Below are 57,671 nucleotides of genomic sequence, written 5' to 3'. Positions count from 1 at the left end.
TTTACATGACCCGTTCGCTCAGTACATTCCGCACCCTCAGCCTTGCCCTGACCCTTGCCGCCGCCATGCCAGCGCTGGCCGGCAATAACGAAGACCTGCTTGCCGCCCGCGAGGCTTATCGCAGCAACGACCTCGGCAAGCTGACCACCATCGCCAGCGCCATGCCGGCCAGTTACGCACTGCATGACTATCCGTCCTATTGGCTGACCCTCAAAGCACTGGATCGCGACAACGATGGCCAGGTCGTGGGCTTTCTCAATAGCGTGCGCGAAGGCTGGATGCCGGAAAAAATCCGTAATGAATGGCTGAAAAAACTGGGCAAGCGTGAAGACTGGAGCAGCTTCTCCGCCGAATGGAAAAAGCTGCCGGAAGATGCAAGGGATGAAGAATCGACCTGCTACGGCCAGTTGCAGGATGCGCGCCAGGGCAAGAAACCGGATGACCTCAACCGTTTTCTTGAGATGCGCCCGGCACCGGATGGCTGTAACCGCTTGCTGACCGCCGCCGCCGGACAAGGCCTGCTCACCCAGGACTGGCTGTGGCGCCGGGTGCGCCTGCTGCTGGCCGGCAATTACCTGAGCCAGGCACGCCAACTGGCCGATGCCACCAATTTGCCGCTGGACAATGCCACACTGAACAATCCGGCGGCAGCCAACCCGGCCACTGCCGGCGGCCAGGAAGCCATCCTCTATGGCATCGTCAGCAAGGCGCGTAGCGACAGCAATGCAGCCGTCAGCCGTCTGCTGGCGGTAGCAGGCTCGCTGAGCAAGGAGCGCAGCGGCTTTGCCTGGGGACAACTGGCCTTGCTGTCAGCGCGCAAGCAACTGATGTCACAGGCGCTGCAATGGTATGCCAAGGCCGACCCGCAGCAATTGACCGCCGAACAATGGGAATGGTGGGCACGCGCAGCCTTGCGCGGTGAACAGTGGGCGCAACTGGAACAAATCACCCGCGCCATGCCCGCAGCCGTGGCAGGCAAACCGGCCTGGCAATACTGGCGCGCCCGCAGCCTGAAGCAGCTGGGACGCGGCAGCGAAGCACCGGCCCTGTTTGCCAAGGCCAGCATCGGCCACCATTACTACGCCTTGCTGTCATTGGAAGAGTTGGGCAATGTGCTGTCCACCCCCGCCAGCAAGATCGGCCCCAGCACGGCCGACATCAGCGCCATGCGTGCCAATCCGGCCATCCAGCGTGCATTGGCCTTGCTGGATATCAGCAATAGTGCGGGCAAACCGGAACTGCGCAGCGATGCCCAACGCGAGTGGCGCTGGGCCATGCGCGGCCGCAATGACATGGAATTACTGGCCGCTGCAGAAATCGGCCGCCGCGAAGCGTTTTACGACATGGCCATTTACAGTGCCGAGCGCACCAAGGAAGAACACGATTACTCGCTGCGCTATCTCACGCCCTATCGCGACATCACCCAGCGCTATGCCCGCCAGCTGGAGGTGGACGATGCCTGGGTCTATGGCCTGATCCGCCAGGAAAGCCGTTTCATCATCGCCGCCCGCTCCGGCGTGGGGGCTTCCGGCCTGATGCAGCTGATGCCGGCCACCGCCAAATGGGTAGCGAAGAAAATGGGGCTGACCAGCTATTCGGTCACCGACATCGACACCAATGTGCAACTGGGCACCTGGTATCTGCGCTATGTGCGTGACAGCCTGTCCGGTAACGAAGTGATGGCCACCGCAGCCTATAATGCCGGCCCGGGACGCGCCCGTGCCTGGCAGGATGGCCGCCCGCTGGACGGGACCATCTATGCTGAAACCATTCCCTTCAGCGAAACCCGTGATTATGTGCAGAAGGTCATGGCCAATGCGGCTTACTATGCCAGCACCTTCGGCCATGCCAACATTTCACTGAAGACCCGCATGGGCACGATTCCGGCACGCTGAACCACCGCAGCACAAGGAGAAAGCAATGCAAGATCGACGTATCTGCCTGATCGGCGGTAGCGGCTTCATCGGCAGCTATATCGCAGAACGGCTGGCCGAGCAGGAAGCCGCGCTGACCATCGCCACCCGCAATCGCGACCGCAACAAAGCCGCGCTGATTGTCCTGCCCAAGACCGAAGTGGTTTCCACCAATGTGCACCACCCGCTGGCCTTGCAGCAGCTGCTGGCCGGCCACGACACGGTGATCAGCATGGTGGGCATCCTGCATGGCACGCGCAAGGCCTTTGAACACGCCCACATCGAGTTGCTGGACAAGATCATCGCCAGTTGCCACAAGCAGGGGATACGCCGGCTGCTGCATATCAGCGCACTGGGAGCCGATGTCAATGCGCCCAGCGACTATCAGCAAACCAAGGGCATCGCCGAGCAGCGACTGCGGGAAAGCGGGCTGGACTGGACCATCCTGCGACCATCGGTGGTATTTGGCCGGGGTGACAGCTTTCTTACCCTGTTTGCCGGCCTGCTGGGCAAGCTACCCATGCTGCCATTGGCCGGTGCCAACACCCGCTTTGCCCCGGTATGGGCCGATGACTTGGCACGCGCCGTGGTCGCCTGCCTGCAAAACCCCCACACCGTAGGCCACAGCCTCGACCTGACCGGCCCGCGCAGCTATACCCTGGCCGAGCTGGTGCGCTATGTCGGCCGACTGCGCGGCACAGCGCGCCCGGTCATCGGCCTGCCACAGGGCCTGGCCATGCTGCAGGCCGGGCTGATGGAGCTGCTGCCCGGCCCCACCCTGATGAGCCGCGACAATGTGCGCTCGCTGGCCGTGGACAATGTCAGTCCGCAGCCCTTCCCCAGCGCCCTGCTCGGCTTTGCCCCGACACCGCTGGAAGTGGTGGCCCCCCACTATCTGGGCCAGGACGAGTTCAACCTCATCCTGGCCGATTACCGCAGGGAAGCCGCACGCTGATGCAGGTATACATTGTCGGCGGCGCCGTGCGCGACCGTCTGCTTGGCCTGCCGGTCAAGGACAGGGACTGGGTGGTGGTGGGTGCCAGTGTCGAAAGCATGCTGCAACAGGGCTATAAACCGGTGGGCAAGGATTTTCCGGTTTTCCTGCATCCGCACAGCCACGAGGAATACGCGCTGGCCCGCACCGAGCGCAAAACCGGCAAGGGCTATCACGGCTTTGCCTTCCATGCCGATGAAAGCGTCACGCTGGAACAGGACCTGGCGCGGCGCGACCTCACCATCAATGCCATCGCCCAGGATGATCAGGGGCAGTTGATCGACCCCTACCACGGCCAGCAAGACCTGCAGGCCGGCGTGCTGCGCCATGTCAGCCCGGCCTTTGCCGAAGACCCGGTGCGCATTTTGCGACTGGCCCGCTTCGCCGCCCGTTTCGGTTTTAGCGTTGCCCCGGAAACCATGCAGCTGATGCAGAACATGGTGGCCGCCGGCGAAGTGGACGCACTGGTGGCTGAGCGGGTGTGGCAGGAAATGGCCAAGGCCTTGCAGGAAGACAAGCCTTCACGCTTTTTCCTGATCTTGCGTGAATGCGGTGCGCTGCAACGCATTCTGCCGGAAGTGGACGCCCTGTTTGGCGTGCCGCAGCGCGCCGACTACCACCCGGAAATCGACACCGGCGACCACGTGATGCGCGTGATCGACATGGCAGCCCGCATGCAGCAGCCACTGGCTGTGCGTTTTGCGGCACTGACCCACGACCTGGGCAAGGCGCTGACCCCGGCCGACATCCTGCCGCGGCATATCGGGCACGAAGCCCGGGGCGAAAAGCCCTTGCTCGCACTATGCACACGCTTGCGCGTGCCAGCCGAATGTCGCGACCTGGCGCGCATCACCGTGCTAAACCACACCAAGGTGCATGGCACCGCACAGATGAAGCCGAGCACCATCCTGCGCCTGTTCAAGGATTGCGACGCCCTGCGCCGACCAGAGCGCTTCCGCCAGATGCTGGCCGCCGGCGTGGCCGACGCCCGTGGCCGGCTGCATTTTGAGACCGATCCCTATCCGCAAGCCGGCTGGCTGGAGCAACTGCTGACAGCGGCACTGTCGGTGGATGCCAGCAGCATTGCCAAGGCCTGCAGCGACCCAGGGCAGATCGCCGCCGCTGTCGATAGCGCCCGCAGTCAGGCCATCGCCAGCGCCCGGATGGCACTTGGCCTGCCCGACAAAGCGTAATGCGGACCTGATGAACTTGCCGCACAACCCACTGGAGAACACGATGAAAACCTGTCTGAGCCTGATTCTGCTGGCCTTGAGTGCCAGTGCCCTGGCCAATTCGGCCTGCGACAAACCCAAGAATGATTTTGACGGCCTGTACTGCCTGAACAAGGTCTATAGCCAGGCCGACAAGGACCTGAACGAGAGCTATGGCGAATTGGCCAAGCTACTGGATGCCGACGGTAGAAAACAATTGAAAAACGGCCAGCTGGCCTGGATTCGCCAGCGTAACAATGACTGCAGCTACAGCGATCAGCGCGGCTTCTTTGTCAATCTGGATTGCGCCACCCGCACCACCATCGACCGCCTGCAATTCATCAATGACCGCAAGCGCGAGTGCAAGAGTGCCGGCTGCATGAACAGCAAGCTGCAATAAGAGCGGCGAACAAAATCTCGCCGCGCACCCGGGCCAAGGCGCGCCGACGCAGCTAGTACAAGGAGTACAGCAAGGAGGCGCAAGGCAGGAGCGGAGGTTTTGTTCGCGGCTCCAAACCCTGCCCGCCTCCCGGCGGCAGGGTCTGTCTCATGGTGTGGCGGCTGCCGGCTGACAGCGCACTGCACCCGCGGCCACTGCGCGCGCCAGCTTGAGCGTCACCGCCGGCTGCGCCAGCCGCGCTTCCTCGGCCGGATTGACGATCACGCCATGCTCCACCAGCACTGCTGGCTGGGTCGCCGTTTTCAGCACCACCAGATCATCAAACCAGTAAATCCCCAGCGCTGCGTCCGCCAGCGGCCGGTTTTCACCAGCAATGGCTTCTGCATGATGCAGGGTTGGTCGCTCTCCCGCCTCCTGCAGCGACAGCGCAATTTGTCGGGCACAGGCCAGGCTCAGCTCGGCAAAAGGGTTCTTGCGCGACACAAACAGCGAGTAACCCTGAAACCGCCCGGCCTCGGACAGGTATTGCGGCTGCACCGAATCATGATGCACCGACAACAGCAATTGCCGCCCCTGCGCCAGCAGGGTGCGCTCGCTCAGTTGCCTGATATCCCCTGCCGCACCAATCAGCTGCACCTCGACACCGCGTTCGCGCAATTGCTCGGCCAGTAGCAAGGCCATGCGCCGGTTGAAACTGAACTCGGTCTGGCCGCTGGCGCTGCGTGCACCGGAGGCCAGCAAGGAATGGCCCACATCCACCGCCACGGTTTGCACGCTCTGCGCCAATGCCGGTACGGCCAGGCCAAGCAGCAGAGTCAGGCTCCAGCACAGTTTCATCGGGAATCCACCTTGTGAAAATAAGGGCAGGCGCATTACTGGGCGACGGCCAGCTCCAGCTGGCGCACCCGTTCAAACAGACAGACAGTAGCCGCCATCGCCACATTCAGCGACTCGGCATGACCCGGCATGGGAATGCGGATGCGGGCATCGGCCAGAGCCAGCAAGGCCGGCGAAACGCCAGCACCTTCATTGCCAAACACCAATGCCACGGCACCGCTCAGGTCCTGGCTGTACAGCGAGCTGCTGCCTTCCAGATAAGTCACCAGCTTGCGGCCGGCAAAGGCACGCATGGCGTCTTCCAGGTCGACCTGCTCATGAATGCTGAGCACGAAGTGCGCCCCCATGCCGGCACGCAGCACCTTGGGCGAATAGACATCAACACAGCCTTTGGACAGCAGCACCTCGCGTACACCGGAGGCGGCAGCACAGCGCAGGATGGTGCCCAGATTGCCCGGATCCTGGATATCTTCCAGCAGCACCCGCGCCGCATCGGCAGCCGGGGCCGCCGGTTGTGGCCGGGCACACAGGGCCAGCAGCTCGGGCGGCGTGGCCAGCGCACTGGCCTTGGCCATGATGGGCTCGGGCAGGATGGCCAGCGCACAAGTCGCCGGCAAGGAGGCCAGCAAAGCCGCCACCTCGGCATGGGCCAGCGCCTGGGCATTGACATAGACACGCTGCGGCAACAGGCCGGCCTCGAGACAGGACTGGGTCAGATGAATGCCTTCCAGCACCATCAGACCCTGCTTGCGCCGCTCGCGGCTGTTCTGTACCAGCCGCGCCAGCTGTTTGACTTCGTCGTTATGGGGAGAACTTATGGTTTTACCGGTGTACTGCATGCATCAATGGTGCGGCGTCAGCCTGGCCACCAGTTCCTTGAAGCGGTGATAGCTGGTGTCGTCGATGTCGCGGCCGCTGCGGCCGTTGTCGACATAGAACACTCCGGCCAGTCGATGGCCCAGATACAGGCTCATGATGGCGAATTCGCTATCTCCGATATGTTCGAAAAAATCATCCTCGTACTTGCGCACCAGCTGCTTGCGCACACTTTCCGGCGCATGAAAGCTTTGTGCCTTGCTGGTGAGCAGGGCAAGAAAACTGCCGGGCTCCAGCTCCAGCGGCAGCTTGCGTAGCGCGTGGCCTTCGGCCAGGCCCACCTGATATTTCAGGCGCAGGCTGTGGCTGTCGTGGTCGTAACGGTAAAACAGTACCCGCTCGAATTTCAGGTCATTGGACAGATGGCGGATGGATTCGCGTATGCCTTGCTCCAGCTGGTCGGGGCTGGTCAGTGCCGCAGCTTTTTTCAGCTCCGGCCGCTTGTATTCGCCCTCGATCAACAGAACGGAGCGCGCCGGGTAGGTATAGGCAGCGGCACGCGGCTGCCGTGCTACCGTCACACAAGCTTGCACCACACCCAGATAAACCTGCTGCGGCGTGGCCCCAATCAGCTTGGCGACCAGATCCAGCCCCACATTCCATGAAGAACGCCACCAGCCCTGCTCCAGCGAGTTGGCGGTAGCCATGGCCAGCTTCAACAACTGTTTGCGTTTTGACGGTGCACCGCTCCCCAGCAGATTCAGCAATCCTGCCGGCAGTGGCATGGCCTGGACAAACTGCTCCAGTACCTTGGAGTAGTCGCTGCCGAAGTGGTCGGCCACTTCCTGCAGCAGCGGCTTGTCTGGCAGCTGGTTACGGTAAATCAGGTAGAGGCAGGCGGGCAGATTGTAGATCAGCGCGGCGACAAAGCAGTCTTCCACCTTGTGCTCGCCGGAAATCGACAGCCATTCCTTGATGATGAGTGCCGCCACCCGGCTGCGCCCCAGCCAGTCTTCCACGGCGTCGACCACCTCGGCATCCAGCTTGTCCGGCACCGGCTGCATGGCACTGAGCTTGCCAAAGCGCTGTACCACCGCTTCCAGCCCCATCAGCATCAGCGTCTGCTCGACCGACGGAATCGATTCATTGCGCTGCAAGGCCCGCGAGCCCCCCACCACGCGCAGCAAGTCGAACAGCAGCAGCGGATCGGACAGGCAAAGATTGGCCAGCTCGGTAAAGCTGATCAGGTCATTGTGGCGCGAGCAAGCATCCCTGACCTCGAGCAAGGTAGAGGGAAGAATCGGCCAGCGCCGCTCGGCGATGGACTGAAACCAGTTAGCGAGATCCATGGGGGTGGCACCAGATCAGCAATTCTTTCTGCAGCGGTCCGCCAAGCGGAATCCGACTATCAGGTTGGACATCGGGAACCATGAAGGTATTGCTCACCAGCACGCTGCCTGGCGTGCCTTCGGCCAGAAACTTGCGCCAGACCCGGGGCATGGGTGCCGGCGACAAAAAGGCATACACCGCGTCATAGTCCCCCCAGTGTTCTTTCCAGAAGCTATGGCAGGCAAAGGCCAGTCCGGCCGGACGCCCGGCAAGCCACCAGCGCAAGCGCGCCAGCAACCAGCTGCCCCAAGCATTTTCCAGCGCCAGAATGTGCAGATCGGGCCGTAATGCCGCCAGTTGCATCGCCAGCCGGCCATCGCCGCAGCCGGCTTCCAGCAGACGGGCTCCGTGCGGCAGGTATTGCGCCAAGCTGGCCGCCACTTCCGGCGCCGAGCGGTACAAGGGCACCCGCTCGGTCAGCGCATTGCGTCCCAGCGCCACCGTCAGCAGCAGGCCCAGCAGATACACCCAGCCCGGCAAGCCCTGCGCTTGCAACACCACCACCGCTGGCAGGAACAGGCCGTGTGCCAGCTTTTGCCAGCCAGCCATACGCCAGACATAGGCCAGCAAAACGGCACACAAACCCTGCAGCACCGACCAGGCCTGTGGCTGCATGGCCGGCGCGATGAAAAACCAGGCGGCCAGCGCGGCCAGCAGTTGCACCGTCAGGTGGCGAAGCCAGAACCAGCGCATGCAGGCTTATTCGGCCTTGGCCGGGGCTGCGGCGTTTGCGGCCGGGCCGATCGGGCCGATCGGCTCCTGATTCAGCTGCGGCTTGACACCATCATTGAGGATGGCGTTCTCGGCCTCCTGATTCAGCACCACAATGGTAATGCGACGGTTTTCCGGGCTGAATACATTGCTCTTGATCAGTGGATTGGCTGCGGCCACCCCGACCACGCGCATGACCTTGTCTTCCTGCAAGCCACCGGCCACCAGTTCGCGCCGTGCGGTATTGGCGCGATCAGCCGACAACTCCCAGTTGCTGTACCCGCTCTGGCCATTGCCAAACGGTGTGGCATCGGTATGCCCGGAGATGCTGATGCGATTGGGCAGCTGGTTCAGTTGCTGCGCCAGTTGCTGCAGCAATTCACGGGTATGCGGCAGCATGCGCGAGCTACCGGAATCGAACATGGGACGGTTCAGCTCGTCAACGATCTGGATTTTCAGGCCTTCGGGGGTCATTTCCAGCTTCATCTGGTTCTTGTAGTCCTTCAGAACCTGATTCTGCTCCACGCTGGACTGGATCTTCTGCTGCAGCTTGTCCAGCGCCTGTTTTTCCATCACCTTGCGCTCTTGTTCCCTGCTGCTCTTGTTGACCTGACCGGCCTTCTTGGTCAGATCGTTACCGCCGCCCTTCACCACCGAGGTGGCATCGCCGGCGCCATCGCCACCGGACATCGCCACCTTGAGCGGCGTCTTGAAGTATTCGGCAATACCGTTGAGCGTACCTTGCGAGGCCGAACCCAGCAGCCACATCAGCAGGAAGAAGGCCATCATCGCCGTCACGAAGTCGGCATAGGCAATCTTCCAGGCACCGCCATGATGGCCATGCCCGCCTTTTTTGATGCGTTTGACAATAATGGGGCGTTGCGATTCGTCAGCCATGTTCCAACCCTGTTGCGCTTATTTCTTGGCCTGTTTGACGTGATCTTCCAGTTCCTTGAAGGAAGGACGATCCGTCGAAGTCAGCACCTTGCGACCAAACTCCACCGCCACCTGCGGCGCATAGCCATTCAGACTGGCCAGCAGGGTAACCTTGATGGTCTGGAATACCCGGGTACCGTCACCCAGCTTGTGTTCCAGAATGGTAGCCAGCGGGGCCACAAAACCGTAGGCCAGCAAAATACCCAGGAAAGTACCCACCAGGGCGTGTGCAATCAGCATGCCCAACTCCGACGGCGGCGCACCCACCGATTCCATGGTATGCACCACCCCCATCACCGCCGCCACGATACCGAAGGCCGGCAAGCCATCGGCCAGGCCTTTTACCGCACTGATCGGCACTTCGCCCTCATGGTGGTGGGTTTCGATTTCCACATCCATCAGGTTTTCAATTTCGAAGGCATTGAGGTTGCCGCCCACCATCAGCCGCAGATAGTCACAGATAAATTCGACGACGTGGTGATCGTGCAATACCGCCGGGTATTTGGAGAATACCGGGCTGGACTCCGGATTTTCCACATCGGCTTCCACCGACATCAGGCCTTCCTTGCGCACCTTGGACAGGATTTCAAACAACAAGGTGAACAGCTCCATGTAGAAGGCCTTGTTGTAGGGCGAGCCCTTGAATACCGTTGGCAAGGCCTTGATGGTGGCTTTCATCGGTGCGCCGCCATTGGCGACCACGAAAGCGCCAGCTGCCGCACCGGCAATCATGACCACCTCCAGAGGCTGCATCAGCGCCCCCAGATGGCCCCCTGCTGCGACAAAGCCCCCCAGCACGCAGCCGAGGAGAAGAAGGTAGCCGATTCCAACAAACATTAGCTTGGTCCTGTAATTGTGATTATCGCGACTAGATTCACTGTCACTGCCATTCCGTTCCTGGCATCCCCGCACTGGCCGGCTTTGGCGTCAAGCACCTGCATCACCCGGCCAGAACAGGCTGGCCGGATGGCAGCCCAAGCCTCTGACAAGGCAACGACAGCCCGAATAATAGCATGGCATTTACAGCTTGCAGTTGACCTGCACCCTTCTTTTGTAGCCAGCGCGCGGCCATTCTGGCAAGCAAAGCGCCAACAATGAGCAATAAAAACGGGCCGTCCCATGGACGGCCCGTTTTTATCAAGCACCGGTCACGGCAATAACTCAAGCCAGACCGCGTTCTTTCAGCTGCTTTTCAAACTCCACCATGCACTTGGCGGCGGTATCCAGCATCTGGTCGATTTCTTCCTTGCTGATCACCAGCGGCGGCGCGGACACGATGTGGTCGCCGCAGGCACGCATGATCAGGTTGTGCTTGAAGAAGATATCGCGGCACAGGGTGCCGATTTCACCAAAGTTGGGGAACAGTTCGCGCGTGGCCTTGTTCTTCACCAGGGTGAAGGCCTGAATCAGGCCCACGCCACGGACATCGTCCACATGCTCGAACTGGCCAAACACTTCGCGCCAGCGCTTTTGCATATAGGGACCGGTGTCGTTCTTGACGCGATCAACAATGCCTTCGTCACGCAGTGCCTTGACGTTGGCGTGTGCCACGGCAGCCGCTACCGGGTGGCCGGAGTAGGTAAAGCCGTGATTGAAGTCACCGCCTTCGGCCAGGGTGGTGGCCACCTTTTCGTTGACGAATACCGCGCCAATCGGCTGATAACCGGACGACAGGCCCTTGGCGGTGGTGAAGATATCCGGGGTAAAACCGAATACCTGCTGACCAAACCACTCGCCGGTACGACCAAAGCCGCAGATGACTTCATCGGCCACCAGCAGGATGTCGTACTTCTGGCAAATGCGCTGAATTTCCGGCCAGTAGGTCGATGGCGGCACAATCACGCCACCCGCACCTTGAATCGGCTCACCCACAAAAGCAGCCACCTTGTCGGCACCTACTTCCAGAACCTTGTCTTCCACCCACTTGGCGGCAGCCAGGCCAAACTCTTCCGGCGTCATGTCCTTGCCATGCTTGTACCACCACGGCTGTTCAACATGGACGATGCCCGGAATCGGCAGGTCGCCCTGCTCGTGCATGTAAGTCATGCCACCCAGGCTGGCACCACCGATGGTGGAACCGTGATAGCCGTTCCAGCGGCCGATCAGGGTTTTCTTGTCCTTCTTGCCTTTTACATCCCAATAGCGGCGCACCATGCGGATCATGGTGTCGACGGATTCGGAGCCGGAGTTGGTGTAGAAAACGTGCTTGAAACCTTCGGGAGCCACTTCAGCCAGCAGGTGGGACAATTCCACCACGGCCGGATGCGTGGTCTTGAAGAAGGTATTGTAGTAGGCCAGCTGTTCCATCTGGCGCTTCGCCACTTCCGGCAGATCCTTGCGGCCATAACCGATATTGACACACCACAGGCCGGCCATCCCGTCGAGAATCTTGTTCCCTTCGGAGTCGTACAGATAAATGCCATCGGCCTTGGTGATGACACGCGCACCCTGCTCGTTCAGCGAGTTGGTATCAGTAAACGGGTGCAGATGGTGTGCTGCATCCAGTTCGCGCCATTCGGTCGTAGTACGTTGGTTCTGCATAAAAGCTTCCTCTCTACTATCTCTCCAGCCCCTGTGGGGCTTATTGTTGGGCTGGCCGGAATCGGCCAGCCTCAGGCTGCAACATTGATGTTTCAAAACAAGGCCCTGACGGGCCTTGCGATCAAGATGCCTGCTGCGACTGCCACTATCCAGACACCCGGCATGCCGGGCACCTGCGGCCGATCCTTCAAGACCGGCCGGTCTCACCTGAAAGCGTTGTTATACGTGCAGCAGCAGGAATTTGCGTTCCCACGGGCTGATGACGCGGAAGTATTCGGAGAATTCCTTCTCCTTCATACCCAGATACATCTTCACGAAATGCGGGCCCATGACTTCCGGAATATCCGGGCAGGCAGCCAGGCGCTTGAGCGACTCTTCCGCACCATGCGGGAACTGGAAAGGCAGCTCATAGGCGTCGGTGGACATCGGTTCGCGCGGCTTGATCTTGTTGACGATACCCAGGTAGCCGCAGGCCAGGGTGGCGGCCATGGCGATGTAGGGGTTCACGTCCACACCCGGTACGCGGTTTTCCACGCGGCGGGCGGCCGGGGAAGAATGCGGCACGCGCAGGCCGACGGTACGGTTGTCGTAGCCCCACTCCACATTGGTCGGCGCAGCGGTATACGGGCTGAGACGACGGAAGGAGTTCACGTACGGCGCAAAGAACGGCATCACTTCCGGAATGTAATGCTGCATGCCGCCAATGAAGTGGAAGAAGATGTCGGACGGGCTGCCGTCTTCATTGGTGAACACGTTCTTGCCGGTGTTCTTGTCGATCAGGCTCTGGTGCATGTGCATGGCCGAGCCCGGTTCGTTTTCCATCGGCTTGGCCATGAAAGTGGCGTACATATTGTGACGGAACGCCGCCTCGCGCACGGTGCGCTTGAACAGGAAGACCTGGTCGGCCAGATCCAGCGGATTGCCGTGCAGGAAGTTGATTTCCATCTGCGCGGTGCCGATTTCGTGAATCAGCGTGTCCACTTCCAGATTCTGCGCATGGCAGTAGTCGTAGATGTCTTCGAACAGCGGATCGAATTCGTTCACCGCATCAATCGAGTAGGAGCGGCGACCGAATTCGGCGCGACCGGTACGACCAATAGGCGCGGTCAGCGGGATATCCGGATCCGGGTTCGGCGACATCAGGTAGAACTCCATTTCCGGAGCCAGTACCGGTTCGAAGCCCAGTTCGTCAAACAGGCCCAATACGCGCTTGAGCACGCTGCGCGGTGCCACATCCACCAGCGAGCCATCGGCGCGGTAGCAGTCGTAGATCAGCTGGGCGGTGGGGTCCGCTGCCCAGGGCACGAAGCGCAGCGAGTTCGGATCGGGCGTCAGCACCATGTCCGGGTCAGTCAGGTCCAGCATGCTGTCGTCCGGGTAATCGCCGGTGACAGTCTGGATCAGTACCGCTTCCGGAAGACGCATTTCCGGGTCGGAGACGAATTTGTCCTTGGGGACGATCTTGCCGCGTGCCACGCCGGTCATGTCCGGTACGATGCACTCGACTTCCGTAATGCGATGTTCTCGCAGCCAATCATTGATTTGGTTCATGTTTTCCTCTACTTCCATTGTGGCCGGTGTACCGGCTCTGGATGACGTGCGACTCAGCCCTGACGGCTGGCACGACGCGCGCGGCAAGCGTCACCGAACGCATTGAAAATGGCCATGGACACCGGGTTTTCCCAGTACTTCCACTCAGGATGCCACTGCGCGCCGTAGGCAAAGCCCTTGGCATCCCTGACCCGGTATGCTTCCACCAGCCCGTCATCCGCCACGCCTTCCGCCACCAGGCGGTCGGCCAGACGTTTGATACCTTGCTGGTGCAGCGAGTTCACCCTGACTTCATCCTGCCCCAGCCAGCCTTTGAGCAGGCTGTCCGGTTGCAGGTGCAGGGCATGTGCCAGACCATACATCTCATCCAGATTCTGAGTATCCGGCTCGCGATGATCGCCAAAGCCTTGTTCTTCCTGTACGTGCTGGAAGAGTTCACCGCCCAGTGCAACATTGATTTCCTGGAAACCGCGGCAAATACCCAGAAGCGGGATGCCTTCTTGCAGAAGAAGGTCGATGAGCGGCAGCGTGGTTGCATCACGCGCCGGATCATGAAGTGTTCCCTGGCGGCTGGCCTGGCCGCCATAACGATGAGGCTCGATATTGGACAGCGAGCCGGGCAGCAGCACACCATCCACAAAATTGAGATATTCACGCAGCGGTGCCGCGCTGCCCAATGAAGGAATCAGCACCGGGATACCACCTACGCCGCCTGCGGCAGCTGCAATGTATTTCTCGCCAACCGCATGAAATGGCAGACCACTTACCATTTTCACATCACACGGAATGCCGATAATCGGTTGCTGCATAAGGACCTCGTTGACTCGATTGGAGAAACCGCACACGCGGTTTCCGACAGGTTGCCAGCGACTGCACACCACTGCCTGGTGCAGTCCGGTACCGCGCCGGTCCAGTGTGACTCAAGTCCGGCAAGGCCGGCCACAAGAAACTGAACAGAAGAAAGTACCCTTCATGCCGTCCAGCAAACCATGACGGACAGCATGAACGCTATCATCGCACAAACCAAGGTTTGATCAAATATACTGTTGCAGATGTTTAAAAAAATCCACAACACCCTTGATTCCTGAGGCTGATTCTGGCTATAAACTCCAAAACATGCAAAGAAATTTGATTTTGCAGCGCAACAACAGATGCAGGATACGATCAAAAATCATATGATGGAACGTCTAAAATTATTAACATAGATGGAAGCAGCCAGATGGATGTAGGAGCACGATTGAGAGTGGTCAGAGACCGGTTTGGTCTGTCACAACGCGAACTTGCCAAGCGGGCAGGCGTCACCAACGGCACGATCTCCCTGATCGAGCAGAATCGCGTCAGCCCGTCGATCAGCTCCTTGAAGAAGGTACTGGAAGGTCTGCCGATGACCCTGGCGGAATTTTTCACTTTTGATGTAGAGCCGCAACAGCCGCGCGTGTTCTATCAGGCAAAAGAACTTCCCAATCTGGGCAATGATCAAATCAGGCTGCTGCTGATCGGCACCGCACATGAACGGCGTGATATCGCCATTCTGAAAGAGCACTACGAACCGGGCGCCGACACTGGCCCCGACATGCTGATGCATGAGGGCCAGGAGGGTGGCGTCATCATTGCCGGTTCGATTGAAATCACGGTCAACAACGAAACCCGCATTCTGGGTCCGGGCGACTCTTACTATTTCGACAGCAAGCTGCCGCATCGCTTTCGCAACATCGGCAGCGAAATCTGTGAAATGGTCAGTGCCAGCTCGCCGCCCACATTCTGATTGACGGTAGCCAGCAACGAGCAACCGGAATCAACTTACATAAATATCAGGAGAAGACCCATGGCGCGTACCCATGCAGAGTGGAAACAGCTTGCTGCACAACTCAATATCGAAGGCCGGGCCTTCATCAACGGTGCTTATACCAGCGCCGCCGATGGCAAGACCTTCGATTGCGTCAATCCGGCCAATGGTCAGAAACTGGCCGACATCGCCTGCTGCGGCGAGGCTGAAGTGAACGCAGCCGTGACCGCTGCACGCGCCGCCTTTGATTCCGGCAAGTGGTCGGAGCTGGCCCCGCTGGCTCGCGGCAGCATTCTGAAACGCTTTGCCGCGCTGATCCGCCAGCATGGCGACGAGTTGGCCCTGCTGGAAACGCTGGACATGGGCAAGCCGATTGGCGACTCCACCACGGTGGATGTGCCGGGCGCGGCTTACTGTGTGGAATGGTTTGCCGAGGCCATCGACAAGATCGGTGGCGAAGTGGCTCCGGTCGACCCCAAGCTGGTGGGCCTGATCACCCGTGAAGCCATTGGCGTGGTGGCGGCCGTGGTGCCGTGGAACTTCCCCATCCTGATGGCGAGCTGGAAATTCGGCCCTGCCCTGGCGGCCGGCAATGCCGTCATCGTCAAGCCGTCGGAAAAATCCCCGCTGACCGCCATTCGCCTGGCACAACTGGCCAAGGATGCCGGCATCCCGGACGGTATTTTCCAGGTACTGCCCGGCGCGGGTGACGTCGGCAAGGCGCTGGCCCTGCACATGGATGTGGACTGCCTAGCTTTTACCGGCTCCACCGGCGTGGGCAAGCTGATTGCCGGCTATGCCGCGCAATCCAACCTCAAGCGCGTCTGGCTGGAGCTGGGTGGCAAGTCGCCCAATATCGTGCTGGAAGACTGCCCGGACATTGCCAAGGCCGCCCGTACCGCTGCCGGCGCCATTTTCTTCAATATGGGCGAAATGTGCACGGCCGGCTCGCGCGTGCTGGTACAACGCAGCGTGAAAGAGGCCTTCCTGGCCGAGTTCAAGAAGGCCGCCCAGGGCTGGTTCCCAGGCGATCCGCTGGACCCGGCCACCAGCATGGGTGCCATCGTTGACAAGATCCAGTACGACAAGGTGCTGTCCTATGTCGACAAGGGCCTGAGCGAAGGCGCCGGCCTGATCTGCGGCGGCAAGGCTGCCCACACTGACAAGGGCCTGTTCATCGAACCGACCGCCTTTGATTGCCAGCGCCCGGACATGACCACCTGCCGCGAGGAAATCTTTGGGCCGGTGCTGTCGGTCATCACCTTCGACACACTGGACGAAGCCGTCAGCATCGCCAATGATACCGAATACGGCCTGGCCGCTGCGGTGTGGACCTCCAATGTCAGCACCGCCCATCAGGTATCACGCCGCCTACGCGCCGGCACCGTATGGGTAAACTGCTACGACGAAGGCGGCGACATGAACTTCCCCTTCGGCGGCTTCAAGCAGTCTGGCAATGGTCGCGACAAATCGCTGCACGCACTGGAAAAATACAGCGAGCTGAAGAGCACGCTGATCAAGCTGTAAACACCCGCTGCCGCAAAAAAAAGGCGCTCCTGACCGAGCGCCTTTTTTGCTTCCCATCCGCTCAGCATCAGCCCTGGCTGCTCATCTCCAGCGCCAGTGCCTCGGCCACGCGAATCCCGTCCACCCCGGCGGACAGGATGCCGCCAGCGTAACCGGCACCTTCGCCGGCCGGATACAGGCCCTTCACATTCAGGCTCTGCAGGTCTTCACCACGGGTAATGCGCAGCGGCGAGCTGGTACGGGTTTCTACCCCGGTCAGCACGGCGTCGTGCATGTCGTAGCCACGGATTTTCTTGCCGAATTCCGGCAGCGCCTCGCGCATCGCCGCAATGGCAAAATCCGGCAACGCAGTGGCCAGGTCTGTCCAATGCACACCGGGCTGATAGGAAGGCTCGACCGAACCCACCGCCGTGGAGGCCCGCCCGGCGAGGAAGTCGCCTACCAGCTGTGCCGGCGCTTCGTAAGTGCTGCCACCCAGCACATAGGCGTGGCTTTCCAGTGCCCGCTGGAAGGCGATACCTGCCATGGCACCACCCGGATAGTCTTCCGGGTTGATGCTGACCACCAGGCCGGAGTTGGCATTGCGCTCGGCACGCGAGTACTGGCTCATGCCATTGGTCACCACGCGGCCCTCTTCCGAGGTGGCCGCCACCACCTGCCCGCCCGGGCACATGCAGAAGCTGTACACCGCACGGCCATTGCTGGCGTGATGCACCAGCTTGTAGTCGGCCGCCCCCAGAATGGGGTGACCGGCATACTTGCCCCAGCGCGCCTTGTCGATCAAGGTTTGCGGGTGCTCGATACGGAAGCCCACCGAAAAGGGCTTGGCTTCCATGAACACACCACGCTGATGCAGCATTTCGAAGGTGTCACGCGCACTATGGCCCAGCGCCAGAATGACGTGATCGGCCTCGATCTGGCTGCCATCAGCCAGCGTCAGGCCACGAACATGGCCATTGTCGATGTGCAGGTCGGTGACGCGCTGCTGGAAGCGGATTTCGCCGCCCAGCGACTCGATTTCCGCCCGCATTTTTTCCACCATGCTGACCAGGCGGAAGGTACCGATGTGCGGCTTGGCGATGAACAGGATTTCTTCCGGCGCGCCGGCCTTGACGAACTCGGTCAGCACCTTGCGGCCCAGATGGCGCGGGTCCTTGATCTGGCTGTACAGCTTGCCGTCAGAGAAAGTACCGGCACCGCCTTCACCAAACTGCACATTGGATTCGGGGTTCAGCACATTCTTGCGCCACAGGCCCCAGGTATCCTTGGTGCGCTCGCGCACTTTCTTGCCACGTTCCAGCACGATGGGTTTGAAACCCATTTGTGCCAACACCAGCGCCGCCAGCAGGCCACAGGGGCCAAAGCCCACCACCACTGGGCGCTTGGCCAGCGTGGCCGGTGCCTGGGTGACGAAGTGATAGCTGGTATCTGGCGTGGCCAACACATGGATATCGTCCTTGAAGCGGGCCAGCAACCTGGCTTCGCCTTCCACTTCCATGTCGATGATGTAGGCCAGGCTCATCACGCCACGTCGGGCATCATAGCTGCGTTTGAAAACGGTGTAGCTTTTCAGGTCGGCCGGCTTGATGCCCAGAAAGGTCACAATGGCAGCGGCCAGATCTTGTTCGCTGTGATCCAGCGGCAGTTTGAGTTCGGTAATGCGTAACATGCTGATTCCAATGCACAGGTTGCTGTCTATTCAACAAGGGCCGTATTGTAGGAGGGACGCCCTGCAAAAGCAAAACCGGCCCAGTGGGCCGGTCGTCATGGACATGCCGGACAGGCTTAGTCGCGGAAGTTATTGAACTGCAGCGGCATGCCGTTTTCCTTGTCATCGGCAATTTCCTTGCGCATCAGCGCAATGCATTCCTGCAAGAGATCGCGCTTGGCACCGGACACGCGTACCGATTCACCCTGGATGCTGGCCTGCACCTTGAGCTTGGAATCCTTGATGATGCGGACAATTTTCTTAGCCATTTCGGTTTCCAGGCCTTCTTTTACCGTCAGCACCTTCTTCACCTTGTTGCCGCTAACCTTCTCCAGCTTGCCGTATTCCATGCAGCGCACATCGACACTGCGCTTGGACAGCTTGTTCACCAGAATGTCGTTGACCTGGTCCAGCTGGAATTCGGCATCGGCGTACAGGATGACTTCCTTGTCGGTCTGCTCGATTCGGGAGTCGCTACCCTTGAAATCGTAGCGGGTGGACACTTCCTTGTTGGCCTGCTCGATGGCGTTGCGCACTTCTACTTTATTGACTTCGGAAACAATATCAAAAGACGGCATGGGACTAGTCCTGTAAGGCAGATAAGGCTGAATGGCGCAATTTTAGTGGCTGCGCGCGCCCTTGTCACTCGTCAGCCCGGCTGCTGCCCTCGCCCAGCCGGGCGCGCATGGCTTCCACTTCCTGCAGGCGGTCGCTGATGGCCGCCCATTGCCGGGTATTGAGCGCGGCGATGACGGCATCCACCAGCAACATCAGCGGGGTATTGGTATCCCAGCCGGACGGGCCGGCAGTATGCGCAGCCAGGGTAAAGCGCGCCACACGCGATACCGGCGACAGCCACTGATCGGTAAACAGCAAGACACTGACCTTGCGCTGCGCCGCCATCTCGGCGATGTGCAAGGCACCATCCCAATAACGGCGGATGTCGAAGATCACCAGCACATCGTGCTTGCCCATGTCGACCAGCGAGTCGGCCCAGCTGGATGGCACACCGCGCAGATGCACCACGTCGGCCCGCACCACTTTCAGGTGATGACACAGATAAGCCGCCAACGGGTCAGTCAACCGGCCGCCCAGCAGCCAGATGCGGTTCTTGCGCTCGCCCAGCACATCCACCACGCCATCGAACTCCACCCGCGGCAGATGGGCCACCGTCTCCTGCATCAGCTGGGTGATGCGCGCCGCATAGCTGACCAGAAAATCGCTATCACCCTGCAACTGGGCCGGGTCGTGGCGCACCAGCGGCGACTGCAAGCGGATTTCCAGCTCGTCGCGCAAGGCCGTCTGAAAGGCCGTGTAGCTGTCGAAGCCCAGCTTGCTGATCAGGCGCAACACGGTCGGACCGCTGACATCTGCCCGCAGCGCCAGTTGGGCGATGGTTTCCAGCCCGGCCACCGGGTAATTCGCCAGCAGCACCCGCCCGACCTTGCGCTCGGTCGGGGTCAGGGTTTCAAACAGCACGCGCAGTTCTTCCGCGATGGACCGGCTATTACTCACAGGCTTCTCCACAATCAGGCACTGGTTGACAAGTGCCTGTTATCAATGGCCGGCAACAAGGCGCAGCCAGCATTCATTCGGCAATGATAGCAGTCTGCGGTGGCAAACCGGCATTGTGGCATTGCTTCCACATTGCACAGCACAATCTAATTTTTATTACATTTTTATCTTGATTGCAGATTTTCTAACGAACAATACTAGCCGCAACAGGAAAAGAAATAACCCTGCCACCCACCCAACACCAGCGCAAGGAGCAATCATGGATGCTCGGCATGTAAAGACAATGGCAGATTTGAAGACCCTGATCGAAGAACGCCAGCTACGGCAGATCAAGGTTGGCCTGGTTGATATTGATGGCGTGATGTGCGGCAAATACATGTCGCGCGACAAATTCCTGTCCTCGCTGGAGGGCGGCTTCGGTTTCTGTGACGTGGTATTCGGCTGGGACGTGGGCGACAAGCTGTACGACAACACCCTACTCACCGGCTGGGGCCGTGGCTATGGCGATGCGCAGATCCGACTGCTGCCCGAATCCTGTCGCGAGCTGCCGCTGGAAGACAATATGATCTTCGTGCAGGGCGAGGTAGTCGGCCGGCTGGAAGGGCTGTGCCCGCGCGGCGTGCTGCGCCGGGTGGTGGAGCGCGCCCGCGCCATGGGTTTCGAGCCGATGGCCGGCTTCGAATACGAATTCCTGGTCACCGACGAAAGCAATGCCGCGCTGCAAGACAAGCTGTACCAGAACCCCAAACCGCTGGGCAGCGGTGCTTTTGGTTACTCGGTTTTGCGCAACTCGGTGAATACCGACTTCTACCGTGGCCTGCTTGATCTGTGCGAGCAGATGAACATGCCGGTAGAAGGCTTTCACGAAGAAACCGGCCCCGGTGCACTGGAAGCCGCACTGACGGTGGACAAGGCCATGATCGCTGCCGACAACGCGGTCTGCTTCAAGACCTTTTCCAAGGTGCTGGCGGAAAAACAGGGCCGCATGATCTGCTATATGGCCAAGTGGCATCAGGACTACTCCGGCCAGGGCGGGCACATCCATATCTCGCTGAAGAACCGCGACGGCCACAGTGCCTTCCATCAGGCCGGCCACGAACACAATATCAGCGACACCATGCGCCATTTTATTGGTGGCATTCAAAAACTGATGCCGCAATTCATGAGCATGGCCGCCCCCACCGTCAACAGTTTCCGTCGACTGGTACCGGGCTACTGGGCCCCAACCAGCGCCCTGTGGGGGGTGGACAACCGTACCGTGGCCATTCGCGCCATTCCGGGCAGCAGCAAGTCGCAGCGGGTGGAATACCGCCTGCCGGGTGCCGATACCAACCCCTATCTGGCACTGGCCAGCGGGCTGGCCGCCGGGCTGTACGGCATAGAAAACAAGATCGAGCCGGAGGAGCCGGTAACGGCCAATGGCTATCTGCTGGAAGCCCCGGCCCATCTGCAGCTGCACCGCACCCTGTGGGACGCTGCCCAGGCCCTGCGCGCCTCCGCCGCCGCCCGCGACTGGTTCGGTGATGATTTTGTCGACCACTTCGCCGCCACCCGCGAGTGGGAAGAACGCGAGTTCCAGCGCCATGTCACCGACTGGGAATTGAAACGCTACTTCGAGATCATCTAAATGAGCACATCCTATTCCGTCATCTCCCCCGTCGATGGTGCCGTCCTGCTGGAGCGCCCCTATGCCAGCACCAGCCAGACCCAGGCGGTTCTCGATGCGGCCAGCGCCGCACAGCGTGGCTGGCGACATACCCCGCTGGCCGAACGCAAGGCATTGATCGGCAAAGCAGTAGATTGGCTGGTGGCGCACAAGGACGCCTGTGCCGAGGCCATTACCCGCCAGATTGGCCGCCCCATCAGTCAGTCGCCCGGCGAAGTGCGCGGCCTTGAGGAACGGGCGCGCCACATGCTGGCCATTGCCGAGGAAGGGCTGGCCGACATCCACCCCACTGCCAAGGAAGGCTTTCAGCGCTTTCTGCGCCACGAACCACTGGGCACGGTACTGGTGCTGGCACCGTGGAACTACCCCTTCCTCACCGCCATCAACACCATCGTGCCGGCACTGGCCGCCGGCAATACCGTCATCCTCAAGCACTCCTCGCAAACCCCGCTGGTGACCGAACTGTTCCAGCAAGCCTTTGATGCAGCCGGCCTGCCTGCCGGGGTATTCCAGAGCCTGCAGCTGGACCATGCCGCCACCTTGCGGCTGGTGGCTGCGCCGCAGATCGACTTTGTCGCTTTCACCGGCTCGGTGGCCGGTGGTCGCGCAGTGCAACAAGCCGCCAGTGAGCGCTTTATCGGTGTGGGGCTGGAGCTGGGCGGCAAGGACCCGGCTTATGTGCGTGAAGATGCCGACCTGGCCAGCGCCATTGAAAACCTGGTGGACGGTGCATTTTTCAACTCCGGGCAATCCTGCTGCGGCATCGAACGCATCTATGTCCATCGCAGCCACTATCAGGACTTTGTCGATGGATTTGTCGAACTGACCCGCAACTACCGCTTTGGCAATCCTCTGGATACCAATACCAATCTCGGCCCCATGGTACGCGCCAGCGCCGCCGCCTTTGTGCGCAGCCAGATTGCCGACGCCGTGGCCGCCGGGGCGCGGGCGCTGATTCCGGCCGCTCACTTTGCCGCCGATGCGCCGGGCACTGCCTATCTGGCCCCGCAAGTACTGGTGGATGTGCATCACGGCATGAGCGTGATGCGGGACGAGAGCTTTGGCCCGGTCATCGGCATCATGCCGGTGGATTCCGATGAACAGGCCGTGGCGCTGATGAACGACAGCGCCTATGGCCTGACCGCCTCGCTGTGGACGCAGGACCGCGAGGCCGCCATCCGGCTGGGCAATGACATTGCCACCGGCACCGTATTCATGAATCGCTGCGACTACCTGGACCCTGCCCTCGCCTGGACCGGGGTCAAGGACACCGGCCGCGGCATTTCGCTATCCGTGCTGGGTTATCAGCAGCTCACCCGTATCAAATCCTTCCATCTCAAGGGGTAAAGCATGCAACTGCAAGGTAACTGGAACTATCCGACCAGCATCCGCTTTGGCGCAGGCCGCGCCAGCGAGCTGCCCGCACTGTGCCAGCAACTGGGCATGCGCCGCCCGCTACTGGTCACCGACCCCGGCCTCGCCCGGCTGCCACTGGTGGCCCGATTGCTCGACTATCTGGCCTCAGCCGGCATGGAAGCACAGCTGTTCAGCGATATGCGCCCCAACCCGGTGGGCCGCGATGTCTACGCCGGCGTCAATGCCTACAAGGTGGGCAAGCACGATGGCGTGATTGCGGTAGGCGGCGGCAGCGCACTGGATGTGGGCAAGGCCATTGCGCTGATGGTGGGCCAGGACCGCCCGCTGTGGGATTTTGAAGATGTCGGCGACAACTGGCTGCGGGTGAATGTCGCCGGGGTGGCACCGACCATCGCCGTGCCGACCACCTCCGGCACCGGTTCGGAAGTGGGCCGTGCCTCGCTCATTATTGATGAAGAAGACCACCGCAAGGTCATCATCTTCCACCCTTCCATGCTGCCCAGACTGGTGCTGGCCGACCCGGAACTCACCGCCGGCCTGCCCCCGCACCTGACTGCCGCCACCGGCATCGACGCGCTGGTGCACAATCTGGAAGCCTATTGCTCACCCTACTACCACCCGCTGGCGCAGGGCGTGGCGCTGGAAGGCATGAAACTGGTGCACGACTGGCTGCCCACCGCCTATGCCGATGGCAGCCATATCGAGGCCCGCTCGCATATGCTGGCCGCCTCCATCATGGGCGCAACCGCCTTCCAGAAAGGCCTGGGCGGCGTGCATGCACTGGCGCATCCCATTGGTGCGGTGTTCGACACTCACCACGGCCTGGCCAATGCCATCCTGCTGCCCTATGTACTGGTACGCAACCGTCCAGCCATCGCCGACAAGCTGGCCGCTGCGGCCCGCTATATCGGCTTGGCCGACAGCAGTTTTGACGGCTTCCTTGCCTGGATACTGCAGCTGCGCAGCGATCTGGGCATTCCGCACAGCCTGGGCCAGATCAACATCCCGGCAGAGCAAGCCAGTGAGATCGGCCGCATGGCCAAGGCCGACCCCAGCGACGGCGGCAATCCGCTGCCGCTGAGCGCCAGCGACTACAGCGCCATCTATCTGGCCGCCGTGCAAGGCCAACTGCCATGAAGCCCCCCCTCATCGGCCTGACCACCTATCCCGCCGGCCAGGGGTATGGCTATCACACTCCGGTGGACTACGTGCATGCCGTCTTGCGTGCCGGCGGTGCGCCGGTGCTGTTGCCGCCAGTGGGGGATGCTGCCATCGACAGCTGGCTGGATGCGCTGGACGGCGTGGTGCTGATTGGTGGCGGCGACATCGACCCGGAGCTGTTCGACCGTGGCACCCACCCCACCATCTACAACCTGAGCCCGGAGCGCGACCACACCGAAACCGCGCTGGCACGCTCCCTGCTTCAACGCAAACTGCCAACGCTGGCCATCTGCCGTGGCCTGCAGATTCTCAATACCGTACTGGGCGGGACACTGCACCTGCACTTGCCGGATGTGGTGGGTGAAACAGTGGAACACCGGGTAGCCCCGCGCGACCCCACCCTGCATCAGGTAAGGGTGGCTGCCGACTCCTGCCTGGCCGGCCTGCTGGGCAGCACCGAAGTGGCCACCAAGTCCTGGCACCACCAGGCCATCGACCAGCCAGGTCAGGGCGTGCACGCCGTGGCCTGGGCCGCCGATGGCGTCATCGAGGCCATCGAGGTGGAAGGTTTCCCGCAATTGATTGCCGTGCAGTGGCATCCGGAATTATCTGCACGGGAAGACAGCAGCCAGCAGGGGCTGTTTGATGAGTTGGTCCGCATGAGCAGCAAACGCAGTCACTCAGAGCGGCTGACAAAATAGCGTAGCGGCCCTGGGGCAAGGCGCGCCGCTGCAGACAGTACAAGTAGTACGGCAAGGCGGCGCAACGCAGTAGCAGGGGTTTTGTTAGCTGTTCCAAAGCCGACAGCACGAACGGGACGCAGAGCGCCACGCAGCAGACACGGGTAGAAGGCAAATGGGTATGGCTAGCCGACAGGCAAAGCCGGACGCAGGCCGCGCTTTTGCCCGCCGTCCGCTGCTGGCGCAGCAAAGGGTGAAGTCTCAGCACAGTGCATTTCCATACAGTGTAGGTCAACACATGTAAGAGGATCATCATGAACCGAGATCAGCACGGCTCCGCACCGCAGGGTGAGGACGAGAAACTGTTACACAGCATGGGTTACGCTCAGGAACTATCCAGACGCATGAGCGGCTTTTCCAACTTCGCCATTTCCTTTTCCATCATCTGCATTCTGGCCGGTGGCATCACGGCCTTTCCGGCGGGCATCAGTGCCGGCGGCGGTGCCTCCATCGGCATCGGCTGGCCGGTGGGTGCGCTATTTGCCAGCATCGTGGCCGCTGCCATGGCACAGATCGCCTCGGCCTACCCCACTGCCGGCGGGCTCTATCACTGGTCGTCCATCCTGGGTGGCAAGGGACTGGGCTGGGTAACTGCCTGGATCAACCTGCTGGGACTGATCTTCGTGGTGGCTTCGGTCAATTTCGGGGTTTACGATCCCTTCTTCAAAACCCTGATTGCACCACTGCTGGGCATTAATCCCGACCAGCTCACCTGGACAGAGCAAACGCTGTTTCTGGCAGGCATCACCTTGAGCCAGGCCTGGCTGAATCATCTGGGCATCAAGCTCACCACCCGGCTGACCGACATGTCCGGCTATCTGATCTTTGCCATCGCGCTGCTGCTGACCGTATCGCTGCTGGCTTATGCACCGGGTCCGCTCGATTTCTCGCGCCTGTTCACCTTTACCAACTTCAGCGGTGCCGACGGCGGCACCTGGCCCAAGACCGACAGCAGCCTGATGCTCTTCCTGTCCGGCCTGTTGCTGACCGTCTACACCCTTACCGGCTACGACGCCTCGGCGCATACCTCGGAAGAAACCCACCAGGCCGCACACAATGTGCCCAAGGGCATCATTCGCTCGGTGCTGTGGTCTGCCCTGTTCGGCTACATCCTGATCTGCACCTTCGTGCTGGTCCTGCCCAATATGCAGGCTGGCGTCAAAGCCGGCATGGGCTTCTTCGACCTGCTGCTCAGCAGCCTGCCGCCAGTGCTGAAGGCGGTATTGGGCATCGGCATCTTCCTGGTCAACTATCTGTGCGGCCTGGCCTGCCTGACCTCCACCTCGCGCATGATGTATGCCTTTGCCCGTGATGGCGGCCTGCCCTTCTCGCACCAGCTCAAACAGGTCCATGCCGTACACCGCACACCAGGCCTGGCCATCTGGGTCAGCGCCATCCTGGCCATTGTCGCCACCTTGTATGGCGATGCCTTTACTGTGCTGTCGGCTGGCTCCGCCGTATTCCTGTACATTTCCTACATCCTGCCCACCACGGCCGGCCTGTTTGCCGAAGGCAAAAGCTGGACCCACAAAGGCCCCTTCAGCCTGGGCGCTGCCTCCAAGCCGATTGCCGTGCTGGCCACCATCGGTGGTGCCATCCTGGCGTTTGTCGGTGTACAGCCACCCAATCAAAAGGTGCTCTATCTGATCATCGCCCTGCTGGTGGTCTTGCTGTTCTTCTGGTTTGTGCTGGGAGTACGCAAGCAATTCAAGGGGCCACCGGTCGGTGAACGTATCCAGAAACACCAGGCGCATATCCGTGAGATCGAGAATGCGCTGGACAAGACTGCCTGATCCTGATGTCAGCAAGAACAACGGCCATGTCCTGCATGGCCGTTTTCTTTGGGATGTGCTGCTGCGAAATTACCCGTCCGCTCCGAGGCAAGCGGCTTGCCCGCTGCCAGAAAATACTTAATGATGCTGTCTGGTTTACCTTGAGAACATCGCCATGATTGTGACCCCGGAACAACTGGCGGCCTTTACCGCCGCAGCCATGCTGATCACCCTTTCCCCCGGCCCGGATAATCTGATGGTACTGAGCCTGGGCATTGCCAAAGGGCGACGCCAGGGCATGGCCTTCGGCCTGGGCTGTGCGCTGGGCTGCCTGACGCATACCGTCTTGGCAGCCATCGGCGTCAGCGCACTGATCGCCGCCTCGCCTATGGCATTCGGCCTGCTGAAAACAGCCGGCGGCCTCTATCTGGTGTATCTGGGCTGGCAAGCCATTCGCAGCCATGGCAGCCATCTGCAGGCGGCCAATGGCGCGCCGGACCATACCCCACTGATGGCACACTTTCGCAAAGGCCTGCTGGCCAATGCCATCAACCCCAAGGTCGTGTTGTTTTTCCTGGCTTTCCTGCCACAGTTCGTCAGTCCGGCGCAGGGCCACAGTGGCTGGCAGACGGCCATTCTGGGGCTGATCTTTACCGCGCAGGCTGCACTGCTGTTTGGCAGCCTGGGTTATTTCGCCGGTGCCATCGGCAGTTGGCTTAACCGCACCCCCAAGGCCAGCCAGTGGCTGGACCGCATTGCCGGCAGCGTATTCATCGCGCTGGGCCTGCGGCTGATGCTGGCACCGTCGCGCTAGTCGACCGGCCATACTGCGCACCATGCAAAACGGGTTGGCCTTGGCCAACCCGTTTATGTATTTTCCAAGCTGCTTACTTCAGCACCAGAAATTCCACCAGCACGTTCTTGAAGATAAAGCCGAACACACCGAAACCCAGCACCAGGAACAGAATCGCCGTTCCCATCTTGCCGGCCTGCGATTTCTTGCCAAGGTCCCAGATGATGAAACCCATGAAAATGATCAGCCCTGACAGACACACGGCCATGGAAATATCGGTAAATTGATCTTCAGACACCCAGACATTCCTTCATTGTTGCGGCTGCTCAGTACAGCCGGCGCTTGAATCGGCGCCGCTGCCACCGGGCCATCCCGGACGAAGCCACTACGATACGCCGCATCCCTTGCCGGCTCAACTTTTACGCAGATGACAAGAGTGGGCCGCCAACGAAAAAGCCGCCCGCAGGCGGCTGTTTCAGCAGACGGACAATCAGCCGCGCTTGAGCTTGGCGTTGGCCGCAATCCGCATGCGCAAGGCATTCAGACGGATAAAGCCGGCTGCATCAGCGTGGTTGTAAGCGCCACCGTCTTCGTCGAAGGTGGCGATGTTCGGATCGAACAGCGAATCGGTCTTGGATTCGCGGCCCACCACGATAACATTACCCTTGTACAGCTTCAGGCGTACCCAGCCATTGACGGTAGCTTGCGAAGCATCAATCAGGCCTTGCAGCATCTGACGCTCCGGGCTCCACCAGTAACCGGTGTAAACCAGCTGGGCATACTTCGGCATCAGCTCATCCTTCAGGTGGGCCACTTCGCGGTCCAGCGTGATGGATTCGATGGCACGGTGCGCCTTCAGCATGATGGTACCGCCCGGGGTTTCGTAGCAGCCACGGGACTTCATGCCCACGTAACGGTTTTCCACGATGTCCAGACGGCCAATGCCATGCTTGCCGCCCAGGCGGTTCAGCTCGGTCAGTACCTGGGCCGGGGTCATGGCCACGCCATTGATGGCAGTGATATCACCCTTCTCGTAGCTCAGCTCGATGTATTCGGCCTGATCCGGTGCATTCTCCGGGCTGACAGTCCACAGCCACATATCTTCTTCCGGCTCCGCTGCCGGGTTTTCCAGCACGGTGCCTTCATAGGAGATGTGCAGCAGGTTGGCATCCATAGAGTACGGGCTGCCACCGTTTTTCTTCTTGCTGATGTCGATACCATGGGTTTCGGCATAAGCCAGCAGCTTTTCACGGGACAGCAGGTCCCACTCGCGCCACGGGGCAATCACCTTGACGTCCGGCTTCAGGGCGTAATAGCCCAGCTCGAAACGCACTTGGTCGTTACCCTTGCCAGTAGCACCGTGGGATACGGCGTCGCCACCTACAGCATTGGCGATTTCGATCTGGCGCTTGGCGATCAGCGGACGAGCGATGGAAGTACCCAGCAGGTATTCACCTTCGTAGATGGCGTTGGCGCGGAACATCGGATAGACATAATCGCGCACGAATTCTTCGCGCAGGTCTTCGATGAAGATGTTTTCCGGCTTGATGCCCAGGGAAACGGCCTTCTTGCGTGCCGGTTCCACTTCTTCACCCTGGCCGATGTCGGCGGTGAAGGTCACCACTTCACAGTGGTAAACGTCTTGCAGCCATTTGAGAATAACGGAGGTATCCAGGCCACCGGAGTAGGCCAGTACTACTTTTTTGATGTCAGACATGATGCGTTTTCTTTCCAGCGAATCTAGTGGGTTGTCCTGCCGGCTCAGTTGTACTGATGACCAAGCAGCAGATATTCGATCAGGGCTTTCTGGGCATGCATGCGGTTTTCCGCCTCGTCCCAGACCACGCTCTGTGGGCCGTCAATCACCTCGGCGGTCACTTCCTCGCCGCGATGGGCAGGCAGGCAATGCATGAACAGCGCATCCGGCTTGGCGTGCTTCATCAGCTCGGCATTCACCTGATAGCTGGCAAAAGCGTCCAGCCGTGCTGCGCTTTCGGCTTCGTAGCCCATGCTGGTGAACACGTCGGTGGTGACCAGATCGGCACCTTCCACCGCCTTGACGGCACTGTGGGTGGGCTCGAAATGCTCGGGACCGTAATGCTCGCCATCCAGCACGGTCAGCTCATAGCCTACCGGGGTGGCCACCTTCAGCTTGAAACCAAGAATCTTGGCCGCCTGCAACCAGGTGCGACAGACATTGTTGCCGTCACCAATCCAGGCCACGGTCTTGCCCTTGATCGAACCACGATGCTCGATGAAGGTGAAGATGTCGGCCAGAATCTGGCAGGGGTGATATTCATTGGTCAGGCCATTGATGACCGGCACCTTGGAATGCGTGGCCAGTCGCTCGACCAGCGATTGCTCGAAGGTACGAATCATGATGATGTCGCTCATGCGCGACAGCACACGGGCCGTGTCTTCGATGGGTTCGCCGCGCCCCAGCTGCGAGGTCTTGGTGTCCAGGAACATGGCATGACCACCCAGTTGGGCCATGCCCGCTTCAAAGGAGACCCGGGTACGGGTGGAATTCTTCTCGAAGATCATGGACATTACGCGGCCAACCAGCGGCTGATACAGCTCTTTTTCGCTGTGTCGTCGCTTCAGTACCTTGGCACGCTCGAAGATGTGGCGATATTCCTCGTGGTTCAGGTCGCTGAATTGCAGGTAATGTCCTACTGGCTTCATGGGTAAGATTTCCAAAAAAAAAGGCCATCGCGCATAGAACACGGTGTGTGTCTTCATGCGCAATGGCACATTACTACACGCTGGTCTCAAGTCAGTTAACTGGTGTCGCAATCCCGTAGCAAACGGATGCAAAATTTACATATTTGCGACAATTGTTATATTTATCGGAATTTGGCCGTTCTGACAAGCTCTCAGCTGAACAACAATCTGTCAGGCAAATGCGATAACTCCCTATCTTTCAGCACTCTGACATACATTTCCCCACCATCTTCCGCCAAACCATGCGTTTCTATGGACTTTTGTGTCTTTTGCAGACGCGCCAGGTATGACAGGATACTGTCGTCAATCACCTGCCCTGGCACCAAAACCGGGATGCCAGGTGGATAAGGCACAATCTGGTCGCAGCACACCCGGCCATTCAGTTCGGCATTGGGGCGGCCATCATCATCCAGCAAGGGCAGGCGTTCGCCCGCTTCATAAAAGGCATCACGTGGCAGGCAGGCCAGCCGTGAAAAACGCGGAATTTCCGGCATGCGACCCAGCGCACGCGGCGGCCGCTTCTCCTTGGCCAGTCGCAACAGCGCATCGTACAGCCGCGAGACCTTGCTGCGCGTCGTACCCATGGTCAACAGCAAGGTAATGGTGCTGAAAGTCGACTTCTCCACCTGGATGTTGTAGCGCTCGAACAGCGCGTGCTGCAACTCGTCAGTGGTAAACCCGGACTGGGTAATGTCCACCGTCAGCTTGGTCGGATCCAGCCGAATGCCGTCCTCACGAATGTCCTCCGGCAGCAGGTCTTCCAGCTCCAGCACGCGGAATGCGCCAGTGGAGTTGATCTTGTCGCGCAACTCCTCCGCCAGCTTCAAGGTACGGTCGAGCAAGCGATAACCTTCGGTCACCGCCTGCTTGCGCGCGACATCCAGGCTGGCAATCAGGTTGTACTGCGGACTGGTGGAGGTGTGCATATTGAAGTTTTCCCGGAACAGATGCTCGTCAAAGCCGGGATCATTCACGTGAATCATGCTGGCCTGGGAGAAGGCAGACAGAATCTTGTGCGTGCTTTGCGTGACATAGTCGGCACCGGACTCCAGCGCCGTCGGGCGGAAAGCCGGATGGAAACGGGCAAAGCCATACCAAGCCTCGTCCACGATCACCTTGATACCCTTCTCGTGCGCGGCCTCGATGATGGGCACCAGGTCATAGCGCAGACCATCATAGGTGCAGGAGGTCAGAATCAGCACCCGCGCATCCGGATTGGCCTCGATGGCGGCAAAAATGGTGGCTTTGGGCACCGGTCCAAAAATGCCGTACTGACGATTGATGGAGGAATCCAGATACACCGGCAAGGCACCAGACAGAATCACCCCGTGGTGTACCGATTTGTGACAATTGCGATCCAGCAGCAATTTGTCGCCCGGGGCCAGCAGGGTCTGGAAAATCACCTTATTGGAGGTAGAGGTGCCATTGGTGGCGAAATAGGTCTTGCGTGCACCAAAGGCCTTGGCCGCCAGTTTTTGTGATTCGGCAATCACCCCGGTGGGATGCAGCAGGGAGTCCAGCATGGGCACCGAAACCGACAAATCCGCCCGCAGCATGTTCTCGCCGACAAAATCATAAAAATCCCCTACCCACGGGCTGCCCTTGAGCGAATCACCACCGGCATGGCCCGGCGTATGCCAGGAATCCTTGGCCATGCGCACATACTGTTTGAGCTTGTCATAGAAAGGCGTGGCCGATTTTTCTGCCAGCTCGGCCGTCAGGATGCGAAACCAGCCGTTGTAATCGGTCTCGTCACGGTAAAAATAACCATCCACCGCATGACTGGCCAGGCTCTCCACCAGCACTCTTTCATCGTCATCCACCAGCAATACATAGAGCGACAGCTCGGGGCGGAAGTCGCTGATCTGGTTGGCCAGCTGTACCGCCGCCTGACTGATGCCCTTTTCCTGCAACTGCTTGTCAACCAGCACAGCCTGAATGTCGCCATCGCGGCGGATGACATCCATGGCCTCCTTCAGGCGCGCCGCGCCGATAAAGGTCAAACCGTAGGGATTCTCCAGACGCACGGCCACGGCTCCCAGCCCGGCCAGCACATCGGCCTGCCACTTTGCATCATCGCTTACCACCAGAACGCGGCTAACGGGTGTCATGAACTGATTTCTCCTGTGTGTAGAACGCTGCGTACTTTATTGTCTGTCTGTCCATGCGTACGCAATGCAGAGTCGGCATTTTCCAATCAGTCACTATCCGTTTCCCCGGATTTAAGGTGACTTTGCCGAGCACTCTGGCTGAATTGTTTTTTGGCTATCGTATCCACAAGCTGACCGAGCCGTCATTTTGCATAGCAGCATTTGCGCACAGACGAAAATCCGCGACGCTTTAGCACGAATCGGGTGCCCGGCTTGCGGTACAATCGCGCCATGCTGAACGATGCTGAAAAAGACGCCATCCGCGATCACTACCGCACCCTTGCCGACAATCTGCCCGGCTTTCGCCCGCGCGCGGCCCAACGCCGCATGCTGGCGGAAATCGCCAATGCCTTGTCACGCAGTCTGGATAAACAGGGGGATGCCTACCCTAATCGTGAAGGCGAAAGCATCGCCGTGATCGAAGGCCCCACCGGGGTCGGCAAGAGTCTGGCCTACCTGTTGGCCGGCGGGGTGATGGCGCGCTCGCGCGGCAAAAAACTGGTGGTCACCAGCGCCACCGTCGCCCTGCAGGAACAACTGGTCAACCGCGACCTGCCCTTCGTGGTGGAAAACAGCGGCCTGCCGCTGACCTTCGCCCTGGCCAAGGGCCGTGGCCGTTATCTGTGTCCGCAGCGCATTTATGCCCTGACCGCAGAAAACGCCCAGGGCCAGTTGCTGTCCCCCGATCCCATGCTGACGCTGTGGGACCGCAAACCGCAGGCCGGCGAGATTGAAGCCCTGCGTGCCATGGCGGATGAGTTCTATTACCGCCGCTGGAATGGCGACCGTGACACCTGGCAGGAAATCATCGACGACGGCCTGTGGGCACGTGTCACCAATGACCGCCACGGCTGCCTGAAAGCGGCCTGCCCCAACCGTCCGGAATGTCCGTTTTATCTGGCACGCGACACGCTGGAAACCGTCGACGTCATCGTGGCCAACCACGACCTGATGCTGGCTGATGTCTCCATGGGCGGCGGCGTCATCCTGCCGGCACCGGAAGATAGCTACTACTGCATCGACGAGGCACATCATCTGGCCAAGAAAGCCATCAACCAGTTCTCCGCCGAGCATTCGCTGGCGCAGGCGATTGGCTGGCTGGACAAGGTGGCTCCCATTGCCGCACGGGTGGAAACCCTGACCGGAAAATCGGAGATTGCCACCCAGGCCATGGATGCCGCCACCGCATGCGTGGAAACATTGGGCGAATGGCTATGGCTGCTGGGCGGTGAACAAGCCCTGGCTGCCAACAGCGAAAACATGGAGCCCACCTGGCTACTCGAAGACGGCCAGTTGCCAGAAAACCTGCAAACACCAGCCAGTAATATGGCGATTGCCGCCCGCGCCATCTTCAAGCACCTGTCGGCGCTCAACGATGCCCTTACCGAAGCACGCAAGGAAAAAGGCAGCGATACCACGCAGATCGACAAGGCAGCGGCTGATCTGGGCTTTCTGACCGGCCGTGCAGAACAAGTCATGGCCGTGTGGGACCTGTTTGAAAAACAGACCGAAGAATCCGCCCCGCCAATTGCTAAATGGATTACCCGTCGCCTGGAGGGCAAGGGCGACTATATTTTCTCCGCCTCCCCCGTCAGTGCGGCTGCCAGTCTGGCCGCCACCTTGTGGCGCCGCGCCGCCGGTGCGGTGCTGACCTCGGCAACCCTGCGCTCGCTCGGTGCTTTTGATTTGCTGCTGTCGCAAACCGGCCTGAAGTGGCTGCCACAAGTCAGCTGTGTGGCACTGGATTCGCCATTCAACTTCACCGAACAAGGTGAACTGTACCTGCCACCCATGCTGGCCAGTCCGAAAGACCCGCAAGGCCACACCCGCGAAATCGTCGAGTGGCTGCCCAAGCTGGTGGATACCGGCGAGCCGGTCGGCACACTGGTATTGTTCTCCTCGCGCAAGCAAATGCAGGAAGTGGCCAGCCAATTGCCCGATGCACTGCGTGCACAATTGCTGATCCAGGGCGAGATTCCCAAAAGCGTGCTGCTGGAAACCCATCACAGCAGGCTGAAACAAGGTCAGGCTAGCGTGATATTTGGCTTGGACTCCTTCTCGGAAGGTCTGGACCTGCCGGGAGAGAGCTGCGTGCACGTCATCATTGCCAAGCTGCCCTTCGCCATGCCGGACGATCCGGTGGGCAAGACCCTGTCGCGCTGGATTGAAAAACGCGGAGGCAACCCATTTGTGGAGCTGACCGTGCCGGAGGCCTCAATCAAGCTGATTCAGGCGGTGGGCCGACTGATCCGCACCGAGCGCGACTATGGCCGCGTCACCATTCTGGACAACCGCCTGCTGAAACAAAGTTACGGAAAAAAACTACTTGCCTCGCTACCGCCATTCAAGCGCATTTGATTTTCGGGTAAAATTGCGGGTAAACCCGCTATTGCCCTGCATCAAAGACAGTCCAAAACAACAACACTGTCTTTGCTATAGATAAATACAGAGACCACACCTTAAAAGCACACTCCGGTTCATCACCATGATCTGCAATCCATATGAAGTAGTCATCCAGGGGCTTACCTCCGAAGGCCGCACTTTCCGCCCCAGCGACTGGGCAGAGCGCCTGGCCGGCATTCTGGCCTCCTTTGGCGGCGACCAGAAACTGTCCTACCACGCCTATGTTCGCCCCATGCTGCTGGAAGGCGTGCGCTGCGTCGCCGTGGACAAAAAGCTGCAAAAGATCGACCCGCAAGTATTTCAGTTCCTGATGGATTTTGCCAAAGACAATGACCTAAGAATTGTCGATTGCCGCACACTAATCGACGAGGTTTATCCCAATAAGTTTTTAGCATAAAAACAACAGTTAGCTTTTTTCCAGCAGAGCTTTGCATCTTTTCTGCAACATTCGCGTCACATTTTGTGGTTAAACTTCGACAGTACTGAGGTGCTGGACGGCTCAAACATAGAGATTCGCCACAACCAGTACGTATAACGAACATAAAACCCCTGATGGAGCACTGATGATGCAAAAGAAAAGCCTAGCCGCACTGGTTGCAACCCTGTTCGCCGTTCCCTTCGCCGCCCACGCAGATGTAACCATTTATGGTTTCCTGAGCAGTGGCATCGAATCTACCAAGGCCACCGGCGCCACCGCAGGCTCCAGTTCTGATTACAAATCCCGTACACGTGTTGTTGACCACAACTCCCGCATCGGCTTCAAAGGCAGCGAAGATCTGGGCAATGGCACCAAGGCCATCTGGCAAGTCGAAAGCAGCCTGCGTAACTTCGAACAAGGCGGCACCAACGACAAAAACCAGAGCGCAACTTTTGCCACCCGTAACTCCTTTGTAGGGTTGGACAACGCCAATTTCGGTAAGGTACTGGTAGGCCAAAACGACAGCGCGTACAAAACCCTGACCAACATTGGCCTGAACTTGTTTGGCGATACCACTGCTGAAAACAACGGTTCCTCCAGTGTTTACAGCCGTGCTGAAGCACGCCTTACCAACTCTGTTCATTACTTCTCGCCGAACTGGTCTGGCTTCCAACTAGGCGTATCCTACGGCGTTGATGAAACCCGCACGGACAGCGTTGCAACCAATGGCTCGACCGACGCCACTCGTCTGTCGCTGGCTGGCAACTACACCAATGGCGGCCTGCAAGTTGCTGCCGGCTGGGATCGCCAGAATGACAAGGGCGATTACAAGGGCGCGACCCTTTACTCCGGCAAGAACACCAACTTCTACAAATTGGCTACCAGCTACAAATTTGCATCGGGTACTTTCGTAGGTGCCGGTTATGAATTTGGCCGCTTCGATGCCACCACTGGCGGCACCACCCTGAAACAAGACGACTGGACCCTGTCGGTTGGTCAAGATATTGGTGCTGCTACGCTGAAACTGGAATACAGCTCGCTGGGTCGCCTGAAGGGTGCTGCTGCTGGCACTGAAGACGACTACAAGGCGCATCAGTGGGCCCTGGGTGCTGACTACAACCTGTCCAAGTCCACCAAAGTGTTCGGCTACTACACCAAGATCACCAACAAAGCCAAGCAAGCTGCCAACTTTGCCAACAATGCCGTTTACACCTCGGTATCAGGCACCACCGGTACCCTCGCTGCAGGCAACGACCCGCAAGCCTTCGGTGTTGGTCTGAAAGTTGCGTTCTAAGCTGCACACCGCTTAGCAACAAACTGTAAAACGGGCATCCTCAAGGATGCCCGTTTTTTCATCATTTGCTAGAATGGAACATTGCCGCACACACCAAGACCACCACAATGAGCGTTGAACTGAAAACAGCCGCCGATATCGAGAAAATGCGTATCGCCGGCAAGCTGGCCTCCGAAGTACTCGATTACATCACTCCCTTTGTCAAACCGGGCGTAACCACCGAAGCCATCGATAAGCTATGCCATGACTACATGGTCAATGTGCAAGGCTGCATTCCGGCCCCGCTGAACTACGCACCCGATGGCCACAACCCCTACCCCAAATCCATCTGCACCTCGATCAACAGCGTGGTATGCCATGGCATTCCCAATGACAAGCCGCTCAAAAACGGCGACATCATGAACATCGACATCACCGTGATCAAGGACGGCTACCACGGCGACACCAGCCGCATGTTCTTTGTTGGCGAAGTCAGCGAACATGCCCGTCGTCTGTGCAAAATCACCTATGAATGCATGTGGCGCGGTATTGAAAAGGTCAAGCCAGGCGCCACACTGGGTGATATCGGCTATGCCGTACAGCAATACGCCGAAACCAATGGCTATAGCGTGGTACAGGAATTCTGCGGCCATGGTATCGGCAAGCGCTTCCACGAAGAGCCGCAGGTTCTCCACTACGGCCGCCCCGGTACCGGCCTGGAGTTGCAGGCCGGCATGATCTTCACCATCGAACCGATGATCAACCAGGGCAAACGCCACCTGCGCATGATGGGTGACGGCTGGACGGTTGCCACCAAAGACCGCAGCCTGTCCGCGCAATGGGAACACACCATCCTGGTGACCGAAACTGGCTATGAAATACTGACCCAGTCAGCCGGCACACCGGCCAAACCTGCCGCACGCTAGTCCCTGCTCATTCACTGCGCACAGAACACCCGCCACTGGCGGGTGTTTTTCCGTGTAAAAACTGGTAATCATCAACAGATAGCACTATAGTAAGTCGATGATCTGACAGCACTTACATCGGGATTAGCCATGCTGAACATCAATAGCAATCTCGGCGCACTCAACGCCCAAACCCAGCTCGACAAATCACGCAAGAATACCGAGCAGACACTTTCCCAGCTTGCATCCGGCACCCAGTTGAGCAGTGCCGCGGTCAATGCAGCCAATACGGCCCTGTCGCAATCACTTGAAGCACAAGTGCGTGGAGACAACCAAGCCAGCAGCAATGCGCTTGATGGTATTTCCATGGTTCAAACCGCCGACAGTGCGCTAAGTCAACTACAAGACAATAGCCAGCAGCTGCAGGATCTGGCCATTCAGGCCGGCGATGCCGCACTGAGCAGCAGCAACCGACAATCCTTGCAACAGCAAGCCGACCAGCTGACACAAAGCAATTCGGCCATCATCCAGAACACCCAATACAACGGCAGCGCCTTGCTGAGCAGTAATAACGCGCTGCAATTCCAGACAGGCCCCAACGGCGACAGTAGCAACCAGATCAGTGTAAATACCAGCAACCTGAGTGCCAGCCCCTCAAGTGGTGGTCTTCACAGCTACAATGCCAATTTGAATGCCACCGGCACCATCGACCTTTCCAGCCCGGCCAGCGCACTGGCGGCTCAAGGCAATATCCAGACCGATCTGAACACCATCAGCAGCTCGCGCACCCAGCTCGGGGCCAGCAGTAACCAGTTCTCCGCTGCCATCAATAATCTGCAGAACTCATCGCTGAATGCGCAAGCCGCCAACAGTCGCATCAGCGATACCGATTACGCCGCAGCGGCCGCACAGTTGGTACAGCAACAGATACTCGGCCAAGCGGCCATGGCGATTCAGGGCCAGGCCAATATCTCCCAGCGCAGCGCACTCAGCCTGCTCGGCTAACTCTGGCAACTTTATCGCACCGCGGCACTCCAAGTTTCAGTAAACAACCGGCAACAGTACGCACCGGCCCGCACAGGATAGCGCCCGCTATCCTGTGCTTTTTATTGATCAACAAGGAGTAAAACCATGCCAACCCAACCGGCCATTATCGTTTCCAGCCTGGACTATGAAAGGCTGGCCGCCTGGATGGAGCGACTTCCCGCACAGGACAAGACAACCTTGGCGGCTCTGGAAGCAGAACTGGAACGCGCAGAAGTGGTAGAACCGGAAAACATCCCGGCCGGCATCATTACCATGAACAGCACGGCACGGGTACGGATTGAGCAAAGCGGTGAAGAAAAACTGCTGACCCTGGTTTATCCCAATCAGGCCGATGGTACCGCCGGCCACGTATCCATCCTGGCCCCCATCGGCGCAGCCCTGCTGGGACTGGCTGAAGGCCAAAGCATAGACTGGCCCACACTGGCCGGTCAGACCAGGCTGACCGTACTGGAAGTAACCTACCAGCCAGAAGCTGCCGGCGAATTGCATCGCTGAGCGCAGGCAAAAAAACGGCCAGTCCTGTGACTGGCCCTGTTTCTATCTGAACTCCCACTCACCAGCAACGCTGAATCATCTGCGCCAACTTGATCAACTTGCCGTGGAAGAAATGCCCTGCACCCGGGAAAACCAGCACCGGCAAATCCTGCGGCCTGGCCCAGTCAAGTACGGCTGACAGCGGAATGACTTCGTCCTCTTCACCGTGAATCACCAAGGTGTCGTTTGGTACCGCTGGCGTGGGGATTTCATACTTGCCCACTGCCACGCCCATCAGCAGCAATTTGTCAGCTTCAATCACCGCCCGGGTACGGGCTGCCACAAAACCACCAAACGAGAAACCGGCCAATGCCAGCGGCAGATCACCCTGCTCGCTACGGGCATGGGCCACCACCGCCAGCACATCATCCACCTCACCCAGGCCGTGATCATGCAGGCCTTCACTTGCCCCGACACCACGCAGATTGGGGCAATAGCAGACATACCCCAATTGGGATAGCGCCTTGGCGGCCGTCTGCACCACTTTGTTGGTATTGGTCCCGCCTTGCAGTGGGTTGGGATGGCAGATCACGGCGATACCACTGGCCAGCCCCGGTGGCGATACCACGATGGTTTCCAGCGCACCGGCAGGTCCGGCGATGACAAGCTTGTTTTGCGCCTTCAGCATCAGACTTTCAGCCTTTCCACAATGCGGCCAGCCACCATGTGTTCATCGACGATTTCGTCAATATCCTCTCGATCGACAAAGGTGTACCAAGTCTCTTGCGGATAAACCACCATGACCGGCCCCTGATCACAGCGCCCCAGGCAGCCCGCCTTGTTGACACGAATCTTGCCGTCACCCGCCAGGCCCAGCGCCTTTACCTTGTCTTTCATATACGACAGCAACTCACTGGAGCCGTGATTATTGCAACAATCCTCGCCGGCAGCCCGCTGATTGCAGCAGACAAAAACATGCTTGTCGAAAAAACTCATGCGTTTCCTTTCCAAGGTTGGGCAGACCGCTGCCTACACAGCGCACTGCCACCTCACAGCTTAACCATCACTATCGGCCCAGCCACTGATGCCCAGCGTGGCCGCGTTTTCAAACTTTGCATGCTTGCCGACAAAGGCCAGCCGCACGGCACCGGTGGGGCCGTTACGATGCTTACCAATAATCGCCTCAGCCATGCCTTTTACCTCGGCATTTTCCGGGCTGTAGTATTCTTCGCGATACATGAAGATGATGATGTCGGCATCCTGCTCAATGGCACCGGATTCACGCAAGTCGGACATCATCGGTCGCTTGTTGGGGCGCTGTTCCACCGCACGCGACAGCTGCGACAGGGCAATCACCGGTACTTGCAACTCTTTGGCCAGGCCTTTCAGTCCACGCGAAATTTCACCCAACTCCGCCGTACGGTTGTCGCCACGGCCAGAACCCGACATCAGCTGCAAATAGTCGATCACGATCAGGCCCAGCTTGCCGCCATGCTGGCGGGCCAGACGCCGCGCCCGCGCGCGCAGCTCCAGTGCGGTCAATGCCGGCGTTTCGTCGATATACATCGGTGCCTCGGATAGCTTGCCGATAGCGTAGGTGAGCTTTTGCCAGTCTTCGTCGCCCAGCTTGCCGGTACGCAACACATGCTGATCCAGCCGGCCCACCGAGCCCAGCATACGCATCACCAGCTGTGCCCCGCCCATTTCCATGGAGAACACGGCCACGGGTGCCTTGTACTCCACCGCCACATGCTCGGCGATATTCATGGAGAAGGCGGTTTTACCCATGGACGGACGACCAGCCACAATCACCAGGTCTCCCGGCTGCAGGCCGGATGTTTTGGCATCCAGATCGATAAAGCCGGTGGGAATGCCGGTCACTTCGTCCGGATTATCACGGCTGTACAGCATGTCGATACGCTCGACCACTTCCTTCAACAGGCCGGGCATTTCCAGAAAGCCCTGCTTGGACTTGGCCGTCGATTCGGCAATCTGGAACACCTTGCCCTCGGCCTCGTCCAGCAGTTGGGCCGCATCGCGCCCCAGCGGTGCATAGGCCGACTCGGCGATCTCCGCCCCAACCACTGCCAGCTGGCGCATGATGGAGCGCTCACGCACGATTTCGGCATAGCGGCGGATATTGGCGGCGGATGGCGTATTCTGCGCCAGCGTGGCCAGGTAGGACAGGCCACCGATGTCAGCCAGCTCGGCATTCTTGTCCAGCACTTCGGACACCGTCACCACGTCGGCCGGGCGGCCCAGCTCGATCAGGCGGGCAATGTGCTTGAAAATCAGTTTGTGGTCATGGCGATAAAAATCGGCCTCTGATACCACATCGGCAATCTTGTCGAAGGCGCTGTTGTCCAGCATCAGGCCACCCAGCACCGACTGCTCTGCTTCAGTGGAGTGCGGCGGGGTGCGCAAGGACGCCATGGCGCCGTCAAAATTTTCGTACTGTTCGGTCATGGAGACTCAATGAAATGTGCTACAGGCAACAGCAGGGAATCAGGTGGCAATTCTAGCAGTTTTTACCCGCCACATAGCCGGATGACCACGCCCACTGAAAGTTATATCCCCCCAGCCAGCCGGTGACATCCACCACCTCGCCGATAAAATACAAACCAGGAACCGCGCGCGCCTCCATGGTCTTGGAGGACAGAGCCTTGGTCGATACGCCACCGCGCGTGACTTCTGCCTTCTTGTAACCCTGGGTGCCGTTAGGCTTGATGCGCCAGTGGTGTAGCTGCTCGGCCAGTTGCACGCGCTTCTTGGGTGTCAGCTCTTTCAGCCGTACATGGCAGCCCTGCCGCGCCAGCCAGGCCTCGGCAAAGCGCTTGGGCCAGCCCAACTCCGCTAACGCATTGCTGAGCAGCTGCTCGCTACCCTGCCGCTCCTCCAGAAAAGCCAGTCCATCGCAATCGGGCAACAGGTTGATCACCACATCCATGCCGGGTTCCCAATACGAGGAAATCTGCAAGATGACCGGACCTGAGAGCCCCTTATGGGTAAACAGCACCTGCTCACGGAAGCGGCCCTTGCCAGCACGCACTTCCACATCCAGCGACACCCCGGCCAGGGGAGCAAAGGCTTCGGCATCTTCCACATGAAAAGTCAGCGGCACCAAGGCCGGGCTCAGGCTGGTTACCGGCAAGCCGAACTGCTCGGCAATGCGATAGCCCAGTGGCGAAGCACCAATCTGCGGGATGGATAAACCACCGGTAGCCACCACCAGTGAACGCGCTTCAAAGCAGCCCAGCGAGGTATCCAGCACAAAGCCACCAGTCATCCCTGCGCTCACCGCCGTCACGGTGACACCCATGTGACGCTCCACCCCGCCCTGACGGCACTCGGCATCCAGCATGTCGATGATTTGCTGGCTGGAGTCATCACAAAATAGCTGACCCAGCTTTTTCTCGTGGTAGGCAATACCGTGTTTTTCCACCATTACCAGAAAATCACGCGGGCCAAACTGTGCCAGCGCAGAGCGGCAGAAATGGGCATTTTCTGACAGATAGCAATCGGGCCGGGCCGCATTATTGGTGAAGTTGCAGCGCCCACCGCCAGAGATACGGATTTTCTCCGCCAGCTTTTGGGCATGATCCAGCAGCAGAACCTGCCGTCCATTCTGGCCGGCGACAGCAGCACACATCATGCCGGCAGCCCCGGCTCCCAGTACGATGACGTCAAATGACTTATTCATTTTCTTACTTTACTTATTTAGTCAACTATTGGCGATTAACAGGCGATTCCAGTACACTTGGGCATACAGCATTCCGCTAGATTCGGCTTACGCAATTCTGCAAGCCCAATTCTCAACAAGGAGAGCATGATGGAACACAAACTGCCGGAACTGCCATACGCACTGGATGCGCTGGCCCCCCACATCTCCAAGGAAACTCTGGAATTCCACTACGGCAAGCATCATCAGACCTACATTACCAACCTGAACAACCTGATCAAGGGTAGCGAGTTCGAAAACGCTTCGCTGGAAGAAATCGTCAAGAAATCCTCCGGTGGCATTTTCAATAACGCTGCTCAGGTGTGGAACCACACTTTCTACTGGTTCGGCCTGGCTCCCAATGCCGGTGGCGAACCGACCGGCGCACTGGCTGATGCCATCAACGCCAAATGGGGTTCCTTCGAAGAATTCAAGAAGGCCTTTACCCAGACTGCCGTTGGCACCTTTGGCTCCGGCTGGGCCTGGCTGGTCAAGAACAGCGATGGCTCGCTCGACCTGGTTTCCACCAGCAATGCCGCCACCCCGCTGACCACCGACAAAACCCCGCTGCTGACCTGTGATGTATGGGAACACGCCTACTACATCGACTACCGCAATAGCCGTCCGAACTACCTGGACAGCTTCTGGAAGCTGGTGAACTGGGATTTTGCTGCCAAGAACTTCGCTGCCTAAGCAGACTTGAGTTCCAAGCAAGGGCCTTACGGCCCTTTTTTATTGCCCCCGGCACGGTCGGGGCAAACAAAAAAAGCCGACCATAAGGTCGGCTTTTTCGTAAGCCTGTTACTGCTCGCTCTGATCATTCAGCTGTTGCTTACCCAGCTTGATCGGATACTTCTGGCGCAAGGTTTCCAGATAACTGCCCAACTGATTGCGGGCGGTCATCTGTTCCATCGCCGCAGCCAACTGGGTGCGTTCTGCATCACTCACAGCAGCCCCAGCAGCGACACTGGCAATCTGGTAGATGGCATAGTCACCGTTATCATGCTTGCTACCGGCAAACGCAGGCAGCGTGCTAGCAGCGGCTGCAAACACTGCCCGCACATCGGCAGTCGGCATCCCACCCGGATTACGGCGGGACACAGCCTGCAGCTCACCCCACTTGGGCGCATCCACTGCCTTGCCGGCCTTCAGTTGAGCCAGCAAAGCCTGCCCCTGCTTTTCCGCGAGCTTGGCACCTTCGGTCGCAATCAGTTCAGCCTTGATCAGCTCACGAACCTCAGCCAGCGCTTGCTGACGTGCCGGCTGGTGATCAGCCACACGCACCACCAACAGGTTGCCACCACCAACATCTACTGGCTCGCTATTGTGCTTCTTCTTCAGCACATCATCACTGAAAGCTGCATCCAGCACCTTGGCATTGGCCAATACCGGATCGGCAGATTTCTTGTCACGAGACAGCCAGTCAGAGTGTTTGACCTCAAGCTTCAGAGCATCTTGCACACCCTTGAGCGAGTCCGCTTGCTGGTAAGCCACTTCGGCCAGCTTGTCCGACATGCTGCGCAACTGGCCAGCAGCCTTCTGCTGCTTGAGCTTGGCTTCAACCGCAGTTCTCACCGCAGCAAAATCAGGCTGCTTGACCTCATCCAGCTTGATGATGTGATAACCGAATTCAGTTTCCACCACTTCGCTGATCTTGCCCGGTTGCATGCGGAATACCACATCATCAAACGGCTTCACCATCACACCATGGGCGAAGAAACCCAGATCGCCACCATTGGCAGCGGAGCCGGGGTCTTGCGAGCGGGTTTTGGCCAGCTCGGCAAACTTGCCGGGATCCGCACGCAATTGCTTGAGCAAGGCGTCAGCTTCTGCCTTGACCTTGGCCTTGTCTGCCGGCTTGGCATCCTTGGGGACAGTCAGCAGGATGTGTGAGGCACGGCGCTCTTCGCCTGACAGATCAGCCTTGTGCTGTTCGTAATACTGCTTGACCTCGGCATCACTCACCGTCAATCCCGCAGCCACAGCTTGCGGCGACAGCAACACGTAGTCGAGCTTGACCGCCTCGGCACTGCGGAAGCGCTTGGCATTGGCATCGTAGAATGCCTGCAGCGCCTTATCATCCGTCTTAACCTGGGCCGCAAAATCGGCAGGCTTGAGCAGCAGCAAGCGAACCTGGCGCTCTTCTGCCATCAGGCTGCCCAGACGCTCCACCATGCTGCGCGAAACAAACCCGGTGCCGGCAAAGTTATTGATCTGGTTTTGCAACATGATGTCGCGGCTGATCTTGGCTTCAAAAGCCTCCGGCGACATATTGCGCGCGGCAAGGAATTCTTTGTAACGGGAGGCACTGAATTGGCCGTTTTCCTGCAGTTCGGCAATGCCGGCAATGGCCTTGCGCAATTGCTCCGGCGTAACCACGGCACCACCATCATGCGCGGCAGCCAGCAGCAGGTTCTGGCGGATCAGGTCGTCCATGGCTTGCTGACGGGTCGCCGCATCGCTGGGCTGACCTTCCAGGACCCGGTCCAGATCACGTTTGTAGATCTTGGCCGAGCCAACCTTGGCCAGGTAAGGGTCTTCCACGGCGGAGGAGTAGCTACCCACACCAAAGCCGACAAAAGTCAGCGCTACCGCACCCAGAATGACTTGAATGGCAATTTTATTATTCTGAACAAAATCGAACATGGCGATATCGGCGCAAGCCACCCCATTGGTAAAAAAAAAGGTGAACGACTGAATACGTTCACCTTTTCTGTAGATTCTGGCGGAGTGGACGGGACTCGAACCCGCGACCCCCGGCGTGACAGGCCGGTATTCTAACCAACTGAACTACCACTCCAAACTTTGGTGGGCGTTGACGGAGTCGAACCGCCGACATTCTGCTTGTAAGGCAGACGCTCTACCAACTGAGCTAAACGCCCGCTATAAAACCTCGCCGTTATCGCTAACGACAAGGTTGCAAATTATAGCGCGTCTTTCAGTGCTTTGCCAGCACGGAACTTCGGAGAACGTGCAGCCGGGATCTTGATGGTTTCGCCAGTCTTCGGGTTGCGACCGCTGCGTTCAGCGCGCTCGCCAACATAGAATGTACCAAAACCTACCAAAGTCACGGTGTCGCCCTTTTTCAGAGCATCGGTAACAGCGGCAACCATACCATCCAGTGCCTTGGCAGCTGCAGCTTTGGAAATATCGGCTTCAGCGGCGATTGCATCAATCAGTTCAGACTTGTTCACGTAAGTCCCCTTTCGTCGTTCTTCGGTCTACGTAATTCGGATAAAAACCGCTTGCTTTATAGCAAGGCTAAAATCCTTGTGTCAAGCGGCTTCCAGCGGAATATTGCCATTTCGCAAACCCTGCTGGAAAGCGCTAGCGGCCCGGTAAATTCACTACTGCTGCAACATACTGATTTTTAATGCGTCATTACGGATACACCAGCTGCGCCTTCCGGCGCCGGGTGCAACTCGTCCGGCTTGGCTTCTTCAGGCAAAGGCTCCGGCTGACGCTCCAGCGCCAGAGCCAGTACCTCGTCGATCCACTTCACAGGATGAATCTCCAGCTTCTGCTTGATGTTGGTGGGGATATCCACCAGATCCTTGGCATTGCCATGCGGGATAAGCACATGCTTGATCCCGCCGCGATGCGCAGCAAGCAGTTTTTCCTTCAGGCCACCAATCGGCAGAACCTCGCCGCGCAAGGTGATTTCACCCGTCATGGCAACGTCAGAGCGTACCGGAATTCCCGCCAGAACGGAAACTATCGCGGTCGTCATGGCGATACCTGCACTCGGACCATCCTTGGGAGTGGCACCTTCCGGCACATGAATGTGCATGTCATGTTTTTCATGGAAATCAGGTTTGATTCCCAAAGCGCGCGAACGACTGCGCACCACACTCATTGCCGCAGTAATCGACTCCTGCATCACCTCGCCCAGCTGGCCGGTACGGATGATATTGCCCTTGCCTGGCAGCGATACAGCCTCGATGGTCAGCAATTCGCCACCCACCTCGGTCCACGCCAGACCGGTGACCTGGCCAATGCGGTTTTCCTGCTCGGCCACACCATAATCAAAGCGGTGCACACCCAGATACTTGTCCAGGTTCTTGGCATTGACCGTAACCTTGGCAGCCTTGTTCTTGCCCAGCAAGGTACCGGTCACCACTTTGCGGCAGATCTTGGCAATCTCGCGATCCAGGCTGCGCACACCCGCTTCACGGGTGTAATAGCGCACGATGTCGCGCAAGGCCGACTCCTGCAGCACCAGCTCACCTTCCTGCACGCCGTTCGCCTTGATCTGCTTGGGCACCAAGTACTTCAGGGCAATATTGACCTTTTCGTCCTCGGTATAACCAGCCAGGCGAATGATTTCCATCCGGTCCAGCAGAGCGTGCGGAATGTTCAGCGAATTGGCGGTAGCCACGAACATGACATCCGACAAGTCGTACTCAACCTCGGCGTAGTGATCGACAAAGGAGTGATTCTGCTCCGGATCCAGCACTTCCAGCAAGGCGGATGAAGGGTCGCCACGGAAATCGGCCCCCATCTTGTCTACCTCATCCAACAGGAACAGCGGATTCTTCACGCCGACCTTGCTCATGTTCTGCAATACCTTGCCGGGCATGGAGCCAATATAGGTACGGCGATGACCACGAATTTCCGACTCATCACGCACGCCACCGAGCGCCATGCGCACAAACTTGCGGTTGGTGGCACGGGCAATCGACTGCCCCAGCGAGGTCTTGCCCACGCCCGGCGGGCCTACCAGGCAGAGAATAGGCGCTTTGAGCTTGTCAACGCGCTGCTGCACTGCCAGATATTCGAGAATGCGCTCCTTGACCTTTTCCAGGCCAAAGTGATCCTCATCCAGTACAGCCTCGGCATTACCGACATCCTTGTTGATCTTGGTCTTCTTCTTCCAAGGCAGTTCCAGCAAGGTGTCGATGTAGTTGCGCACCACAGTGGCTTCAGCCGACATCGGCGACATCATCTTGAGCTTTTTCAGCTCGGCACTGACCTTGTCCTTGGCTTCCTTGGGCATGCCAGCCAGGCGGATTTTCTTTTCCAGCTCGTCCAGGTCACTGACTTCATCAATGTCACCCAGTTCTTTCTGGATGGCCTTGACCTGCTCGTTCAGGTAATACTCGCGCTGGCTCTTTTCCATCTGGCGCTTGACGCGGCCACGGATGCGCTTTTCTACCTGCAGAATGTCGATCTCACCCTCCAGCTGGGACAGCAGGTGTTCCAGACGCGCACGCACGTCGAACATCTCCAGCACCTCCTGCTTTTGCTCCAGCTTGAGCGGCAGATGAGCCACGATCGTGTCGGCCATGCGACCGGCACGCTCGATACCCGCCAGCGAGGTCATAACCTCCGGCGGAATTTTCTTGTTGAGTTTGACGTATTGCTCAAACTGCGCCAGCAGGGCACGGCGCATGGCTTCGGACTCGGTGGAGTCTTCGCCATCCGCGGCCAACGGGGTAATGGTGCCGACAAAGCAGCCACCATCTTCAGCTACCTGGCTGATCAGCGCGCGCTGACGCCCCTCGACCAGGACCTTGACCGTACCATCAGGCAGCTTGAGCATTTGCAGGACAGAGGCGATGGTACCGATGCCATAAAGATCGTCAGCCTCAGGCTCATCCTTGGAGGCCGAACGCTGAGCGACCAGCAGCACCTGCTTGCCTTCATCCATGGCGCTTTCCAGCGCGCGGATCGATTTGGCTCTTCCAACAAACAGCGGAATGACCATATGGGGGAAAACAACCACATCCCGGAGCGGGAGCAAGGGCAATGTGGTTTCTTCGCGGAGTTCTGCGGGTTGGGGCATATCACCTAACCTTGCGTACGTGAAACAATGCATGAAAGATGGGGCATGCACGCTGAAAATCAACACCCCATACTAAATCAGTTTGGCGACAACACAAAAGAAAAACCGCCCATGACGGGCGGTTTTCCATCACAGCTGAAAAGCTCAGGCAGACTGGACTTCGTCACCCTTGTCGCGATAGATGAACAAAGGCTTCTCACCTTTTTCGATAACCTTTTCATCTACCACTACTTTTTCAACATTTTCCATGGACGGCAGTTCGTACATGGTATCGAGCAGCACGCGCTCGAGAATCGAACGCAGACCACGTGCACCGGTCTTGCGAATCAGCGCCTGCTTGGCGATCACCCGCAAGGCTGACGGACGCACTTCCAGCTCAACCGACTCCATCTGGAACAGACGCTGGTATTGCTTGATCAGCGCATTCTTCGGCTGAGTCAGGATAGTGACCATCGCCTCTTCATCCAGCTCTTCCAGCGTAGCCACTACCGGCAGACGGCCGATCAGCTCTGGAATCAGGCCAAAACGGATGAGATCTTCCGGTTCGGCCTCCTTGAACAGCGCCGAGGTCGACTTGCTGTCGTCGCGCGAGCTGACTTCCGCACCAAAACCAATACCGCCCTTTTCCGAGCGACGACGGATGATCTTTTCCAGACCATCGAATGCACCACCGCAGATGAACAGGATATTGGTGGTATCAACCTGGATAAATTCCTGGTTGGGGTGCTTGCGCCCACCTTGCGGCGGGATGGAAGCCACCGTACCCTCGATCAGCTTGAGCAATGCCTGCTGCACACCTTCGCCCGACACGTCACGCGTGATGGACGGGTTTTCCGATTTGCGCGAAATCTTGTCGATTTCATCGATGTAGACAATGCCACGCTGGGCTTTTTCTACATCGTAGTCGCACTTCTGCAGCAGCTTCTGGATGATGTGCTCGACATCCTCCCCCACATAACCGGCTTCGGTCAGCGTGGTGGCGTCAGCAATCACAAACGGCACATCCAGCAGTCGCGCCAGCGATTGCGCCAGCAGGGTCTTGCCAGAACCGGTAGGACCTACCAGCAGGATGTTGCTCTTGGCCAGCTCGACTTCGTCCTTGTCGCCCGCCGGGGTGTACAGCCGCTTGTAGTGGTTGTACACGGCAACGGACAGCGTCTTCTTGGCAAAATCCTGGCCAATGATGTACTGATCCAGATCCGCGCGGATTTCCTGCGGAGTGGGCAGTGCGGTGGCAGTGCCGGCGGCATCACCGATTTCGCCAACCACCTTTTCCAGTTCTTCACGAATGATGTCATTGCACAGCTCGACGCATTCATTGCAGATGAATACCTGGGGACCGGCGATCAGACGCTGGACTTCATGCTGGCTCTTGCCGCAGAAAGAGCAATACAGAAGTTTTTCGTTGCTGTTTTTATCAGCCATTAGCTAGTTCCACTGCTTACGCCGTAACATCCTTGCGGGAGGTCAGCACTTTATCAATCAGACCGTACTCGCGGGCTTCCTCGGCGGACATAAAATTGTCACGCTCGGTATCGGCCTGCAGACGCTCCATGGTCTGGCCGGAATGCTTGGCCAGCAGCTCGTTCATCTTGCCCTTTACCTTCACCAGCTCGCGGGCATGGATTTCGATATCGGTCACCTGGCCGCTCAGACCACCGCCATACAGCAACGGCTGGTGAATCATCACCCGGCTATTGGTCAGGGCAAAGCGCTTGCCATGAGTGCCGGCAGAAAGCAGGAAAGCCCCCATGCTGGCAGCCTGACCGATACACAGCGTGGAAATGTCCGGCTTGATGAAATTCATCGTGTCGTAGATGGACATGCCCGCCGTGATCGAACCACCTGGCGAATTGATGTAGAAGTAGATGTCCTTGTCCGGATTTTCCGACTCGAGGAACAGCATCTGCGCCACAACCAGGTTGGCCGATTCGTCGGTGACGGGCCCTACCAGGAACACGATACGCTCCTTCAGCAGTCGCGAGTAGATGTCATAAGCGCGTTCGCCACGACCACTCTGCTCCACCACCATGGGCACCAGGCCCAGCCCTTGCGGTTCAATCATCGATTTCATCGACCAACTCCGTTTGTGTCGTTATCAGGCGTTGCTACCCATCAGGGCATCAAAGGACAATTCTTCTACTTCAACCTTGGCCTTGGACAGAACAAATTCCACCACATTGTCTTCCAGCACCATGGAGGTCGGGCCTTCCAGACGGTCGGCGCTGGCGTAGTACCAGGTCAGGACTTCTTCCGGATGCTCGTAGCTGTCGGCGAACTCTTCGATCATCGCCTTCACTTGTTCCGGTTTGGCTTCCAGCTTGTTGGATTCAACCACTTCAGCCAGGATCAGACCCAGGGCCACGCGGCGTTCTGCTTGCTGGGCAAACAGCTCCGGCGGGAAGGGCATGTCTTTTACGTTCATGCCGCGTTGCTGCATGTCACGCTGAGCCTGCTCGATCAGGCGGCCGATTTCCAGCTGCACCAAGGCCTTGGGCAGAGTGATTTCGGTGGCATCCAGCAGGGTCTGCATCACGGCTTCCTTGGTGCGAGCCTGCAGACGACGCTTCACTTCGCGCTCGACGTTCTTGCGAATTTCGGCACGCATTTTTTCTACATCGCCATCGGCAATGCCCAGCAGCTTGGCGAACTCTTCGTTCACTTCCGGCAGGGTAGCTTCGGCAACATTCTTCACGGTGATTTCGAAGACGGCGGTTTTGCCGGCAACATCCTTACCATGGTAGTCAGCCGGGAAGGACACTTCCACGTTCTTGACTTCGTCTTCCTTCATGCCGGTCACGCCGGTTTCGAAGTCGGCCAGCATTTGGCCCTGACCCAGCACGAAGGGGAAGTTCTCGGAAGAACCGCCATCAAACAGCACGCCATCGATGCTGCCCTTGAAATCGATGATCACGCGGTCGCCTTCGGCAGCAGCACGCTCAACACGGTTGTAACGGGTACGCTGCTTGCGCAGGATGTCGATGGTCTTGTCGATTTCAACATCAGTCACCGGAGTGGCCGGCTTTTTGACTTCCTTGTCGGCCAGCTCGCCAACCTTGACTTCCGGGTATACCTCGAAAGTGGCTGCGAACTTGAAGTTCTCGACATCACCCTCGGCCGCTACCGGTTCGAAACGCGGGTAGCCGGCAACACGCAGCTTCTGTTCGCTGACTGCGCCGTAGAAGCCTTGCTGAACCTGTTCGCCCAGCACTTCTTCACGCACTTGGGCGCCGTAGTTTGCTTCAACGATTTTCAGCGGAGCCTTGCCCGGGCGGAAACCTTGAATCTTGGCAGTACGTGCCACGCGCTTCAGGCGCTCGGTGACTTGGGCATCAATGGCAGCCATCGGCAGAGCGATGTTCATGCGGCGCTCAAGATTGCTCAACGTTTCCAGTTGTACTTGCATGTTCAATCCTTAACTAGTCATCTGAATACGAGTTCGGCCTTTGCGCGAACATTTCGTATTTTGGAAAACAGGTGAAACCCTTGGGAGGCTTCGGCTCTATATGGGGCCACAAGCCCCGGCTACAAGTGCAAGCCCTGCTGCGCTTACGCAGCAACGATCAGGCCCGCATCCCATTGCGAAAACGCGCAGTATAACATGCACCCTGTTTTTGTATGCAGGCGAATCGCGGCGCAAATGCTTGCCCACACTGGGCTATAGCAATAGCCAGCCATCATCACGGGGACCCCTCGCACTGTCACTGCCAGACCAGTAAACCAAGCCCGGCGACTTTCCGCATTTTTCACTATGCTGAATAAACAGACGATGAATAATCCGGATGAGCCGCCATGGGCCTACCCCATCAATCGATCGCCACCAAGCCGCCCATTGCCCTTGCCATGGCCTGGCAATGGATCACCGCAGGCGTAGACCCCACACTGAGCGGCCCGCTGCGGCGACGGCAGTACATTACCAATGCCGTCCCTGCCTCGGTGCTGCTGATGGTGCTGTTTTACTACCTGCTGTTTCTCACGCTGGGCAATCGCGAACTGGCACACTCATGCCTGGTGGAAATCCCCATCCCCGCCACCGGCATCGCCTGGTTCCGCTGGCGCCAAACTTGTGGCCAGCCTCCCCACTACTGGAAAGCCTGCTTGATCTGCCAAACCACGGTACTGACTGGCATTCTTGGCGGACAGGGCACACTCTTCGGCTCACACTTCTATTTCCTGCTGTTTTTCCTGACCGCGCCCCTCATCGTCCCCATCAATGATCGACGTGGCATGGCCATCGTCTGCGGAATCTGCCTGGGATGGTTTTCCTTGTTCCAGTTCATGCAATGGCCAGCCGCACTCACCGTACAGACGCTCGGCCCCACCATGATCAGCATACTGAATCTGGGAGTACTGCTATCGGGCTCCATCATTCTGTTCATCGCCCTACTGGCGGGTGAACACTTTTCGGATGCACTGGTAAACCGTATCCAGCAAATGGCCAGCACCGATATGCTGACCGGCCTGGCCAACAGACGCGCCTTTTATGCCAGGCTGGCGCAATTGCAGCACCGCCACAGTCTGGACCAGCGCCCATTTTGCCTCGCCATGCTGGATATCGATTTTTTCAAACGCATCAATGATAACTACGGCCACGATGCCGGCGACAAAGTGCTGTGCCACATCGCCAGCCTGCTGCAGCTCAACGTACGTCCGCAGGACCTGGTATGCCGCATTGGCGGTGAAGAGTTCGCCATCCTGCTGCCCGACACTAGCGTGGATCAGGCTTTTATCCTGTGCGAGACCATCCGGAATACGATTGCCGACTCGCCACTACCACACGGAGCCAGTGAACTGCACGCCACGGTCAGCCTGGGGCTGGCGCAGTGGCAGACGGACGACAGTGAACAAACATTTTTAGCCGCCACCGACAAGGCGCTCTATGCTGCCAAACACGCCGGGCGCAATGCCGTTCACCCGCGCCGCCAGACCGCACCCATCATCTAAGGCAGCATGCGACTTGGAACGACAGATATCCGCCTCACAGCCAAGCACCGTCTCCACATCAATCACAAACGCCCTGCTCATATAGCTCAGTCACAACGGGCGATAGCGATCATTTCGGCACTCGCCGGCGTCAGTGCCCCGCCTTGCCAGTCGCCATACCAATCCACTCGCACAAAACCGGCCAACCGCAACTGCTCGGCAATGGCAGCATGCGTCATGAACCGCAAGACACTCTGACTGTGCAGCCGCACATCGGCACGCTGAAAATGGTAGTGAGTATCAAAACTGAGCAACGCCCCATCGAAATCCTGCAGCACATGCCAGACAGCAAGCTGTTCACCATCCGCCAGCTCAACCATGCGGCGCGAATACTCGGGCGTCCACCGCTGCCAGGGCGCACCGACCGGGTTGCGACTTTCAAACATCATTACCCCACCCGGCCGCAAGCGGCGACGCACAGCAAGCAGCGTTTGCAGCACTGCTTCATCCGTCAACAGACACTGAAAGGCATGCCCCGTCATCAGTGCGATATTGAAACGCGTATCAGGTGGCAAGTCGGTCGCCGTGCCACTACGCCAACAGACCTGCCCGGCACCACTACGTGCACGCGCCAGGTCTAGCATTGCCGGCGCCGGATCAATAGCTGTGACGGAATGCCCCAGTTGCGCCAAGCGCAGCGCAAGCACGCCTGTGCCACAACCGATATCAACGACAGCCCTGCTCTCAGGACCAATCCGCTCCGCATAAAACAGATGATCGGCCTCTCCGGCATTCAGCACATCGTATACAGCGATCAGCCGCGGGTCGGTGTACAGCGCATTGACAGTGGACTTGTGCATCGAACTCCGCCTAATTGAGATCAATCACGGGACGAATACGGATACAGACAACGCAGGACAAAACAAGAGGAGTGTGCAGACTATCGCATACCGCATCTGCAGGAGTAAAACGAAGCGGATACACCGCAGGATTGCCAGAGAAAAAACTGAGTTGTGGTGCGAGCGGAGAGACTCGAACTCTCACGCCTTGCGGCGCTGGAACCTAAATCCAGTGCGTCTACCAATTCCGCCACGCTCGCCCACCAGCAGCACTCGAAAGCACCGCGAAAGAGGCCGCAAATATACCTCAGGATTCCCTGCGGTTCAAGCGCCATGTCAAATGAACCATTGTCATGTTTTCATGTCACAATGCAGGCATATTGTTTTGCAACAGCGCAACAAACATCCAAATCAAGAGAGGGCAGCATGCAACCGGACCTGCACAATACCTACCAGACCAGCACGACCAGCGGCCTACGCAACAAGGTTCTGCGCAATACCTATGCGCTGCTGGGCCTTTCGATGATCCCCACTGTCATGGGTGCCCTGATTGGCACGCATCTCAATTTCGCCTTCATGGCAGCCAGCCCGATCATGGGCATGCTAGCCATCATGGCGGTATTTTACGGCCTGGTTTTTGCCATCGAGAAAAACCGCAATAACTCGCTGGGCGTGTTCCTGATGCTGGGCTTTACCTTCATGATGGGCCTGCTGCTGGGCCCCTTGCTGCAATTCGCACTGCGTTTCAGCAATGGCGGCCAGCTGATCATGACTGCCGGCGCAGCCACTTCGCTGGTTTTTGTCGTCATGGCCGGCATTGCCAGCACCACCAAGCGCGATCTGTCCGCACTGGGTAGCTTCCTTACCATCGGCGCCATCGTGCTGATGGTCGCCGTGGTGGCCAACATCTTCCTGCAAATGCCGGGCATGCAGCTGGCCATTGCCGCAGCTTTTGCCTTGTTCAGCTCGCTGATGATTCTGTGGCAGGTCAAGGTGGTCGTGGATGGCGGCGAAACCAGCTACGTATCGGCCGCACTGTCGATCTACATCAGCATTTACAATCTGTTTACCAGCTTGCTGCAGTTGCTGATGGCTTTCAGCGGCGAACGTGACTGAACCTGAGTACCCCAGCAAAAAGCGCCTCTTCATCGAGGCGCTTTTTTTAATCGTTCAATCCAGGCTGCCATTCCGGCCAATAGCCGTCAGGACTGAAACAATCACTGGCCACCGCCACACCGGGCAGGGCCAGCAAGCGATCATCCGCGGCATACAGCAAGGGCCATTGCCGCCGCAGCAAGGGTGGAATACCCGCCTCCTGCAACAGCTTCTTAACCGACTTGTGCCCCACCGCCTGTTGCAACACCTCACCACCCAAGCGCGGACGCAATTGCAAATCGCCAGCAAGTGACTGCAAAGTCAAACCACCCCGCTGTACCCAGCGCAAACTGCCACCCCACCCAGGCTGGCGGCACACTGGCTGCGCCGGATCAAACCGCAATGCACATGCCGACTGAGGCGGTAGCACCGGCACCGCATGCAGCTGTTGGCGATAACGCACCACGGCCAGCTCCGGCAATTGCAAACAGGGCTGACTGGCAGCCGCCGCCATATGCAATTGACGCAAAAATTCCTGCAGCTGCTCTGGTGCCACTTGCGATTGCCCCAGACGGCGCAACCAAGCCATCAGCAAAAACCCCTGGCGCACAGGCGACAGCGACAGCACACGCGCCACATCCAGCGCAGCACCTGTCGCGCAACTGGCCAAATCTGCGGCTGCCACCTCATCCACCAACTGCGATGCCTGCGCCATATGCCAGGCACTGCGACCAAGCTGTTGCCGATAAGACGGAACATGCTGCTGCAGTAGCGGCATGATGCGGTGCCGCAATAAATTACGGCGGTAGGCAATGTCCGCATTGCTGTCATCATCAACCCAACTCAACCCCTGCTCCGCGGCGTACTGCTCCAGCTGCTGCCGGGTAAAACCAAGCAATGGTCGCCACAGCTGCAGCTGCTCCAGCCTGCGCAATGCCGGCATTCCCGACAGCGCACGCACTCCGCCGCCACGCAGTAGCTGCAATAGCACGGTTTCGGATTGATCATCCAGGTGGTGCGCCAGCACCAGCACCTCGGCCGCCGACTGGGCATACACCTCATAACGCTGTTGCCTAGCCCGTGCCTCCAGGCTCTCCCCTGCAGCACAACGGACAGCAACCCGCGCCACACGCAGGGGGACATCCAACTGTCGGCACACTTCCTGACAGTGCAGAACCCAGTCATCTGCCGCCGTATTCAGGCCATGATGTACATGCACCGCCGACAGCCGCAACTGCGGCCGGTACTGGCGCGCGCGCGCCAACAGCGAGAGCAGCACCATGGAGTCGAGCCCACCACTCAGTCCAAGCTCAAAAGCACAAAGGCCGGACAAATTGTCCGGCCAGTGGGCTAACAGGGCTTTCAGCAGATCAGGCTGCATCTTCCTTGTAACGTCCATAACTCATCAAACGCTCGAAACGCTCTTTCAGCAGCACCTCGATCGGACGATTGGCAAAATCCTTCAACTGCTCCTGCAACATGCGCTTCATGGCATTCATCATCTGCGCATGATCGCGATGTGCACCACCAACCGGCTCGCTCACCACGCGGTCAATCAGACCGAGGGTTTTCAGACGATTGGCCGTGATGCCCAGCGCCTCGGCCGCTTCGGATGCACGCTCGGCGGTTTTCCACAAAATGGAAGCACAGCCTTCGGGCGAAATCACCGAATAGGTAGAGTACTGCAGCATATTGACCTGATCGCCCACGGCAATAGCCAGCGCGCCGCCGGAACCACCTTCACCGATAATGGTGCAGATAATGGGCACACGCAGTCTTGCCATCTCGTAGAGATTACGACCAATGGCTTCGGACTGGCCGCGCTCTTCTGCACCAATACCGGGATAAGCACCCGGGGTATCGACAAAAGTCATGATCGGGATGCCGAACTTTTCGGCCAGCTTCATCAGGCGCAGGGCCTTGCGATAGCCTTCCGGGCGCGGCATACCGAAATTGCGGTAGATCTTTTCCTTGGTATCACGGCCCTTCTGATGGCCAATCACCATCACGGACTGGCCATTGAAACGCGCCAAGCCACCCACGATTGCCGGGTCGTCGGCAAAGGATCGATCACCATGCAGCTCTTCGAAATCAGTGAAGATGCTGCGCAGGTAGTCCAATGTATAAGGACGCTGCGGGTGGCGAGCCACCTGGGAGATCTGCGAGGGGGACAGTTTGGCATATAGAGTCTTGGTCAGTTCCAGACTCTTCTTTTGCAGGCGTGCGATTTCTTCGGAGATATCCAGTACGGAGTCATCCTGCACGAAACGCAGCTCTTCTATCTTGTTCTCGAGCTCGGCAATCGGCTGCTCAAAATCGAGAAAGGTCGGCTTCATTATTCACATCATCCGATTAAGCGAATCGGGCAATCATACATGAGTGCAAAAGAATCCGTCACGCCCCTGTCTGACAAAATTCAATCAGCATGAACTGCCGATTTGAGATTTGCCCGTTTTATGCAAAAAAATGAAACCTACCCCTTGCGCTGAAAAAAAGGCTGTGCTTTAATTCGCCTCCTCGCTGAGACGCAAACGCAGACAGCGAAAAGGTTTCAGGGCGTTTAGCTCAGTTGG

The 57,671-nt window shown here is 58.7% G+C and carries 50 protein-coding genes and 3 tRNA genes; 21 read left to right on the top strand and 32 right to left on the bottom strand.

The genetic code is table 11. From position 1 onward, the window contains the following. The first annotated feature begins 5 nt into the window (after positions 1-5). The 4 genes from DBR44_RS07155 to DBR44_RS07140 are packed head-to-tail and all read left to right on the top strand — an operon-like array spanning position 6 to position 4,518. On the top strand, positions 6-1,895 hold the full coding sequence (locus DBR44_RS07155; RefSeq protein ID WP_124643405.1) for a lytic transglycosylase domain-containing protein: 1,890 nt from the start codon (positions 6-8) through the stop codon (positions 1,893-1,895). Positions 1,896-1,920: 25 nt separating this feature from the next. After that, the gene (locus DBR44_RS07150; protein ID WP_124643404.1) at positions 1,921-2,868 is read left to right on the top strand and encodes a complex I NDUFA9 subunit family protein; all 948 of its coding nucleotides are present in this window, start codon (positions 1,921-1,923) and stop codon (positions 2,866-2,868) included. Then, positions 2,868-4,100 (top strand): multifunctional CCA addition/repair protein, encoded by a 1,233-nt coding sequence (locus DBR44_RS07145; protein ID WP_124643402.1) that lies wholly within the window; start codon positions 2,868-2,870, stop codon positions 4,098-4,100. The genes DBR44_RS07150 and DBR44_RS07145 overlap by 1 nt, the downstream gene beginning before the upstream one ends. A 43-nt stretch (positions 4,101-4,143) precedes the next feature. Beyond that, positions 4,144-4,518, top strand: coding sequence for a lysozyme inhibitor LprI family protein (locus tag DBR44_RS07140; protein WP_124643400.1), 375 nt, complete (start codon positions 4,144-4,146; stop codon positions 4,516-4,518). 147 nt (positions 4,519-4,665) lie between these two features. Here the strand turns inward: DBR44_RS07140 and DBR44_RS07135 are convergent, their stop codons facing one another. The 9 genes from DBR44_RS07135 to DBR44_RS07095 all read right to left on the bottom strand — a co-directional run bounded on the left by DBR44_RS07135 (position 4,666) and on the right by DBR44_RS07095 (position 14,108). Then, positions 4,666-5,355, bottom strand: coding sequence for an N-acetylmuramoyl-L-alanine amidase (locus DBR44_RS07135; RefSeq protein WP_124643398.1), 690 nt, complete (start codon positions 5,353-5,355; stop codon positions 4,666-4,668). Between the two features lie 35 nt (positions 5,356-5,390). Then, complete coding sequence (locus tag DBR44_RS07130; RefSeq protein WP_124643396.1) at positions 5,391-6,194, bottom strand: RNA methyltransferase; 804 nt, start codon at positions 6,192-6,194, stop codon at positions 5,391-5,393. A 3-nt stretch (positions 6,195-6,197) separates the two neighbouring features. Continuing rightward, positions 6,198-7,520: an HDOD domain-containing protein gene (locus tag DBR44_RS07125; protein WP_124643394.1), complete on the bottom strand. Its 1,323-nt coding sequence runs from the start codon at positions 7,518-7,520 to the stop codon at positions 6,198-6,200. Then, the gene (locus tag DBR44_RS07120; RefSeq protein WP_124643392.1) at positions 7,507-8,253 is read right to left on the bottom strand and encodes a class I SAM-dependent methyltransferase; all 747 of its coding nucleotides are present in this window, start codon (positions 8,251-8,253) and stop codon (positions 7,507-7,509) included. The genes DBR44_RS07125 and DBR44_RS07120 overlap by 14 nt, the downstream gene beginning before the upstream one ends. A 6-nt stretch (positions 8,254-8,259) precedes the next feature. After that, positions 8,260-9,168, bottom strand: coding sequence for a flagellar motor protein MotB (gene motB / locus DBR44_RS07115; protein ID WP_124643390.1), 909 nt, complete (start codon positions 9,166-9,168; stop codon positions 8,260-8,262). 18 nt (positions 9,169-9,186) lie between these two features. Beyond that, positions 9,187-10,044, bottom strand: a complete 858-nt coding sequence (gene motA, locus DBR44_RS07110; RefSeq protein ID WP_124643389.1) for a flagellar motor stator protein MotA — start codon at positions 10,042-10,044, stop codon at positions 9,187-9,189. 324 nt (positions 10,045-10,368) lie between these two features. Further along, positions 10,369-11,748 carry an aspartate aminotransferase family protein gene (locus DBR44_RS07105; protein WP_124643387.1) on the bottom strand — a complete coding sequence of 460 codons (1,380 nt, stop codon included), beginning with the start codon at positions 11,746-11,748 and terminating at the stop codon, positions 10,369-10,371. 219 nt (positions 11,749-11,967) lie between these two features. Next, positions 11,968-13,299 (bottom strand): glutamine synthetase family protein, encoded by a 1,332-nt coding sequence (locus DBR44_RS07100; RefSeq protein WP_103523626.1) that lies wholly within the window; start codon positions 13,297-13,299, stop codon positions 11,968-11,970. Positions 13,300-13,352: 53 nt separating this feature from the next. Beyond that, a complete protein-coding gene (locus DBR44_RS07095; protein WP_124643385.1) occupies positions 13,353-14,108 on the bottom strand; it encodes a gamma-glutamyl-gamma-aminobutyrate hydrolase family protein in 756 nt (251 codons plus the stop codon). Between the two features lie 410 nt (positions 14,109-14,518). Here DBR44_RS07095 and DBR44_RS07090 point away from each other — a divergent pair, with 410 nt between their 5' ends. Together DBR44_RS07090 and DBR44_RS07085 are read left to right on the top strand one after the other, a co-directional pair. Beyond that, a complete protein-coding gene (locus DBR44_RS07090) occupies positions 14,519-15,064 on the top strand; it encodes a cupin domain-containing protein (RefSeq protein ID WP_124643383.1) in 546 nt (181 codons plus the stop codon). 60 nt (positions 15,065-15,124) lie between these two features. Beyond that, a complete protein-coding gene (locus DBR44_RS07085; protein ID WP_124643381.1) occupies positions 15,125-16,612 on the top strand; it encodes an aldehyde dehydrogenase in 1,488 nt (495 codons plus the stop codon). Between the two features lie 67 nt (positions 16,613-16,679). Here the strand turns inward: DBR44_RS07085 and DBR44_RS07080 are convergent, their stop codons facing one another. The 3 genes from DBR44_RS07080 to DBR44_RS07070 all read right to left on the bottom strand — a co-directional run bounded on the left by DBR44_RS07080 (position 16,680) and on the right by DBR44_RS07070 (position 19,835). Continuing rightward, positions 16,680-18,281: an NAD(P)/FAD-dependent oxidoreductase gene (locus DBR44_RS07080; RefSeq protein WP_124643379.1), complete on the bottom strand. Its 1,602-nt coding sequence runs from the start codon at positions 18,279-18,281 to the stop codon at positions 16,680-16,682. 116 nt (positions 18,282-18,397) lie between these two features. Further along, on the bottom strand, positions 18,398-18,898 hold the full coding sequence (locus tag DBR44_RS07075) for a YajQ family cyclic di-GMP-binding protein (RefSeq protein ID WP_124643376.1): 501 nt from the start codon (positions 18,896-18,898) through the stop codon (positions 18,398-18,400). Positions 18,899-18,962: 64 nt separating this feature from the next. Further along, complete coding sequence (locus DBR44_RS07070) at positions 18,963-19,835, bottom strand: MurR/RpiR family transcriptional regulator (RefSeq protein ID WP_124643374.1); 873 nt, start codon at positions 19,833-19,835, stop codon at positions 18,963-18,965. A 283-nt stretch (positions 19,836-20,118) separates the two neighbouring features. On the opposite strand from DBR44_RS07070, the gene DBR44_RS07065 reads away from it, so the two are divergent. The 6 genes from DBR44_RS07065 to DBR44_RS07040 all read left to right on the top strand — a co-directional run bounded on the left by DBR44_RS07065 (position 20,119) and on the right by DBR44_RS07040 (position 27,365). Then, positions 20,119-21,462, top strand: coding sequence for a glutamine synthetase family protein (locus DBR44_RS07065; protein WP_233578410.1), 1,344 nt, complete (start codon positions 20,119-20,121; stop codon positions 21,460-21,462). Then, on the top strand, positions 21,463-22,848 hold the full coding sequence (locus DBR44_RS07060) for an aldehyde dehydrogenase family protein (protein WP_124643370.1): 1,386 nt from the start codon (positions 21,463-21,465) through the stop codon (positions 22,846-22,848). It begins immediately after the preceding gene. Between the two features lie 3 nt (positions 22,849-22,851). Then, positions 22,852-24,015, top strand: coding sequence for an iron-containing alcohol dehydrogenase (locus tag DBR44_RS07055; protein WP_124643368.1), 1,164 nt, complete (start codon positions 22,852-22,854; stop codon positions 24,013-24,015). Next, positions 24,012-24,740 (top strand): gamma-glutamyl-gamma-aminobutyrate hydrolase family protein, encoded by a 729-nt coding sequence (locus DBR44_RS07050; protein WP_124643365.1) that lies wholly within the window; start codon positions 24,012-24,014, stop codon positions 24,738-24,740. Before DBR44_RS07055 ends, DBR44_RS07050 begins: the two co-directional genes overlap by 4 nt. Before the next feature lie 293 nt (positions 24,741-25,033). Beyond that, the gene (locus tag DBR44_RS07045; protein ID WP_124643363.1) at positions 25,034-26,572 is read left to right on the top strand and encodes an amino acid permease; all 1,539 of its coding nucleotides are present in this window, start codon (positions 25,034-25,036) and stop codon (positions 26,570-26,572) included. A gap of 154 nt (positions 26,573-26,726) precedes the next feature. After that, positions 26,727-27,365, top strand: coding sequence for a LysE family translocator (locus DBR44_RS07040; RefSeq protein WP_124643361.1), 639 nt, complete (start codon positions 26,727-26,729; stop codon positions 27,363-27,365). Positions 27,366-27,438: 73 nt separating this feature from the next. On the opposite strand, the gene DBR44_RS07035 is transcribed toward DBR44_RS07040, so the two are convergent. The 4 genes from DBR44_RS07035 to DBR44_RS07020 all read right to left on the bottom strand — a co-directional run bounded on the left by DBR44_RS07035 (position 27,439) and on the right by DBR44_RS07020 (position 32,179). Then, positions 27,439-27,612, bottom strand: a complete 174-nt coding sequence (locus DBR44_RS07035) for a DUF2788 domain-containing protein (RefSeq protein WP_181836620.1) — start codon at positions 27,610-27,612, stop codon at positions 27,439-27,441. 222 nt (positions 27,613-27,834) lie between these two features. Continuing rightward, positions 27,835-29,061, bottom strand: a complete 1,227-nt coding sequence (locus DBR44_RS07030) for an argininosuccinate synthase (RefSeq protein ID WP_103523639.1) — start codon at positions 29,059-29,061, stop codon at positions 27,835-27,837. 44 nt (positions 29,062-29,105) lie between these two features. Continuing rightward, positions 29,106-30,029 carry an ornithine carbamoyltransferase gene (gene argF, locus DBR44_RS07025; RefSeq protein WP_124643359.1) on the bottom strand — a complete coding sequence of 308 codons (924 nt, stop codon included), beginning with the start codon at positions 30,027-30,029 and terminating at the stop codon, positions 29,106-29,108. Between the two features lie 191 nt (positions 30,030-30,220). Continuing rightward, positions 30,221-32,179 (bottom strand): aminotransferase class I/II-fold pyridoxal phosphate-dependent enzyme, encoded by a 1,959-nt coding sequence (locus tag DBR44_RS07020; protein WP_124643357.1) that lies wholly within the window; start codon positions 32,177-32,179, stop codon positions 30,221-30,223. Between the two features lie 270 nt (positions 32,180-32,449). On the opposite strand from DBR44_RS07020, the gene dinG reads away from it, so the two are divergent. The 6 genes from dinG to rnk all read left to right on the top strand — a co-directional run bounded on the left by dinG (position 32,450) and on the right by rnk (position 38,759). Next, a complete protein-coding gene (gene dinG, locus DBR44_RS07015) occupies positions 32,450-34,576 on the top strand; it encodes an ATP-dependent DNA helicase DinG (protein ID WP_124643355.1) in 2,127 nt (708 codons plus the stop codon). A gap of 127 nt (positions 34,577-34,703) precedes the next feature. Continuing rightward, positions 34,704-35,018, top strand: a complete 315-nt coding sequence (locus tag DBR44_RS07010; RefSeq protein ID WP_059285374.1) for a DUF3579 domain-containing protein — start codon at positions 34,704-34,706, stop codon at positions 35,016-35,018. A gap of 166 nt (positions 35,019-35,184) precedes the next feature. Then, positions 35,185-36,333: a porin gene (locus DBR44_RS07005; protein ID WP_233578409.1), complete on the top strand. Its 1,149-nt coding sequence runs from the start codon at positions 35,185-35,187 to the stop codon at positions 36,331-36,333. Positions 36,334-36,440: 107 nt separating this feature from the next. After that, entirely contained in the window at positions 36,441-37,238 is a 798-nt protein-coding gene (gene map / locus DBR44_RS07000) for a type I methionyl aminopeptidase (RefSeq protein ID WP_124643353.1), read from the top strand. A gap of 129 nt (positions 37,239-37,367) precedes the next feature. Next, positions 37,368-38,222, top strand: coding sequence for a flagellin (locus DBR44_RS06995; RefSeq protein ID WP_124643351.1), 855 nt, complete (start codon positions 37,368-37,370; stop codon positions 38,220-38,222). Positions 38,223-38,348: 126 nt separating this feature from the next. Then, entirely contained in the window at positions 38,349-38,759 is a 411-nt protein-coding gene (rnk, locus tag DBR44_RS06990; protein WP_124643350.1) for a nucleoside diphosphate kinase regulator, read from the top strand. 58 nt (positions 38,760-38,817) lie between these two features. On the opposite strand, the gene DBR44_RS06985 is transcribed toward rnk, so the two are convergent. The 4 genes from DBR44_RS06985 to DBR44_RS06970 are packed head-to-tail and all read right to left on the bottom strand — an operon-like array spanning position 38,818 to position 42,438. Continuing rightward, entirely contained in the window at positions 38,818-39,426 is a 609-nt protein-coding gene (locus DBR44_RS06985) for an alpha/beta hydrolase (protein WP_124643348.1), read from the bottom strand. Further along, complete coding sequence (locus DBR44_RS06980; RefSeq protein WP_124643346.1) at positions 39,426-39,734, bottom strand: ferredoxin; 309 nt, start codon at positions 39,732-39,734, stop codon at positions 39,426-39,428. Before DBR44_RS06980 ends, DBR44_RS06985 begins: the two co-directional genes overlap by 1 nt. Before the next feature lie 60 nt (positions 39,735-39,794). Beyond that, positions 39,795-41,204: a replicative DNA helicase gene (dnaB, locus tag DBR44_RS06975; RefSeq protein ID WP_124643344.1), complete on the bottom strand. Its 1,410-nt coding sequence runs from the start codon at positions 41,202-41,204 to the stop codon at positions 39,795-39,797. 52 nt (positions 41,205-41,256) lie between these two features. Beyond that, positions 41,257-42,438: an NAD(P)/FAD-dependent oxidoreductase gene (locus DBR44_RS06970; protein WP_124643342.1), complete on the bottom strand. Its 1,182-nt coding sequence runs from the start codon at positions 42,436-42,438 to the stop codon at positions 41,257-41,259. 129 nt (positions 42,439-42,567) lie between these two features. Here DBR44_RS06970 and sodB point away from each other — a divergent pair, with 129 nt between their 5' ends. Next, entirely contained in the window at positions 42,568-43,149 is a 582-nt protein-coding gene (sodB, locus tag DBR44_RS06965; protein ID WP_124643499.1) for a superoxide dismutase [Fe], read from the top strand. A 108-nt stretch (positions 43,150-43,257) separates the two neighbouring features. On the opposite strand, the gene DBR44_RS06960 is transcribed toward sodB, so the two are convergent. The 8 genes from DBR44_RS06960 to tig all read right to left on the bottom strand — a co-directional run bounded on the left by DBR44_RS06960 (position 43,258) and on the right by tig (position 51,647). Then, the gene (locus tag DBR44_RS06960; protein ID WP_124643340.1) at positions 43,258-45,102 is read right to left on the bottom strand and encodes a SurA N-terminal domain-containing protein; all 1,845 of its coding nucleotides are present in this window, start codon (positions 45,100-45,102) and stop codon (positions 43,258-43,260) included. A 77-nt stretch (positions 45,103-45,179) separates the two neighbouring features. Continuing rightward, a tRNA-Asp gene (locus DBR44_RS06955) sits at positions 45,180-45,256 on the bottom strand. Positions 45,257-45,262: 6 nt separating this feature from the next. Further along, positions 45,263-45,338: transfer RNA gene (locus tag DBR44_RS06950), tRNA-Val, on the bottom strand. Between the two features lie 42 nt (positions 45,339-45,380). Continuing rightward, the gene (locus DBR44_RS06945) at positions 45,381-45,650 is read right to left on the bottom strand and encodes an HU family DNA-binding protein (RefSeq protein WP_043572292.1); all 270 of its coding nucleotides are present in this window, start codon (positions 45,648-45,650) and stop codon (positions 45,381-45,383) included. Between the two features lie 176 nt (positions 45,651-45,826). Next, positions 45,827-48,241: an endopeptidase La gene (lon, locus tag DBR44_RS06940; protein ID WP_124643338.1), complete on the bottom strand. Its 2,415-nt coding sequence runs from the start codon at positions 48,239-48,241 to the stop codon at positions 45,827-45,829. A 144-nt stretch (positions 48,242-48,385) separates the two neighbouring features. Further along, positions 48,386-49,666, bottom strand: coding sequence for an ATP-dependent Clp protease ATP-binding subunit ClpX (gene clpX / locus DBR44_RS06935; protein ID WP_124643336.1), 1,281 nt, complete (start codon positions 49,664-49,666; stop codon positions 48,386-48,388). Positions 49,667-49,682: 16 nt separating this feature from the next. Further along, positions 49,683-50,315 carry an ATP-dependent Clp endopeptidase proteolytic subunit ClpP gene (gene clpP / locus DBR44_RS06930; protein WP_124643334.1) on the bottom strand — a complete coding sequence of 211 codons (633 nt, stop codon included), beginning with the start codon at positions 50,313-50,315 and terminating at the stop codon, positions 49,683-49,685. A 24-nt stretch (positions 50,316-50,339) separates the two neighbouring features. Beyond that, positions 50,340-51,647: a trigger factor gene (gene tig, locus DBR44_RS06925; RefSeq protein WP_124643332.1), complete on the bottom strand. Its 1,308-nt coding sequence runs from the start codon at positions 51,645-51,647 to the stop codon at positions 50,340-50,342. 386 nt (positions 51,648-52,033) lie between these two features. Here tig and DBR44_RS06920 point away from each other — a divergent pair, with 386 nt between their 5' ends. Continuing rightward, positions 52,034-53,185, top strand: a complete 1,152-nt coding sequence (locus DBR44_RS06920) for a GGDEF domain-containing protein (protein ID WP_124643331.1) — start codon at positions 52,034-52,036, stop codon at positions 53,183-53,185. 86 nt (positions 53,186-53,271) lie between these two features. Here DBR44_RS06920 and DBR44_RS06915 read toward each other — a convergent pair whose 3' ends face one another. Together DBR44_RS06915 and DBR44_RS06910 are read right to left on the bottom strand one after the other, a co-directional pair. Next, complete coding sequence (locus DBR44_RS06915; protein ID WP_124643329.1) at positions 53,272-54,024, bottom strand: bifunctional 2-polyprenyl-6-hydroxyphenol methylase/3-demethylubiquinol 3-O-methyltransferase UbiG; 753 nt, start codon at positions 54,022-54,024, stop codon at positions 53,272-53,274. A gap of 154 nt (positions 54,025-54,178) precedes the next feature. Further along, a tRNA-Leu gene (locus tag DBR44_RS06910) sits at positions 54,179-54,263 on the bottom strand. Between the two features lie 166 nt (positions 54,264-54,429). Between DBR44_RS06910 and DBR44_RS06905 the strand changes: the two genes are divergently transcribed. After that, entirely contained in the window at positions 54,430-55,119 is a 690-nt protein-coding gene (locus DBR44_RS06905) for a Bax inhibitor-1 family protein (RefSeq protein WP_124643327.1), read from the top strand. A gap of 46 nt (positions 55,120-55,165) precedes the next feature. On the opposite strand, the gene tilS is transcribed toward DBR44_RS06905, so the two are convergent. Then, positions 55,166-56,479, bottom strand: a complete 1,314-nt coding sequence (tilS, locus tag DBR44_RS06900) for a tRNA lysidine(34) synthetase TilS (protein ID WP_255424576.1) — start codon at positions 56,477-56,479, stop codon at positions 55,166-55,168. Further along, positions 56,469-57,434: an acetyl-CoA carboxylase carboxyltransferase subunit alpha gene (locus DBR44_RS06895; protein ID WP_124643324.1), complete on the bottom strand. Its 966-nt coding sequence runs from the start codon at positions 57,432-57,434 to the stop codon at positions 56,469-56,471. Before DBR44_RS06895 ends, tilS begins: the two co-directional genes overlap by 11 nt. Positions 57,435-57,671 lie beyond the last annotated feature (237 nt).

This window comes from Aquitalea sp. FJL05 (genome assembly GCF_003852595.1).
GTDB lineage: Bacteria > Pseudomonadota > Gammaproteobacteria > Burkholderiales > Chromobacteriaceae > Aquitalea > Aquitalea aquatilis.
Note: the sequence above shows the minus strand (reverse complement) of the source record. Positions and strands in the feature narration are given on the sequence as shown.

Coding starts and splice junctions, on each gene's coding strand:
- DBR44_RS07155 (WP_124643405.1), top strand. CDS start 6: ATGACCCGTTCGCTCAGTACATTCCGCACCCTCAGCCTTGCCCTGACC.
- DBR44_RS07150 (WP_124643404.1), top strand. CDS start 1,921: ATGCAAGATCGACGTATCTGCCTGATCGGCGGTAGCGGCTTCATCGGC.
- DBR44_RS07145 (WP_124643402.1), top strand. CDS start 2,868: ATGCAGGTATACATTGTCGGCGGCGCCGTGCGCGACCGTCTGCTTGGC.
- DBR44_RS07140 (WP_124643400.1), top strand. CDS start 4,144: ATGAAAACCTGTCTGAGCCTGATTCTGCTGGCCTTGAGTGCCAGTGCC.
- DBR44_RS07135 (WP_124643398.1), bottom strand. CDS start 5,355: ATGAAACTGTGCTGGAGCCTGACTCTGCTGCTTGGCCTGGCCGTACCG.
- DBR44_RS07130 (WP_124643396.1), bottom strand. CDS start 6,194: ATGCAGTACACCGGTAAAACCATAAGTTCTCCCCATAACGACGAAGTC.
- DBR44_RS07125 (WP_124643394.1), bottom strand. CDS start 7,520: ATGGATCTCGCTAACTGGTTTCAGTCCATCGCCGAGCGGCGCTGGCCG.
- DBR44_RS07120 (WP_124643392.1), bottom strand. CDS start 8,253: ATGCGCTGGTTCTGGCTTCGCCACCTGACGGTGCAACTGCTGGCCGCG.
- motB (WP_124643390.1), bottom strand. CDS start 9,168: ATGGCTGACGAATCGCAACGCCCCATTATTGTCAAACGCATCAAAAAA.
- motA (WP_124643389.1), bottom strand. CDS start 10,044: ATGTTTGTTGGAATCGGCTACCTTCTTCTCCTCGGCTGCGTGCTGGGG.
- DBR44_RS07105 (WP_124643387.1), bottom strand. CDS start 11,748: ATGCAGAACCAACGTACTACGACCGAATGGCGCGAACTGGATGCAGCA.
- DBR44_RS07100 (WP_103523626.1), bottom strand. CDS start 13,299: ATGAACCAAATCAATGATTGGCTGCGAGAACATCGCATTACGGAAGTC.
- DBR44_RS07095 (WP_124643385.1), bottom strand. CDS start 14,108: ATGCAGCAACCGATTATCGGCATTCCGTGTGATGTGAAAATGGTAAGT.
- DBR44_RS07090 (WP_124643383.1), top strand. CDS start 14,519: ATGGATGTAGGAGCACGATTGAGAGTGGTCAGAGACCGGTTTGGTCTG.
- DBR44_RS07085 (WP_124643381.1), top strand. CDS start 15,125: ATGGCGCGTACCCATGCAGAGTGGAAACAGCTTGCTGCACAACTCAAT.
- DBR44_RS07080 (WP_124643379.1), bottom strand. CDS start 18,281: ATGTTACGCATTACCGAACTCAAACTGCCGCTGGATCACAGCGAACAA.
- DBR44_RS07075 (WP_124643376.1), bottom strand. CDS start 18,898: ATGCCGTCTTTTGATATTGTTTCCGAAGTCAATAAAGTAGAAGTGCGC.
- DBR44_RS07065 (WP_233578410.1), top strand. CDS start 20,119: ATGGCAGATTTGAAGACCCTGATCGAAGAACGCCAGCTACGGCAGATC.
- DBR44_RS07060 (WP_124643370.1), top strand. CDS start 21,463: ATGAGCACATCCTATTCCGTCATCTCCCCCGTCGATGGTGCCGTCCTG.
- DBR44_RS07055 (WP_124643368.1), top strand. CDS start 22,852: ATGCAACTGCAAGGTAACTGGAACTATCCGACCAGCATCCGCTTTGGC.
- DBR44_RS07050 (WP_124643365.1), top strand. CDS start 24,012: ATGAAGCCCCCCCTCATCGGCCTGACCACCTATCCCGCCGGCCAGGGG.
- DBR44_RS07045 (WP_124643363.1), top strand. CDS start 25,034: ATGAACCGAGATCAGCACGGCTCCGCACCGCAGGGTGAGGACGAGAAA.
- DBR44_RS07040 (WP_124643361.1), top strand. CDS start 26,727: ATGATTGTGACCCCGGAACAACTGGCGGCCTTTACCGCCGCAGCCATG.
- DBR44_RS07035 (WP_181836620.1), bottom strand. CDS start 27,612: ATGGCCGTGTGTCTGTCAGGGCTGATCATTTTCATGGGTTTCATCATC.
- DBR44_RS07030 (WP_103523639.1), bottom strand. CDS start 29,061: ATGTCTGACATCAAAAAAGTAGTACTGGCCTACTCCGGTGGCCTGGAT.
- argF (WP_124643359.1), bottom strand. CDS start 30,029: ATGAAGCCAGTAGGACATTACCTGCAATTCAGCGACCTGAACCACGAG.
- DBR44_RS07020 (WP_124643357.1), bottom strand. CDS start 32,179: ATGACACCCGTTAGCCGCGTTCTGGTGGTAAGCGATGATGCAAAGTGG.
- dinG (WP_124643355.1), top strand. CDS start 32,450: ATGCTGAACGATGCTGAAAAAGACGCCATCCGCGATCACTACCGCACC.
- DBR44_RS07010 (WP_059285374.1), top strand. CDS start 34,704: ATGATCTGCAATCCATATGAAGTAGTCATCCAGGGGCTTACCTCCGAA.
- DBR44_RS07005 (WP_233578409.1), top strand. CDS start 35,185: ATGATGCAAAAGAAAAGCCTAGCCGCACTGGTTGCAACCCTGTTCGCC.
- map (WP_124643353.1), top strand. CDS start 36,441: ATGAGCGTTGAACTGAAAACAGCCGCCGATATCGAGAAAATGCGTATC.
- DBR44_RS06995 (WP_124643351.1), top strand. CDS start 37,368: ATGCTGAACATCAATAGCAATCTCGGCGCACTCAACGCCCAAACCCAG.
- rnk (WP_124643350.1), top strand. CDS start 38,349: ATGCCAACCCAACCGGCCATTATCGTTTCCAGCCTGGACTATGAAAGG.
- DBR44_RS06985 (WP_124643348.1), bottom strand. CDS start 39,426: ATGCTGAAGGCGCAAAACAAGCTTGTCATCGCCGGACCTGCCGGTGCG.
- DBR44_RS06980 (WP_124643346.1), bottom strand. CDS start 39,734: ATGAGTTTTTTCGACAAGCATGTTTTTGTCTGCTGCAATCAGCGGGCT.
- dnaB (WP_124643344.1), bottom strand. CDS start 41,204: ATGACCGAACAGTACGAAAATTTTGACGGCGCCATGGCGTCCTTGCGC.
- DBR44_RS06970 (WP_124643342.1), bottom strand. CDS start 42,438: ATGAATAAGTCATTTGACGTCATCGTACTGGGAGCCGGGGCTGCCGGC.
- sodB (WP_124643499.1), top strand. CDS start 42,568: ATGGAACACAAACTGCCGGAACTGCCATACGCACTGGATGCGCTGGCC.
- DBR44_RS06960 (WP_124643340.1), bottom strand. CDS start 45,102: ATGTTCGATTTTGTTCAGAATAATAAAATTGCCATTCAAGTCATTCTG.
- lon (WP_124643338.1), bottom strand. CDS start 48,241: ATGCCCCAACCCGCAGAACTCCGCGAAGAAACCACATTGCCCTTGCTC.
- clpX (WP_124643336.1), bottom strand. CDS start 49,666: ATGGCTGATAAAAACAGCAACGAAAAACTTCTGTATTGCTCTTTCTGC.
- clpP (WP_124643334.1), bottom strand. CDS start 50,315: ATGAAATCGATGATTGAACCGCAAGGGCTGGGCCTGGTGCCCATGGTG.
- tig (WP_124643332.1), bottom strand. CDS start 51,647: ATGCAAGTACAACTGGAAACGTTGAGCAATCTTGAGCGCCGCATGAAC.
- DBR44_RS06920 (WP_124643331.1), top strand. CDS start 52,034: ATGGGCCTACCCCATCAATCGATCGCCACCAAGCCGCCCATTGCCCTT.
- DBR44_RS06915 (WP_124643329.1), bottom strand. CDS start 54,024: ATGCACAAGTCCACTGTCAATGCGCTGTACACCGACCCGCGGCTGATC.
- DBR44_RS06905 (WP_124643327.1), top strand. CDS start 54,430: ATGCAACCGGACCTGCACAATACCTACCAGACCAGCACGACCAGCGGC.
- tilS (WP_255424576.1), bottom strand. CDS start 56,479: ATGCAGCCTGATCTGCTGAAAGCCCTGTTAGCCCACTGGCCGGACAAT.
- DBR44_RS06895 (WP_124643324.1), bottom strand. CDS start 57,434: ATGAAGCCGACCTTTCTCGATTTTGAGCAGCCGATTGCCGAGCTCGAG.